The following is a 56,768-nucleotide window of genomic DNA, read 5'->3' on the forward strand; positions in this document are numbered from 1 at the left end:
AGATTAAATTTCAGCCAAAGAAGGTTCGCATGTTCAACTAGAAAGGGTGTGACTTTTCAAGTGATTATTCTCGCGAATGTCATATGGTACCTGACTTTCCCACTAGTTGATCGGATGGCCTGAGAAAGTTTTTCTCCTAGAGGATGTCTTATCCATTGGTTGCATAAAAACAGGTTACAGTTGATTTTCACACAAATATTTATTTTTTGCGACAGAACCTTTTACCGCTGTACTTCATAGAGAAAAAAACTCAGAGCATATTCATATCATAATTCCCAGGGTTGAATTATCAAGCGGTAAATCTTTTAATCCAGCACCACCAAACTGGCAAAAAAGTTTTGATCCACTAAGAGATTATCTTAATGAAAAACATGGCTGGGTGAGTCCTGATATTGATTTAAACCCTGATATAGCGGTAATCACGAGAATCGGTCAAGACGTTCTTTTTAAAAATCAAAGCAGAATTGAAATAAAAAAACAAATTGGGGCGTATTTGACCAATGAAATTGAAAACGGGATTGTTTCAAACCGCGATGAGATTATTATTTCTCTGAAAGAGCTTGGCTTAGAAATAACAAGGGCTGGGAAAGATACGATTACTGTTTTAGATAAAGAATCAAATAAGCGAGTGAAACTCGATGGAGTCATTTATGAAAAACGCTGGACAGCTGAGCAGTCGATTAGAGGAGAAATTAGCATCAAGGAAGAAGGAGATTTTAGAGATGGAGAAAGTCGAGAGGGAGAATCTTTTAGAGAGCTTGAGGAACGAATATCAAGCCGCGCTGAATACAATAACAGCAGATATCCAAGACCAAGCCCGACAATTATCTCTGAGCCTGTCAGAGAGCCTAAGAGAGAGCGAAAACAGCGCGAAGAGCATGAAGAAAGTGCTAAAAAGAGAATGGATAAAGCCACTGATTATGAGCCTGTCGATTTGTCTGAGTATCTTTTTCAGTACTTGGGGAGTGATGCAATTATTGAGCAACACGATAGAGAGTCAAATAATGGAGATCCAAAAAAACAGGAAAACCCTGGAAACCCTGAAGAGCAAGGGGGGAGCGAGTCACCTGGATTTTTGCGGAGAGAGCCGGAAATTATGCATCCAGATCGACCTGGAAGCTCAAGAATTTCAGAGTGGGTACAGAATTTTAAAAAAATAATAGGTGAAAAATATGACGGAATTAGAGATTCAGTTAAGCAAGGGCTTGGAGGCATTATCAGCTCAGTACGCGCAGGATATGAAAGTTACACAAAATCAAGTGACGATCTTAACCGATCAAGTGATGAGCTTAACAAGGGAGGTGGCGAGCTTAAACAATCAATACGAAAAAATAGCCGAATTATTAGAAGAGGAATTAGAAAAGTGAGGGAAAACAGAGGCAATGAACTGGAAAAATTTAAAACACAGATTAATTTGGTTGAGTACGCAGCAAGCGAGGGATATTCTCTTGTAAAGAGAGATTCATCAAAAAATAGTAAGGCGATGAAACATCCAGGAGGGGACAAAATTATTGTTGCGACTGATATGGACGGGCATGGGATTTATTTTAGCGTGAGTCACGGAGACTCTGGATCAATTATTGATTTTGTCCAGAATAGGAAAAATCTAAATTTAGGGCAAGTACGAAAGGAACTAAGAGGGTTTGCCGGTTTTACTGATGTTTCAGAATACCAGAATTATAAAAAACCTATTAAGTCTAATAAGGATACCGCGCAAGCAGCCTTTGTGCTTGCTCAGGCGGGGATAACGGACGAGCATCCTTACCTGCTAAATGAGAGATTAATTAATAGTGAAACATTAAAAGATCCGCGCTTTAGTAGATCTGTAAAAATAGACTTTAGGAATAACGCTATTTTTCCGCATTTCAATAGTGGTGGTGTTGCAGGCTTTGAGATTAAAAATAATGGTTTTACAGGTTATGCAAAAGGCGGTGAAAAAGGGCTTTGGTACTCTTCAAACATCACGAGGGCTGAGAAAATCGTTATTGTTGAGAGTGCGATTGATGCGCCTTAAGCCATGCAGAACTAAAGAAAACGGGCGAGGAAACAGCTTATGTAAGTATTGCTGGAAGCATGAGCTCCGCGCAGCTGGAGCTTATAAAAACAGTCGTTAAGGATAAAGAGATAGCCATTGCTACTGATAATGATAAGGACGGCAACAGATACGCCATCCAGATCAGAGAATTTTCTCCTGATGCTATTAGAGATATTCCAAAAAATAAGGATTGGAACGACGACCTAAAAGAAATTCACCTGATGCGCGAATTAATGAAGGAGGAAAATATAAACGGTCTTGAATATTAATTTTAATGAGGGTTTTCGCTATTTTTTATAATTTTTTAAAAAAAACAGGAATATGTATTAACCTGTATTGTATTATGTAGTATTTGTATGATACATAATACTACATAATACAATACAGGTTAATACAATGTCAGGAAAAAAATATAAGGTACAAAGTGTTAGATAACCAAGGTGCCGCAAAAGATATTCGTGAAAAAATAGAGGTTTTTTTAAATTCAGAATTAGATTTAATTGAAGAATATGAATACCACAATATTTCTGAATTTTCACTCAATATTACGGAAGATAATAGAGCGGCAAAAATTAATGAATTTACTCTTGATATGCGATTGTCGCTAAATCATGATGAATGCGACTATGACTGCGATGATCAGGGTAAGATTTTTTTAAGTGCGCTTATCCACACTCGCATAAGAATGAATCTTCATACACTAACGACGAGTGTAGATATAGAACAGTAACAGTTTCAAAAGATTTTTTTGGTTTCCTTGAGTCCTTTGATGAGTCTTTTGATTTTGAAACAGTGGAAAGCGAGGAATAATAAAATGTCAGTAGAAGAACTAATCCAAAAAAATATAGAAACGGTCGATTTTGATAAGAAGTCATCCGTAGCGGCTACTCTCGGTAATGTGGTTATCGTGTGTGAATTGCTCGAATCATCTGGTAAAAAAATAACGCAATCGAGTGTAAGGGAGGCTTTGCGTGGTGGAAGTTTTACAACGATTGGCTTACATTTAAAAAACATAAAATCAAAGAAATCAGAGGAACACGAGCTTGCGGAGGTTGAAGTCCCAGAATCGGTTGAGGATCGAGCTAAACAGCTGCTGGGAGATGTTTGGCAGTCAGCAATAGATGAGGCCGAGGGAAGGCTGAGTCTCCAGCGAGAAGAGCTTAGAGTCGCTCAGGATGAGGCTCAACAAGAAGTTGATGAGGCTAGGATTGCGATTGAAACGCTGGAGGCCGAAGCAAAGAGTTATATTGAATTAGTTAGTGAGAAAGACGGTGAAATTGACGGTAAAAGCAAGGAGATAAGCGCACTAACAAGTGACTTATCGGGATTAGTTTCAGAAAATAAAATCATTAAGGAAAAATTATCAAATGAAACTTTAAACTTGGAAAAATCAGAAGAGGGCGCAAAAAAATCAAGGGCTGATTTTGATTCAGAGCGTAATAAAAACGATACTTTGACGGCTGAAAAAATCAATAGTATTAAAGAAACTGAGTCGTTAAAAAAAGAACTCAATTCTAATGAAATTAATTATAAAAACGATATCGAATCGGTAAAAAAGGAACTTAAATTAAATAACGAGAAACTTGAGAAACTTTCTTTAAGTAATTCCAGCCTTAAATCTAATAATGCAAGTCTTGAAAAAAATAACCGTTCGTTGGATTTGCAGCAGCAAAAAGCACAGAGCGCACTTGATCTTTTGGTAAAAACCAATGCCGACTTGAAAGATGAGGCGAAAGAGATGAGAAAATCCTTAACTGACTGGTCATTTGAAAACGGGGAATTGAAAGGGAAAAATAACGCGCTCACGAATCAAAATGAAAAACTAGCCAAGGATATAGCTCTTTTGATTAAAGACACTCAAGGCACTAAAAAATGAAGGCATAACAAAGACAAAATTATTTTTCCTACCGCCCGTTTTGATTTGTTTAAAGAAGCAAAAAAATCATGAGAATCATTAATCTAAATAAAATTGAAACAAATCAAAATGAGGTTAATGTTTATGACGGGGTAGTTGACTCACCAGTAGAAACGGATGCTGATTTTTTGTGCCTTGACTGTGGATTGGATGGGGTTTTATTTATAGAAAAGCAAGATGGAATTTGTCACTCAGGTCGATTTAAAACATCATGTAAAGAGCATTATTGGTGTAGCGAATGTGAAGAGATGTTTATTGATATAGATTCTAGCGATTATAAAAACAATAAGGCTGTTGTTGAATATAAAAAAACTAGATAAGTAGATAAAAGAGGGGGAAGTTTATACAAAATATTCTTATAGGTGCTAAAATGACATTATGTCAAAATAATTCCCAGAAATAAATTATAAGAATGAAAGCAAAAACAGAATTCTCCACTCTTCTCGAAAAAACAGGACTTACGAAAGAGGAGGCTGCTGAAAAAATGGGATATACAATAAGAACAATTTATAGATGGGAGCAAGGAGATACAAAGCCTCGTAAAAATGTTATGGATTGGCTCGCTCACCAATCTGAAAATAAAAACCGCTCATTACCTGTTTTAAATGAAAAATTTCAATTTATTGATCTGTTCGCAGGGATTGGCGGACTGAGAAAAGGCTTTGAATCTATTGGTGGAAAATGTGTTTATACCAGCGAGTGGAATGAATACTCAAAACAAACTTATTTAGCAAATTTTGTTTGTGATCATGAAATAGATGGAGATATAACAAAAGTTCCTGTTGAAAACATTCCCTTTCATGATGTTCTTGTTGCTGGCTTCCCTTGTCAGCCTTTTTCAATAGCTGGTGTTTCTAAAAAAAACTCTTTAGGAGTTGCGCACGGTTTTAGGTGTGAAGCTCAAGGAACTTTATTTTTTGATGTTGCTAGAATAATAGAACATCATAGACCAAAAGCTTTTTTGCTGGAAAATGTAAAAAATCTAGTTTCACATAACAAAGGAAATACCTTTAAAGTAATAAGGGACACTTTAGAAAAGGAGCTAGGTTATAACATTAGCTGGAAAGTAATTAACGGAAAAGGCTTTGTACCTCAAAATAGAGAGCGTATTTTTATAGCTGGGTTTCGTGAAGATGTTGATTTTGATTTTGAGAATATTGTAATACCAAACCCATTGGAAGGACCTAAAATAGGTACTATTTTACACCCTGAAAATAGCTCAGAAACTGAAGAAAAAAGATTTACAGAAGGAGATAAAGCAAAGGTCTTAGATAAATATACTTTGTCAGATAAACTATGGTCTTTTTTACAAGGCTATTCAGCCAAGCACAAAGCAAAAGGGAACGGTTTCGGGTTTGGAATGGTTGAAAAAGATGATGTTGCCAGAACATTATCAGCTAGATATTACAAAGACGGTTCTGAGATCTTGGTAAAACAGGAAGGAAAAAATCCTAGAAGATTAACGCCTAGAGAATGCGCAAGGTTGATGGGATTTGATAATCCTAATGAGTCAAATTTTATAATTCCAGTTTCTGATACTCAAGCTTATAAGCAATTTGGAAACTCGGTTGTTGTTCCAGTTGTTAAAGCTGTTGCTCAACACATGCAACCATACATTATTGAATCTATAAATTTAGAAAAAGAAAATGATTCATTAAAATATGGCTGACGTGGTATCAAGAAAAAAACGTAGCCAGATGATGGCAGGAATAAAAGGAAAGGATACAAAGCCAGAATTACTAATTAGAAAGGCTTTACATAAAAAAGGATTCAGATACAAACTGCATGATAAAAGTCTTTCAGGCAAACCTGATATGGTTTTTCCTAGATATAAATCTTTAATTTTTATAAATGGATGTTTTTGGCATGGTCATGACTGCCACTTATTCAAGTGGCCTTCCAGTAAATCAGAATTCTGGAAGGAAAAGATCACAAAAAATAAAGAAATAACAGGCCATAAAGGAACATGAAAAAAGGTTTTTTATCTGAGTATTTTCAAGGTGTATCTGCCAAGAGGTTGAGCTCTGTTGAGGTTAATGCAGAAGTATCAAATCAACATGAATTTAATGGAGCCAGAGGACTTTTAAACATCCTTGGAAGAGATAAGCTTAGCGATTGCCCGGCCCGTTTTTTATGGCTTGGTGAAGAGAACGAGGGGATATCAGAAGATTCATTTGTGACTTGGTATGACTCAAGAGAAAATAATCCAACCAGAACCGAGTATAGGCTTTATTTTCGGTCTAATCCTGTAATGGAACTTGCTGAAGTTAATGATCTTCTCATAGTTGCAAAAAGACCAAATAACGAATTTATGATTATTGTTGTTTCAGAAGGAAGCACAATAGAAAATCAATTGCTTTGGTTGTTTAATCTTCATGGAAATATAGAAGCAAAATTTCAATATCATCAAATTGAAGAAGAAGAAAATATTCAGGTTGATTTTGCTGTTCGATTTATTCTTGAAGAACTCGGAATTGAAGTTGAAGAGCCTGAATCGGAAAGATTAGATAATCTGTTAGAGCAATTTAACGGCGCATTCCCAAAAACAGTTATTTTTTCAGACTTTGCCAGGAATACCATTTCTGGAATTGTTCCCCAAGATGATCCAGATCAAGCGCTTTTATCTTGGATAGAGTGGGAAGAAAAGCTATTCAGGAGAATGGAAAGACATATAGTTTCTGAACGCTTAAACAATGGTTTTATAGAACCTGAAGGGGCTGATGTTGAGGGGTTTATTAAATTTTCTTTAAGCGTACAAAATAGAAGAAAATCAAGAATTGGACATGCTTTAGAGCATCATGTTGAAGCTGTTTTTAAAGCGTGTAATGTCCAATATGATAGGCAAGCTGTTACAGAGAATAAAACAAAACCTGATTTTTTATTTCCTAGTATGGAAGATTATCATAATCCTTTTTTTCCAGTCCATGAGCTTTCAATGTTAGGCGTAAAATCTACGTGTAAAGATAGATGGAGACAGGTTTTATCAGAGGCAGCAAAAATAGAGAATAAACATCTTTTGACTTTACAACCAGGTATTAGTGAAAATCAAACTAATGAAATGAAATCAAATAACCTTCAGCTTGTTATACCCAAAGGGCTGCATCAAACCTATCAAGATAACCAACAAAATTGGTTAATGAGTTTTTCTGATTTCATAATGATGGTAAAAGGAAAAGCTAGTTAAGAATTATATAGATTTAGTTTTAAATATAATTTTTTTAGCTACTTTATTAGTTAAATATTTTTTGTTTAAAAAAAGTATTAACGTGTAAAGTTTCTTATGGCAAAATGATCTTTTAATCAAATGAGTAAATGATCAAATGAGTAAAATTATTGCTGTATTAAATCAAAAGGGTGGAGCAGGTAAAACAACACTTGCAACGAATCTTGCAAGATCATTGCAGGTTAATGGTAAAGAGGTTTTGATAGTTGATTCTGACCCTCAGGGCTCTGCTCGCGACTGGAATGCAGCGAGTGAAGGTGAGTTAGTTTCGGTTATTGGGCTAGATCGATCAACGTTAGCAAAAGATATTCAATCGATAAAAAGTAATAAAGATTTCATTGTGATTGATGGAGCTCCTCAAATTGCGGATTTAGCTGTAGCAGCAATTAAATGTTCTGATGTTATTTTAATTCCTGTTCAGCCATCTCCTTATGACATTTGGGCCTGTGAAGATCTAGTTGATGTAATTAAAGCGCGTCAAGAGGTTACTGATGGCTTCCCAAAAGCTGCCTTTGTTATATCAAGGTCAATTAAAAATACTCAGCTTAGTAAAGAAATTGCTGATGCTTTAAAAGATTATGATTTGCCTGTTTTTGAGAATTATACGTCTCAACGTGTAATTTATGCTAAGAGCGCAGCTGTTGGTTTAACTGTTTTATATATTGAGCCTGGTAATGAAGCTGCTAAAGAAATTGTAGCTATAAAAGATGAACTGTTGGAGTTTGTAAAATGTTAAAAGCTAAACGACCATCAAAAACTCAAAAAGAAAAATCAATTGAAGAAGTTCAAAAAATTGAAAAGGTAGAAGAAAAAACAAAGCGTTTTAATGTTGATATACCAACTTCCTTACATAGACGAATAAAAATACAGGCGGAGATTGAGGGATTAAAACTTAATCAGTTGGCTGTAAAGTTACTTGAGGATTATTTGAGTAAAAACTCAAATGATCAAATGAAATAATTATATTGAGCGCCTGAGTAGGTATTAAGACTATCTACCCAGACTTTCACAACCACATCGAGAGTGTAATCATGACTACAAATAGTGTAACAGAAAATTTAATGAATCTACCCCCGAATGTAGATATTAGAAAAGCTTTTAATACAGAACCAACTCCAAGAGATTATGTGTTGCCTAGTTTTCCAGTAGGTAAAGTAGGTTTGTTGGCATCAGCAGGTGGGACGGGTAAAAGCTTTTATGCTTTACAAATGCTTTTTCAAGTTTCAGCAGGTAGGTGTTGTGATTTTTCTTTAGGAAAAACAAGCATGAGCAATGATCCTTGCCAGGTTCTTTATGTTTCCTTGGAAGATGAGGCGCAAGACATAGAAAGCCGCTTAAATGCTCTCTGGCAATACTGGAAATCTGATAAAGAAAAAAGCGGCTGGTTAGATGATTTAGCTGATTTTGTTGAAATTATAGGATTGGCTGGTTTAGGTTCAACTTTAGTAGATTCATCAGGAGAAAACACAGCTTGTTTTAATGCGATAACAGAAAAAGCGCAATCTATGCCGTGTCTACGTTTTATCGTCGTTGATACGCTTAGGAGAGCACATGACGGAGATGAAAATAGCAATGGATTTATGTCTCAAGTACTAAGATATTTTGAAAAATTAGCACATACAACAGGAGCTGCAATTTTGTTGCTTCACCATGAAAATAAAGGAGGAATGGGTGATATGGATGCAGGGTCATCTTCTGTAAGAGGAGCATCTGCAATTGTTGATAATGCACGGTATGTAGCAAGGATGCAAACAATGACTCCCGATGAAGCGAAAAAACGAGGAATGTCTGATGATGATAGGCGGTTTTTTGTTCGGGTTACTTTAGAAAAAACAAATTATGGCCCTCCTCAAGAAGGGGCTTGGTTGCGAAGGGAGAATGGAGGTATTTTAATTGCAAAAGAACCCCCTTGTATTAACAATAAACAAAGTGGTGGTGATAATGGTGCTAAGACTTTTTCTAAAAAATATAAAACTGCAAAGGATATTTTCGGATGATAATGATAAATAACAAATTACAGCACCCAACAAGCACTGTTTTACAAAGCAGAACTGCGATGTTTCTACCAGTTAAGGCATTGAGCAAAAACTACCAAAATACAACTATTGAAATAACCAACAATAACGGCACAATAATTCTGGAAAATTGCAAACTGACACAGGTTCATAGAAATATTATTGATTGTATATTTAGCTATTATGAACCTAGTGTATTTGAAGATGGAACAATCGCTTTTGTTTTTAGTAAATATGATTTATTAGAAAAAATCGGGCATACATCAAAGGGTAATGGTCAATGGCTAGAAAAAAAATCGGGGAGTCGCTATTTTTGCGAAAGCTTGTTTTGGGCATCCCAGCCCAAGCAAGCAGCAAAAACTTAACGCGACCACTTATGCCTCCGGCGGCCCCGATTCGTCCTCGTCACCTCGTCCCGACCCAACAAGGGGTCGGAACATAGGCTCCAAATGACTTGACGCCGTGTCGGATGGCCTTTTATTTTGTCTCCACCTTCGCTAACGCTCAGACTCCGACAAAACAACGGCCCTACGGCTATCGCGGACTAAAAATCATCACTTCGCTTAGGCTCCGTTTCCCTGATTTTCAGCGTTTGAAGAAATGAGGAAGGCTTCGGTACAACTAAAAACAAACCATGTTGATCTTAGCAAATTAACTTATCAAGGAGTTATAAATGAACATAGCATTACCACTATAAAAGCAACAAACAATAATCATGATAAATTTAAGTATGGAGTTGTATTTTCTAGAAATTTCATGAAGTTATTTAATGTTGATATAAATATTTACTCTCAAGAACTGACTCATGAAATAGTAAAAATAAATAGTGCTGTGACGCAGGCATTGGTTAGAGAGGTGATTTCTCATGTGAAAGTTAATAGATCATTAGATGAAATTTTAAAGAGTATTGGTATAAAAATTCCTGGAAAGTTAAATAGTAGTGAATCAGAAAGAGAAGCCAATCAAATTTCACAAAGAGCATATGATAAAAGAAAAAAAGAAGTATTGAATAATAAAAAGGTTTTAAAAGAAAAATTCGGGATTAACATTCAAGTTATGAAAAAAGATAATGAAATTGGAGTTTTTTATAATAAACACTCAAGTGTTTTCTTTAAAAACCCTAAAAAACCTTAAAATTTAAAGCCAAAACTGACAATAAGAACCACTTTAGTTACATCCCCAAGTATCTTTTAAGAGTCTTTCAAGAGACTCTTAAGGAAACGACTAAGAATTGATGCACAAAAACCCGTGCATCATGTTTTTATCATTCACTGCGTTCATTTTCTAAATCCATTCACTATCGTTCATTTCTTAAAATCAAATTAAGAGTGTCTATGCTCCGCATACGACAAATATTTAAAAATATATTTGCTTTCAGCTTCATATTATCCTGACAGGCCTTCTATTAAGTTTAATTAAATTCCCTATTAAAATACATAGATAAGGTTCTAAAGCAAGCCGACCCCTTGCATATACATTTCAACCTTACAGGTTTCAATATGCAAGGGGCTTGTTAGGGCTAGCCCTAAGACCCACTCTATCGAGAATCCCGCAGGGGCTAAAAGGAAAGTTCTAGCTTTCAGCTACGAACAGCTAAAGATATTACTTTTAAAAAAGTAACAAAATGGGCAGTAGGAAAAAAGAATCGGGTTTTAAAAAGTAAAGCTTTTGTTTCTGGTTAACCAAAAACGATTATTACATAGTTTGCGTGTTAACAACCCTAAAAAGCTTAAGAAGGTGTTTATTTATGAATGATACAAAATTGAAGAAGAAGCGTAAAAAAATCACAAAAGATCAGGGGTTATATATCCGGGTTACTAAAAGTGAAAAAGATAAAATTGTGGAAAAAGCAAAACTTGCGAATATTTCTGTAGCTCGCTTGGTACTGGAGAGTTTGGGGCGTGTGAGAACCTGGACTATTCCGAATAAAAAAATAGAATCTGAAAAAATCCGAGAAATCAGGCGGATTGGGAATAATCTGAACCAAGTGGCTGCATGGTGCAATAAATATAAAAATAATGCTGATTCAGTACAGGTTTTAATTCATTTAAAAATGATTGAAAATTTAACAAAAGATTTAATGTCTGATTCTTTACCCAAATCCTCTTTCCCACCGCCCGATTCATGCGACAGCATGAATAAAGACAAAGAAGATTAATCAAAATGCATATTAAATTTATAGGGAGAGGCGAAGGTAAAGGCTCTCAGGCGACTGATTACATCATGTCTACGCATGACCATACAGGAAAAAAGAGACTCATTGAGCCTGAAGTTTTAAGGGGAAATCCTGAGCAGACCGGAAAATTAGCCGACTCATTAGATTTTAAACATAAATATCGGTCGGCTGTTATCGATGGCATCCTGATGATAACCCGACTGATGAAGATCTACAGGAAACTTTAAATGAGTTTGAACGCCTTGCTTTTGCTGGGTTAGATCGAGATCAGTATGATTTTACCGGGTTCTGTCGCAAAACCCAAAAACAGCCTATTACCTACGATCATAAGATTAAATTTCAGCCAAAGAAGGTTCGCATGTTCAACTAGAAAGGGTGTGACTTTTCAAGTGATTATTCTCGCGAATGTCATATGGTACCTGACTTTCCCACTAGTTGATCGGATGGCCTGAGAAAGTTTTTCTCCTAGAGGATGTCTTATCCATTGGTTGCATAAAAACAGGTTACAGTTGATTTTCACACAAATATTTATTTTTTGCGACAGAACCGACTAGCATCAACCCGAACCCCTAGCTTTAAACCATCGCCCGAGGGACTGATAAAGCAAAAAACAATATTAGGTTTTGTTATCAAGTCCGACTTAGCTAAGTGAACATCTTCCAGATGGTCTAGGTCTACAATCAATAAACCGCTCGATTTCTCGAAAGTCCCATTTTTTACGGGCTGACCTAACTTGAATGTACCGTTGAAGCTAACAGCCTCACAAACAATCGCCTTCGCTGAAAATCAGGGAAACGTAGCCTAAGCGAAGTGAAGATTTTTAGTCCGCGATAGCCGTAGGGCCGTTGTTTTGTCGGAGTCTGAGCGTTAGCGAAGGTGGAGACAAAATAAAAGGCCATCCGACACGGCGTCAAGTCATTTGGAGCCTATGTTCCGACCCCTTGTTGGGTCGGGACGAGGTGACGAGGACGAATCGGGGCCGCCGGAGGCATAAGTGGTCGCGTTAAGTTTTTGCTGCTTGCTTGGGCTGGGATGCCCAAAACAAGCTTTCGCAAAAATAGCGACTCCCCGGGGCAGTGAACAACCATTTAAACTTCTGTATGATGGCAACAACGCTGACGTGGATTTACGCGGATCGTTTAAAAACCGATCCGGAACGTCGGCACAAAGTGAAGGGGCGAGCTAGTTTCGGCCTTTTCAGGTATCCGCCGCATCATTGCCGAAGCGGCTTTGGATCCGGATTTTGAAAGGTTTTGCCCAAAATACGGTTCTGTCGCATAAATCCCCCCTTCCGACGTTATCTGCTATCATAATTATCAATTTCAATAAAAGGTGGATCACATGCTCAGCTTCAAAGGCACTCACTTTCAAAAAGATGTCATTCTTTATGCTGTTTTCTTTTATGTCAGGTATGGCGTTTCGTATCGCGACCTTGAAGAAATTATGGAAGAAAGAGGTGTTGAAGTGGATCATGCTACGCTCAATCGTTGGGTTATCCGTTATTCTCCTGCCATTGCTGTAAAAGCTAAATCTCAGAAACGAGAAACCAATAAGTCGTGGCGCATGGATGAAACGTATATCAAAGTGAAGGGCCAGTGGACCTATTTATACCGAGCTGTTGATAGTCACGGGGATACGCTTGATTTCATGCTTTCTGAGCACCGTGATGAAGAGGCTGCAACCGCATTTTTCAAACAAACGATTAACAATAATGGCTTTCCTGATAAGGTCGTTATGGATAAAAGTGGCGCTAACTATGCAGGATTAGCCAATATTAACCTCTTGTTAATCCTCGCTGGGTTTGCCACTATGATTGACATATTACAAGTTAAATATTTGAATAACATCATCGAACAGGATCACCGATTTATCAAAAAAATAACAAAACCGATGATGTGCTTTAAAGCGTTTCACTCCGCCCAAGCAACAATTGATGGAATTGAAACGGCACATATGATCCGAAAGGGGCAATTGTCTGAGGAAAATATTCCTGCTTATAAGCAGTTTATGGCTTTAGCAGGATAGTTATGCCTGAAGGACAGGAGGTCTGTGCTTTTGATAATACTTGCGACAGAACCCTAATTCCAACCTGATGAAATCAGGTAGTAGCGATCGTGGTGTGCAGCGATATCGTTGCCAGACCACAGCTTGCTCAACCAACACCTTCATGTTGGAATATTGTTATAAAGCATGTGAATTTGGAACCAAAGAACACGTTGTCGAAATGGCTATCAATAGTAGTGGCACTCGAGACACGGCTAGGGTTCTTAAAATCAATAAAAATACGGTGACTCGTACTTTAAAAAACAAAGAAAACAGTCTTGTTCAAGTGAACCCTCTTTTTCAGACCTTTGATCAAGGGAAACCATTGGAAGTCAGACTAGAACAGGTCTGCTGTGATGAAGCCGAAATGGATGAACAGTGGTCTTTTGTAGGAAATAAAAGCAATCAACGCTGGCTATGGCATGCTGTTGATCATAAAACCAACACGGTACTCGCTTATGTTTTTGGCAAGCGTAAGGACATTGTTTTCAAAGAATTAAAAGCGTTACTTTTGCCTTTAAATATCAGTCGTTATTACACCGATGACTGGGGCGCTTATGAACGTCATCTCGATGCTGAGAAACATGAAATAGGTAAGAAAAACACCCAAAAAATTGAACGTAAAAACTTGAATTTTAGAGCATGGATAAAACGATTAACTCGTCGAACAATCTGCTTCTCTAAGTTAGAGAAAATGCATGATATTGTGATTGGTCTGTTAATAAATAAGGTGGAATTTGGCAGGGATATTCATGCAAAAACACAGATTTAACGGTTCTGTCGCATAAATCCCCCCTTCCGACGTTATCTGCTATCATAATTATCAATTTCAATAAAAGGTGGATCACATGCTCAGCTTCAAAGGCACTCACTTTCAAAAAGATGTCATTCTTTATGCTGTTTTCTTTTATGTCAGGTATGGCGTTTCGTATCGCGACCTTGAAGAAATTATGGAAGAAAGAGGTGTTGAAGTGGATCATGCTACGCTCAATCGTTGGGTTATCCGTTATTCTCCTGCCATTGCTGTAAAAGCTAAATCTCAGAAACGAGAAACCAATAAGTCGTGGCGCATGGATGAAAACGTATATCAAAGTGAAGGGCCAGTGGACCTATTTATACCGAGCTGTTGATAGTCACGGGGATACGCTTGATTTCATGCTTTCTGAGCACCGTGATGAAGAGGCTGCAACCGCATTTTTCAAACAAACGATTAACAATAATGGCTTTCCTGATAAGGTCGTTATGGATAAAAGTGGCGCTAACTATGCAGGATTAGCCAATATTAACCTCTTGTTAATCCTCGCTGGGTTTGCCACTATGATTGACATATTACAAGTTAAATATTTGAATAACATCATCGAACAGGATCATCGATTTATCAAAAAAATAACAAAACCGATGATGGGCTTTAAAGCGTTTCACTCCGCCCAAGCAACAATTGATGGAATTGAAACGGCACATATGATCCGAAAGGGGCAATTGTCTGAGGAAAATATTCCTGCTTATAAGCAGTTTATGGCTTTAGCAGGATAGTTACGCCTGAAGACAAGGCTTTCTGCGTTTTTGATAACCTTTGCGACAGAACCATTAATACTCTTTACTTAAAAATCTGAAGTTTCCCAATAATTATTTATGGTAAAATTGAAACTATTCTACCGCTGAAAATCATGGAAACGGAGCTTAGCGAAGTGGTGATTTTTAGTCCCTGATAGGCGACAGGGCAATTTGCTGATTCGACGTGTGCTAGCAGCACGCGAGAGGAGCAAGAATTGCATTCCGAATAGCCGTCCAGCCAGTGAGGTAGTAATGACGAAGCGGCTTTTGTGCGTAGTCGTTGCGGACGCAGGGCGTTCAGGGCATCTCCCATCCGCTGCGTAGGTGAACGAATTATGGCGACAGGAGTCCCGGAATTTCGTGAGGTAGCATGGCGCGCCTGCTATCGCTGAAAATCAGGGAAACGGAGCCTAAGCGAAGTGATGATTTTTAGTCCGCGATAGCCGTAGGGCCGTTATTTTGTCGGAGTCTGAGCGTTAGCGAAGGTGGAGACAAAATAAAAGGCCATCCGACACGGCGTCAAGTCATTTGGAGCCTATGTTCCGACCCCTTGTTGGGTCGGGACGAGGTGACGAGGACGAATCGGGGCCGCCGGAGGCATAAGTGGTCGCGTTAAGTTTTTGCTGCTTGCTTGGGCTGGGATGCCCAAAACAAGCTTTCGCAAAAATAGCGACTCCCGATTTTTTGCGATAGAACTAAAACTTGGTCATCACAGCCCTTTATTTAGTAAATGAACAGCGATGACAGAACGTCCCCATGTTTCATGAACTTAGGGGGATGACGAGCCAAGAACAAATCTCTAAAGGACTTATTAGAAGTCTAAACTACAGCTAAACTTGCTATGTCTTGCTTGTATGAGCTAAAGTTATTGGTAATAAAATCTGATATTTCCTCTTTCAGGTTTAGAAACAAGCCCCCGAACTTTTAAAGTTTAGGGCTAAAAGTCAAAAAAAAACCCAAGCATTTTTAAGTGCTTGGGTTTTTACCTTTAATAAAGGTTGTGTATGAGTGATTCCAACACTCACCACAGCTCGAAAGTAAGAGACACACTCTTGCAATCAAACGAATACTAATTATATCTTAATTAGTCTCTCATTTGTTAAGCATTTCAAGTTTTCTCTCTCTTCTTTACAAGCTCAGCCCCTATTTTGGACTCAAGATGTTTTGGGATAGGTCAGGACAGCGTTGCCGATCAAGGACTTTGCTAAGGCAACCCATAAGGCATTTTTTGTATAAAGTAGAAGTCGCAAGCTTATAGCCGTTTTGATTGCGAGATTTGAATTTTATAGTGCAAAAGGTGGCGCGTTTGGAGCAGGGGCGGATATTTTATATATCTGGTAACGCGCAGAGCGTAACGGTTGTGAAAGGGACTTGAAAACTCGAGTAACACGATTCCAAGATACATGAAACTCAAGCTGATATTCTCTGTTTTTTTAAGCAGTTTTTCGGAGGGGGGAGCTGTGAAAGGGATTTTGTCCACCTGCCTTAGGGATTAAATTGCTGTACTATCTATCTCTTTATTCTTAAAAAAAACAATTGATCATTATTGATGCGCGGAGCGCGGTTTAAGAGAAACCATATTGCTGTGATTGATAGTGATTGTGGAGAATGTGTTGGCTAGTGTTGGTAAGGTGTGGGTAACATCTTTTCCGTTATCCATGCTTTATCAATACGTCCCGTAGGGAGCCAATATATTCTCCACATGAACGGTACACCTCAGAATTTGTGGAATGCGGGCTGCGAGCATTACAGGAGCTAATTTTACTTGTACGCGCACGTGAAAAACAAAAAATAGGAAGCTTAGCTATGAAGACTAACTATAAAGATAAAAAGATTATATCTGGGCGTGACGAAGAAGCCTTCAATGAATTCTTAGCAGGTAAAGAAAGATGGAATGCTTATGTTGAAAAACATGGCGATGATACGGAAGTGGACTTTTCAGGTGTCGATTTTCCAAAGCGCCGGAAATATGGTGACAAATGTAACTTTTCAGGGTATCGATTTCCGAAGAAAGGGCACGTTAATTTCGAAGAGGCCAATTTCGGTGGTGCTGTAGTTTATTTCGATAACGCCAAATTTGGTGAGGGTAGTGTTAATTTCAACAAGGTCAACTTTAAAAGTTTTGTGAGGTTTAAATACACAGAGTTTGGGAAAGGAGTTGCATCTTTTAATGAAGCCATATTTTGTAAAGATGTGAATTTCAACTTTGCTAAGTTCGGGGAAGGGGGTGTGTGTTTTCTAGGAACGGAGTTTAGAGAATCTTTGTTTTTTATGATGGTGGAGTTCGGGGAGGGAGATTTGAGTTTCACAGGGGCTAAGTTCAGAGGGGCAGACGTGTATTTCAATGGAACGAAGTTCGGACAGGGAAGAGTGTTTTTCAAAGAGGCTGAATTCGAGAATTCAGATATGATGTTTGAGTACTGTGAATTTAAAGGTGATGTTTCGTTTCGTTCATTGAAAGGCTCAGATAAATTGAACGGATTATCTTTTCGGAACAGTATTTTTAATAAATCTTTGGATATATCAGACAATAGCTTTAACTGCATACCAAACTTAAGCAATACCAAATTAACTAATCAAGTGTCATTAGATAGAATGAAGGTTAATCATCCTAATACCTATAAAAAGGGTGACGGTGAAAGTTTATGCCGCCTAAAAGAGATCGCAGAAGACAATAAAAGCTACCAACAGGCACTGGACTTCCATGTCATGGAAATGCGTGCTAAACGTTGTGAGCGTGAGAGCCCGTTTAGTCGGATATTAGATTGTTTTTTTGATAAGCTATGTGTCTATGGGCAGAGTATTTCGCGGCCAACTATTTGCCTTCTTGTGAGCATTGTAGTTAGTTGGGGATTCTATGGATATTACAGTAATTGGAATATGGAAAATAGTTTTTTGTACTCGCTCTCACAAGCGCTTCCATTCGTCTCTGCTGGTCGTACATCAGCAAATTACAATTTTAACAAGTTGTTCACATGCGGGGCAGTGCAAGAGTGGATGTACTTTTTCAGTCTGATTCAAGGCCTGTTTTCGTTTTTGTTTTTATTTTTAATAGGTTTAGGATTGCGTAATAGATTTCGACTCTGAAATTCACTCTCACATTTAAAAACCTGTTAACTTTATGGAAGTGGACAGTTGCTCTGATGAATACTATTTCATCAACAAGTGGCGGCAAGTATTTTGTGTTGCGTCCTAGCCGTGATCTTATTTCTAAACAGTTGAAATGTGTTATTTTTAACCACAGACAAAAATGACACATTAGAGAGTGTCAATTATACGTATATATGTGAATTATCGGACACATCCATATAGCTGAGATACGACATATTAGGTGTAAATATTAGAGTCACTGAATGTGTTAAAAAAACAAGTGTTTTTTTAACATCGCCATAAACACAGCTAATCACCATTAACAAGACCTTATTTATAGTTAATAATGTTAAAAAAGGCTGTTAAAAAATATATCTCATGCTATGGTTAATAAAACCCATGTTAAAAAAGTAAGCCTTGATTATTAGGTAGTTTTACAGGGCCTAAGGTCATGCGCGCCATGCTACCTCACGAAATTCCGGGACTCCTGTCGCCATAATTCGTTCACCTACGCAGCGGATGGGAGATCCCCTGAACGCCCTGCGTCCGCAACGACTACGCACAAAAGCCGCTACAGGTATCCTGATAAAAATATTTTTTCGCTTTATTTTAGTAAAGATTGTTTTACAGTTCTTGCAACAACTTCTGCTAATTTACAGGGAACAGCATTTCCGATTTGGCTAAATATTTTTGATTGTGATCCTGAAAATTTATAGGTGGTTGGAAATGTTTGTAGTATTGCGGCTTCGTCAATGGTTAATCGCCTAAGTCTAGATGGAGCTTCTTTGTATTCATTTGTGGCTTGACTAATCATTATCTTTCGATGATAGCCTTCAACCCAGCTTGTTTGATTATCATATAGTTGGTTTTCATCGATTATAGGTGTTCTATTTCCTCCCATACTTGCCGGCAAGGTGCTTGACCAGGCGTCTGGGTTTAATGGTCTTCCCTGTCCGTTAAATAGCATTCCTGCGTATGGAGACTTTCTTAGGATGGGTTTTTTCGCTAAAGTAATTTTTGCATTTGTAATGTTTGGGTTATTTTTTGATCCGGCTCTTCCTAAATGAGCTATTGCTTTGCGTAAGGTAATGGCTTCTTTTTTAAATTGTTCAAAGTTTTTTGAGGTTATGGGTTTAAAATCTTTTTTAACTCCAATAAAAAAAACCCTTTCTCTGGATTGAGGGACTCCAAAATCTTTCGCATTAAGAATATTCATTGTTACTTGGTATCCTGCAGCTTCCATTCTTTTAAAGATTTCTTGTCTAACCTTTTCAAATTTTGTGAGACTACCCAAGGCCTTAACATTCTCCATTATAAAAGCTTTAGGGTTTATTTTTTCTACAACCTCGCAATAAGAAAATACCAGTTTTGACCTAGGGTCTGAAGCATCCATTTTTCCAGCAACTGAGAATCCTTGGCAGGGTGGTCCGCCTATAACTATATCTATACCTTTAAGTTGGGTTATTTCATTAATATTGTTATTGATATCACCTTCTATCATGATTGTATTAGGGTGATTTCCTCTATATGTGTTACAAGCGTGAGGATCCATTTCAGATGCTAATATTACATTAAAACCAGCGTTTGTAACGCCAACATCCATTCCTCCAGCACCTGCAAATAAAGAGAGAGCCTTAAGTGTCATTTTATCTCCAAAATATATGATTTTCGAATATTTTAAAAAATATAGCATACTAGAAGTGTTATGAAAAGAGATAAAACAATACATAATAAAAGTTACAGTAACTTAATTGAAAAGTTACGTTTAGAAAGAAAGTGTTTAGGTTTGTCTCAAGTAGAGGTGGCTGAAAGGTTGAACCTGACTCAATCAGAAATGTCTAAACTTGAATCTGGTGATAGGAGAATGGATATAGTTGAATTTAAAGAGATTTTGAGAGTTTATAGAATTAATGAAAATAGTAAATTAAACGGTTTTGTAATGGAATTTTTTGGATTGGAGAGATAATGGAGGTTGCACAAAGGAATGAAAAGGCTAAACAGTTTATTTTAGATAAGTTGGAACTGGTATCAACTTTTACAGAATCAGACTTTAAGGTATTGGATGATTATTTTAATTTGAAAAGAAGCCTTAATAGTCTTATTAATGTGTCGGCTAAAGGTTTTAGGGGGGTAGTCGCAACAGCTATAACTGGAAAATTTCTTAATCCTGGTTATGATCCTCTTAATGATTTTTATTCATGTAATCCCAGATCTATTTTTGAACAAGGAATATTTTATGCTTTTGAAAATCGTATTCCCTGTGGAAAATCAGATCCATTAAATGTGGCTAAAAATATTAATGTATTAAATGATGAGTGGGCTAAAGGAAAAAGGCCGCAAAGTGCAGCTCAGGCAGCTGTAGATTATTTAAGGTGTATCGAGTCTGCGACAGGTGAAGGTCAGGAAGATATTATAAATTTTTTCTTCTTTAAGTTGTTAGAGTACGCTAATAGTATTGCCTCAATTGAAATATCATTACCAGGAGAGCAAGAGTGGCCGAATGGGTTATTTGGAGCGAAATTGTCTCGATTTGTTCTTGAATATCCTGAGAGTGGAACAATTCCTCAGTTAGTGGTTTCTAAGCTTTTAAATAAAGTATATGAGTACTCAAGTGTTGTAGTTGAAGGTGGTGATGAAAGTGTTTTTGGAACAAATACAACCTCTAAAAAACCAGCTGATATCTGGTTAGAGGCTAATAATACACCATTTAATTTATTTGAAATTACTGTTAAAAAAGTCGATGCTAAAAGGTTGGATGACTGCATTCAGTCTTTGCATGTTTTAAATATGTTAGACCACCCTGTTCATTTTATTTGTAGGATGCCTGAAGATGTTAGTACGCTTCAAGGAGTTCGAGGCGGAGTGTTAAATTACAAAGGTAAAGTATTTAATTTTTTAGATATTTCTAATTTTATTTGTTCTTTGTCACTGTTGCTTTCAGGAGACCAGGTTATTGAAGTATTGGATGAGCTTAAGTTATTTGTACAACTGGTTGATAGGCCCGTAAAAACAAAAGAAGGATGGAAAAAGGTGTTTAATTAACCTTTTTCCATCCTTTGCTATAATTCCTTATCCCGAACTCAGGTTAAATCAAGATAAAAAAACTGGAACATTGAGTATAAGTGGATATTTACTTTGGTGGTATAGCTTCCTTCTGACGTTTCTTTATATCGTGTAGCCATTTTTCAAGAGTACTAATTTGAGTAATCAGAGTATCACAGGTAATTTCTGTTTGATTGATAGCTTCGGATGCAGAATGCAACCATTCTGATAGGTGTGAGCGGGCTATTTTGATCGTATCAATATCATTTTTATTTAGAATTTCCAGCTTAAATAGGCTATTGCCCTTAATATGATTATCGAACCTCCCAAGAACAGGGAAAATAAAGTCAGCAATTCCTTGATCCCAGGCCTCACGCAATTGCTCAATAATACCTTTTGAAAATATAGTGCGCCGCATATTAGACCAATTATTAAAATTAGGCTGCGCAGTCTTTATCTCTGAACGAAGAGTATTGGCAACACCTATAGCTGATTTTGCTTTAACAGGAAGATCACCCCCAACATATCCGGGGCGATTTTCCTTGCGGATGATGGTTTGATAATGCACATTGGCAGAGCCATTTTCTTCTGCTGCGTATTTCAGCTCATAAAGAAACGTAAGATCATGCGTAAATACAATTACCTGACGGTGTTGAGATTCTTCGACTAACCTAGCAGCAACAGCTTTTCTATTAATATGGTCAAGCGAGGACATAGGATCATCAAATATAATACCTGAATGTAAACTTGAGGTTACAAGCTCTGCTAGAAAAGTAGCCAGGGCAATACAGCGATATTCTCCCTCACTAAAAACGTCACCAACAGGCTCATTGGGTTTTTCAGCAAAACAAACCTGAAAAAAAGAAACCGCATTTCGGTCTTTTACTTTGCGTAGCTCTACAGGCAGGCTACCGAAAAGATTAATTTTTTCTACCTCACGATAAAAACGCTCTTTTAAAGCATCTGTAACCAACTTATCTGATAACTCCTTATTTTTATTCGTTACGGCTCTCTTTGCCGTTGTCGTATTTGTTTTTTTGATCTTTGCAATTTCTTGTTGACGAGATATTTCTTTTTTTACATCCTCAAATATTGAGCTTAAATGTTTACGATCTTTAAGCTCATTTAATTCCCTTATTAACGCTATTCGCTCTGGGGTTTTATCATCTGCTAAGAGTTGAGAAGCGCGCTTAGACAGGGATTGGTTTATTTCATTTAGCCGACTTTCAGGAATTTCAATAGCCTTTGCTTGAGGTGATAACCCACGCATATATATCCGTAAATGCCATTTGGCTGTAATCAATGCAACACGGACATTTTTAGCCAGTTTGCTTTCGCCTAAATCTTTTTCAAAAAAAGCAATTGCATCCCTAATAGTAGAAAGAGAAATATCTGCCGTTTTAGACTGAATAATATTTTCTTTATATGCAGTTATGGCCGTTGTTTCATCAGATTTAGTCGTGCCTTGAATAAATTCCTCAAAAGTTAAACGCCTTAAAACAGCCTCTTCATCAAGCTCTTGTTGGCACAACACACAGAAATCTCCGTCTGCATTGGCTTCTGGGAACTTCTTATTTGGGTACGCTACTTGATCTGAATACTGCCTAGCAGCCTCCCAAAGCTGCTGCCAGACTTCCTTACCAACATCAGGCAATGGAGAAGCTGCAAAAATCTTTTCAGACGCTAATTTAGCGAGCTTCATTTTATTATCTCGTTCTTGTCTCAAACTATCACGGCGATTAAAGGATTCTTCTGTAATCGCATTATGTAGCTTTTGAAACTGCTGTTTATATAAAACGAGAGATTTATTTTGTCGCTCAATTTTTTCTGCCGATATTTTAGGGTTTTGTGCAAAATCAATTTCTAACTGATATAGGCGTATTTTTTCTTCTTCGCTTAATGTAGATAACTCTTTGAGCGTCTCTAGGCTTGATTTGTCAGACAGCCCATAAAGGAATATACCCGCTTTGGTTTTCTCATTTAAAGATGGAGTTTTGATCGCTTCTGGTGTTTGCTTGATAAGCAGGTCAATTTGATTATCTAAATTATTTTTTATCGTGTCGCATATACCTGAAAGTTTACCTAAAATCCGCATCGGTTCCGGGGTATAAGCAATAGGATTTGTTTCATCTACATGAATATTCGCACTCTTAGAGTCAAAGACACTCACAGATGATAAGTTCGGAAGGCTTGATTTTTTAGGATTCCAATTAAGCGTTGTCTCCTTATCACCTGTTGAAAAAATAATATTCGCAGATTGCGCCTTTGGTTCAATATCTTTAATATCACCACGAATATCAAGCTTACCATCACGCGTATGGCAAGCATGTTTAAGAATCCTAGCATAGCCTGATTTGCCCGATCCATTATCTCCATAGACTATACTTAATCCCGTTTTTGAAAACTCAAGACGTTGTTGCTCTGCAAGGGCATTAATGCCAATTGGATTTTCAACGCTCACTATTGATACTGGCTCACCTGTAACTATCCCTGCCTTAACATCATCACTTGTAAGAGGATCGAATGAAGAGGATGAATCAAGACAAATTTTTGTAAGTTCCTTAATATCTATTGAGGACAAATCACCCTCTTGCAGCACAATTCTTTTCAAAGCATCGCGTTGCCATGATGGTCTATCTAACGACCACTTAACTAAATCACTTAAAGCTTGTCTTTCCGTGTAAACATTTGTTTTCATTGCCCTCCCCCCTCTTTTTTCGGTTCTGTCGCAAAAGATAAGTATTTGTGTAAACTCGGCTATAAACCTGTTTTTATGCCTCTCATGACAAAGTATCATGCCGGAGACAATATTATCAACTTATCGGGATAATTGAATGGATAAGCCAGGTATGATCTGGTGTTCAGGAAAATAATTACTTAAAAAATGGGTAACTACTCAGCGTGTTTTTTAACTTTAAAATCAAATGGATATATTTTAATTTAACCTGACTTTAGTCATGTTCACCTTTAAAAAGGGGTGAAAATTGGACTAAAATTCAGAGAGATACATTAATTATTATTTTAAATCAATCTGTTATGAGTTTAAATTACGCTGAGTAGTTACATGAATGATAGTGAAAAAATTTTAGAAGGCCAGCTTAGAGAATGCTATGGCCGAGTAGTTTACTCGCATAAAACGCACGAAAAATGTGCGGACTTACTTCTTGCGCGTCATAAATACATTAAATTAGCTCAGATTGTTTTATCAGCAGTTGTGACAGGCGGCTTACTTACAGCTCTATTCGATTTTCAATATTTAGCTGAATATAAGCAAATTGGCGTTTTCGTAACCTTAATCATTTCAACAATTTTGCTTACACTAAATTCATACACCAAAGATTACGATCTTGGAGAGATTGCTCAAAAGCATCGCCATGCAGGTGCAGAATTATGGATTATCCGTGAATCATACCTATCACTTCTAACCGATCTGCATATTCAGGCATTACCAGTCGAAGAAATATTGAGTAAAAGAGACCGTTTAGCTTCGGGGAGTCGCTATTTTTGCGAAAGCTTGTTTTGGGCATCCCAGCCCAAGCAAGCAGCAAAAACTTAACGCGACCACTTATGCCTCCGGCGGCCCCGATTCGTCCTCGTCACCTCGTCCCGACCCAACAAGGGGTCGGAACATAGGCTCCAAATGACTTGACGCCGTGTCGGATGGCCTTTTATTTTGTCTCCACCTTCGCTAACGCTCAGACTCCGACAAAATAACGGCCCTACGGCTATCGCGGACTAAAAATCATCACTTCGCTTAGGCTCCGTTTCCCTGATTTTCAGCGGAAGAATTGCACTCTGTATACACAGGAGCCCCTAGCACTAACTTTAAAGCTTACAGCATGGCACAGACAGCACTTAAGGAACTAGAGGATATGACCTTCTCTGATAAAGAAATTGATGCTTTTCTCCCAAGTGAGCTGAAACGTGAGGGAAGGTAAATTGTTAGGTAAGCATCTTTAATTTATACGATTTTCAGAATTATTAGGCTTAAATCAATGTTCAAAATTAATCGACAAACAAACAGTATACATCCTCTGGAAAGTAAAAGCTTTGCTAGTCTTGGCTTTACAGAGCGACAGCACCTACAAGAGTGGATTGAGGCTTCACCACAAGCACTGGGTGAAGAGCTTTTGATTATTCAGAAAGAAATGGAATTGAAACAGCACATATGATCCGAAAGGGACAATTGTCTGAGGAGAATATTCCTGCTTATAAGCAGTTTATCGCTTTAGCAGGATAGTTATGACTGAAGACTAGGCTTCCTGCATTTACAACAATACTTGCGACAGAACCTCATTAGTACCTGAAGCAAAATCTTCATAAAGATGTTCAGATAAAACATCTGTCTCCAATAATGCATCCCGTTGTAAATCTAAAACTTGTGATCCATCGCCTTTTGATACCCGTAAAACAATCTTTTTAGCTGGTTTTTTTGGACAGCTATTTCTTTACGTGCTTAATAGCTGCTTCTAAAACATCCAGCTTAAAGTGATTAGATTTACCGGACAATACTGTCTCTACAATTTTTAAAACCAACATTTTTTTAGTAACCTTTATGGTCTTTTTATTTTCTAAAAAGTCTTCATACAATAGATATTTCACCTGCTTAACTGGTAAATTTCTACCCTGAACTTCATCATAAACAATAAGTGCTTTACCTCTGTTAATGGGAGCACTTATTTCATAAGCTGACGTTATGGTGATCCCTGCCATAGTACGCCCATCACTAAAAAAATCAGCAAGGTGCATCAGTCTATTTCTAGATTGCTGGCTACCCACACATAATGAGTGGGTAGAAGCCCACTGGCCAAATTCTTTGTCTGATGAGAAACGACCTCTCGCCTCTAGTAATATTTGCCCTTTTAATAAATGAGATTGACGATCTATTTCTATAAACTGATTTGCTAACTCTTCAAGAGATAGAGTTGTTAGATCAGGCGTAAAATCACCTTTATAATCTTCAGCTTTTGCTGAGAATGATTGCTCAGTAACCTGCTCTTTTTGTTTATTTGTTTTAAGCTGTTTTCTATTAAGAATCGCCATTAACAATCTCCTCCATTAACAACTGAAACTGCCCTGTTGCTTGACCATGTCCAGATTCAGTTATCCCTTTACCTAAGGCTACAATATCCATCCATATTTTTCGTGTTGTAATAAAATTACTAGCAAATAAGACATCTTCGTATTCACCCAGCATATCTTCTATCAGCTTCCTACTCTCCTTAGTATCTTTGACTAAATGATTAGCACTGCATCCAGTCAATACGACAATCACCTTAAGTTTATTATTAAGTATTTTTGCATCGACACATGCATTCAAACTAGTTTCTAATGTTAAAATAGATAGAGAGGATGGAAAAACAGGAATGATTACTGTATCACTTACCGATAGAGCACTTCGACCACTCGTGTCATTTTTCCCTCCACAATCAGCCACAACTATTTCATACCGACTATCAAACTCTTTCAAATCTTTAGCTACTGTCTTTCCATATTTTTGAATACAAGGTATTTGCTTTAATTTTTCATTATCAGATCTAAACTCTAGCCATGCAGTTGCACTCGCTTGTGTATCTAAGTCAGCAAGTAATACGTCTTTACCTTTATTTGCTAAATAAACTGCTGTAGAAACAGCTATAGAGGTCTTTGTTGATGACTTAGTTGCGTATACAGTGATTATCATATTTCAAACTCTTCTTCCGTTCTTTAGCGTCACCCCAACTTTCCCCTGGTTTAGCAAAATCAGACATCAATGTACCAGTCAAACGTGCAACAACAGCCGCCTTAGTTTCGCCAGGCTTAGCTAAACGATTAATTTCTTCATCGGTTAATTTTTTTCTTTGCTTTGGTTGATCTTTCACACCAAATAGGAACTGAAAGTGTGTCACCGTCCTGCCAGACTTCCTTTGACCATACTTCACCCATAGATTGGAATGCTCGTTAATTTCAGCTATAGCTGGTTCAATCACACGCCTCTTTAAGTCACCTAAGCGACTATATTTATTGCTAACCTGAAATTGATTTTTAAGCCATTCAACTTCAATTTCACGTTCCCCTGTAGAACTCCATTGCACTAATAACTCATATAAACGAATAGAATAAATACTTTCAAACCTAGCAACATGTTTTAGCTTATATTTAGTGAATTCTTTAGATAGTTTAGAAATGTAAGGAATAATGCCTGAAGCAAAACTTAGAACTAACTTTCCTTCTCCAGGAATATAGTCGATACTGCTTATCCATCTGGTTTTACGTTGTGCTATCTTTGGATTTTCTGGATCAGGGTCATCAATAGTTACACTACGATCATACAACTTTTCAGCAGCCTTCTTTAAATCTCGATACGCATTTGAAAAGTTATCCAAGCCGACCAAATCAACAATTTCAGAAGCTGAAACTTCAAACTGATATTGCTCTGTTAACTCGGACATAGAATCAATTTGAGCTATACAAGCCAACAACACACGTTGCTCAGAAAGGCTCAATAGATAACTGGCCTCAATAACTTTATTGGACTTAACGACCGTTAGGTGATTTTTATTTTCCAAGATAATATAACGACAAGAAAAAGATATTGCCTGACTATACTCTGATTTAAAAATAAAACAACGACAGATAAAATACAATGTCGTTATATGGAAGTCAATTTGTCGTTATATCAATGTTACACCCTTTGTAAATAAAGGCTTTATCTCTCAAAAAAATTTAAAAACATACCTTAACGATCAATTTGTCGTCATATAAGATCAATTAGTCATCTTACAACGATCAATTTGTCGTTATTAAACGATCAATTTGTCGTTATTAAACACTCAATTTGTCGTTATATCGCCTCTACATGCATTAATCTACCTACTCTATAGCTCTCTTAAAAAAGAAAAAAAAGAAAAAAAGAAAAAACAGGCGCGCCATGCTACCTCACGAAATTCCGGGACTCCTGTCGCCTATCAGGGGCTAAAAATCACCACTTCGCTAAGCTCCCGTTTCCATGATTTTCAGCGGGCGCTTAGGGCCAACAGCGTCATTAAAGTATTGTTCTGCTGGGTGAAGGTAAGAGTTTGATGGCAATGGGATGGAAAAACTTGAACATCGAGTAACAGTTGTAATTTTTAATTAGTATAGATAAATGACCATGTGAAACTAGGATTCACTAGTTTCATTAAAAATATAGAGGATGAGAAGATGGCATATTACAAAGAACACGCTTTTATTTTTATACCTGCATTGCTGTTGGTATTTGGTACAGCTTATGCATTATCAGGTTGGGGCAATAAACCTGAGATACCAGTAAGTGAGACTAAGCAACCCCGGACTGCTGAGGTTGTCAGTGAAACCTTTACTGATTATGTTCCAGAGGTGCCTAGCAAACCAAAGGTGTATGTGGAGATTGATCATGATCATGAAGAGTTAGACTTAAATGATCCATTAGCAAGTCCCTCTTTTGATACGATGGAGGAGGGGGTTTCAATAGTTTCATATAAAGACCAACCAATACCTCAACTATTTAAAGATCTGACAAAGAAGGCTGTTGAAGAGATGGCAGAACGAGGATACGCGTCAGCTGAGGAATCAAATGTACGTACGATTTCTAGAGTCCTTGAGTCTCGCTTTAAACATTTGTTGTTATCTTATGAAGATGCCGCTAACCAACTGGTTAAAGAACCCGCAAACTTAGAGGGTACGCCATTTGATGATGGGGAACTACTTGGCGCAAACCTTGGAGGCTCTAATCATGACGGAAAATGGACAGATGTATCCCGTTTTTATAAATTCGATGATTTGGGAGTGGTGGAACTGAGTGAGAATGATTATATTACGAGTAGAGGTCGCATACAAATGACTCAGGAGTTAATTAATGAGGATGTTAACGGTATACCTGCAATGTACAGAGTTAATGTGAGTAATTCAGGGGCAGCGGTATCTTTAGTCTCTTGGGCAACTGATTCAAAAGCGTACACACTGTATGCTGAGAAAAACGGGGCTAAGGATGAGGGGGTGAAACAGAGACTCCTAGAATTGGCACGATCTATCCCAGCGGATTAAAGCACACAGGCGGGTTCTGTCGCAAAAGATACGTATTTGTGTAAACCTGGTTATGAACCTGTTTTTTTTCTTCGCCCAGGGGGTAAGTAACTTTTTTATCGTATCTGTAATCTTCTATCTTGGGCGCGCCTGATGTTTTTACAATTGAATCCGAGTACTCTAAAAAGGATAACTCACAGTACACATGGCGCGCCAGCTCTTCGCTAAGGCGTTTTATATCGCTTTTAAGGCGCTTTAACAGCTAACCCCTATCATACATACCCGTTAAAGGTTTTTGTGGGTCTTTAAGGGGCTTACATGCCCCCAATAAGCGATTGACTAATTTGGGTGTGTGGTATGTGGTTTGTTATAGCTGTTACAGAAAACAAAGATTAAACGGTAAACCATTTCAAAATAAAGAGTTGGCTTATTGCAACAAGCAACAGTATTCTGGGGACTCTTTGCCCTAGGGAGGAAGTAACTTTTTAAACTTCATAATAAAACGCTATTTAGTGTGCAACCTAATATAGATTGTACTATACCTATAATCCTTTTATAATCAAAGACTAGGGTTACTATCACGTACAAACTATGGATATTTATACGAAATCATTACATTTACAATTTAGGGTTTTATAGTTACCCCTCTTTGGCCGCCTTTCTTGGAGCTTTTTTTATTGAACATCTACGGTCAGCGGATTTTCAGAAGTATCCAGTTCAGGGAAAGCCACAGCTCTCAAGCGTTTATTCATCTCAGCTTCAAAACACACCATGTTCTGGGGCAACACGCGTATGACTTCATTTCAACTAATTATTAAACGTGAATGAAATCAATTTCTTGCTCAATTAGGATAAATTATCATGGTTGGGAAAACCATAGTTTCCCTTTTGGTTTAATTACTGCAATCCCTTAAACTGTATAATATAACCAATCGCTTGTTCATCAGAGCAATTTGAGTAGACCTTTAATTTAGCAGACTCTCAGCCCTAGGGGAAAGTAACTTTTTTTAGCGTATACTCGATATATGAAGATTCCCTTATATAAGAAAATACAAGGGAATCTGACTCTAATGGATTGAGCTATCAGCTTTACTTAAAGGCGGCATAAAATAAGTCCTCCTATTGTGCTTCACATTAAGACCCTTTAACACTTTTTTTACAGCCATCTGGTTCGACCTGTTATTTATTATACTCTTAGGCAACTCATTTGATTATCTCGGAGTTAGTCATTTTAATTGTTCTATTACTAAGTACCTCACCAGTTTTGTCATCAGTAAACTCAAACACCTCCAAAACTATATCTTTCAATGACCTATTGTCAGGATAGCCTAAGATTTCCGCACGTAGAGCCTCTTCTTCGGGCGTAAGCCACCATTGCCCACCATGTGTATAGGCATGCCATATAAACGCCCACAAGTCTGTATAATCAAAATTAGAAATACGTGGATAATCTAACCGACCTTTAGCAATAACGGGTAGAAGCCTTCTATCCCACCTAGCACCTTTGGGTGGATATTCTCCCTCAACAGAAGTCATACACGATACATGCCTACGTATGACTGTAGGTTTTCTAGCGTACGTTAATCTTATTTCATCCACCTCTTTTGCCAAAAATCCTTTTAACTCGGGCAGCCCTTTCTTCTTCAACGCAGGGTCTAGGCCTGCAAGTTCAGGTATCCAGCACCTAAGAATATTAAGCATAGAATCCCGGTCTTTTGTATCTAGGCGAACAGAGTCTTTTATGTATTTATGAAGTTCCGCAGGGAGTAGGTATTTAATAAATGAAGTTTTATGGAGTCCTTGATCTCCACCTAGCACCAGCACACATTCATATTTGGGGATAGCATCTGGATGCTTACCTTCATGCTTTGCCATATCAGCGGCCGCACAGCATTGTATTAGCCATCTATACATGGCGACCTTAACCCATTCCTTATCTTCCACTGGCAAGTTATCTACAAGTTCATGGACTGGGTTATTTGTCTTGGTGCGTGTAATGCCTGTAAGCCAATCTCTAACGGGATTAATAACATTGCTTTCAATGATAGATCCTAACTGTTCATCAACAATCGTCCTGCTAAGCTTGTAGTTCCTGCAAATAACTTTGGTGTACGCTACCAAGTCTTTCAATTCATTTCCTTCTACGCCGGGAACGCCTTTAATTGCAGGTGCGTTCAACATTTCATCATAACGGGCATCCACGCCAAAGCGTTTCATCAGCCCTTCAAGTTCTCCACGTTCCCCGGGGTGCAACAGGGGTGTCTTTTTGTCCATTTCTCTATATCCTTTGCAGTGTTAATTTATTTATTAATCTAAGTTCTGTCGCTTTTCATACCTCCACATTTATTAGGATGGAATAGATAGGTGGTTTAACATCTACCTATTCCATTTTTAGAGTTTACTACGCAGGCTGCACAGCTCACCTCCTGCCCAAATCTTCTTAAAGGCATAACTCGAAAGCTGCTCTTCAGTCAAGCCAACCTCGGGTTGTGTTGTTGGCTTCTCTGGGTAGTGATACCCCCGTGTTTGCGGGGGAAGAGGACAGATAAATAGGTTGTGTTGTATAAACAGTTTATCTGTCCCCTTTTTCAATGAATACGTGGGGCTGTATGCCCTTGCCCTGTAATAAACTCATAACTGAATAAAATATTATCATTTTGCTAGTGGCATAAGTCCGGTCTTTAGGGACTATCTTTATTGTCCCTTCATATTAGTTCTGAAACTTTCGATGCCTTTTTTAGGCGGCCATCTTTATTCCATCTATGCTTTTAGACCATGCCTGCGACTGATTATAGACACTGATTTTTTTTGCTTCACGGCGTTCATTAATATCCCGCATTTGAGTTAATGAGTCCTCAGTTATCTGGTAATTCCCGGCGAGGTTTTTGCCTACGCGCTTATGTTTCAGCCCGAATCTCTTTAAAAATTGTCCTAATGTACGTGTGTCTAACTTTCGATTAACAGCCTTGAAATTGCCTAGCCCTGCTGCGTGTACCTCTTGATAATTGGCTTGCAAATAGTCAATAGCGGCTTTTATTCGTTCCGCATCATAACGCTGTAGTGATATCCCCGTGTTTTCTGGGGAAGGGGACAGATAAACATTGTTGTGTGTTATAGATAGTTTATCTGTCCCCTTTTTTAATGAATACGGGGGCTGTAGGCTCTTGCCCTGTAATAAACTCATAACTGAATAAAATATTAGCATTTTGCTAGTGGCATAAGTCCGGTCTTTAGGGGGTATCTTCATTGCGCTCTCATATTTATCTAGTGATTGCGCATTGCCTTGACCCCCGTTTACTATCTCAAAATTCTTGAGGACAGATTCAAACCTTCCACCATTCCACAATTGAATATCATTCTCTGAAACCTCTCCATCGAGTCCTAGCCCTGTTCTACATTCAAACTTCTCTATTGCGTTGTTACCGGATTCTGAAACTTTCGATGACTTTTTTAAATTATCGTGCTCAATAGCGGAAATATCATCCGCGTTAATCACAGCCTGGTCATGCGCTTTCTGTACCTTTTCAGCCGTTCCTTTGATAATAATCAGGCTCTCTGGTTCTTTCAGCTCTTCAACCTGATAACCCTTTTGCATCAATATTAAGAGCGTTGTATGTGCAAAGCGTTCGCAAGAACTCTCATACTCTTCCATGACCCCCGCAGCTACTTTGTCAAACTCATTTGGCACGTGTATTAGCTGGCCATCTGTAATTCATACGCCTTTCGGCCAATACGATGCCTGTTAATTGTTCGGTAACACTCAAGGGTTTCTGTTTTCGCTTTTGTGAGAGTCCAAGAATAATATCCTTAGCCTTTCTGTTACGCCCCAAAGTCTGGATTATTTCAGTAGGTGATAACTGGCCACTAAATACACCCACATGAAAATCATATTCAAGCTCGATAGAAAACCCGCTAGATACAACCGGTGTCAAAATTATTAAATCATATTGCTTGCCAACTTCATTAGGACTTCTTAAGTAAGCCGCTTGCTCAAACTCATCTTTATTCTTTCCGTGTACCAGTAATATTTTATACTCTGCGGGGGCTGTCGCTTTAGCATCCTCATAGGCAATATTAGCAGTACTGAGAGAATCGCATTGGAACAAGCCAGTCTTACCCGCTTTTACAAAGGTTAGAAATTCGCTTCTAGCAATGTTGGTGGTGGTGTGCTTTATTGTTGCAGCTGGTTCTCGCTCGCTCCCTTTTATCTTAAACATTGGCTTACCTGCGCTTTCTAATATTTTAATCATCTGGTCGTTCATATCTGCATCAGCAACATAAACCACCGGGACAGTTTTAATAATATCAATTAACAAATCATAGCCCTCTGATCTATTCTTAAAGGGACCTCGCACGATATGTTCAACTATCTGCTTAAATTCATCCAGTACAATACAGTCAACCTGCCGAAAGAAGCTTAATAAATGCTCCCTTCCTACTGCACTATTCACGCAGGCGGCCAATGACTGGAACAACTCTCCCGGACTAACTTCGTTATAATGTTCAATATCTAGCCTATTTGCTATGTCCGTAATAATTGATACACGGGGAGCAACGTAGCCAAAAGCTTTATTGTTCATTTGGAGATATGCCCATAATAACGCGGTGAATAAAGTTTTACCTGAACCCATCGGCCGCATGTCAACAAAAATAGCGCTATACCATCCAGACAGCATCAGACTTGCTGCGTCATAGCTGTTTATGTCGAATTCAGGCAGGCTATCGGTCGTCACCGTGTGATATTTGCGCGTAGCCTCGTCCTGTTCCCTAAGTAGCTTTTTAAGCCATGATTTGTGACTACCTGACAGCTTACATCCCATCCTATCTTCTAGCGCGGTTATAGTGTCCTTATATGAGGTTATAGGGTGAGCCTGTACGGCTTTCGCAATAATAGAATAAACTGCCTTCTCTGGTACTGGTAGCGGAATACTCTCGATAATCTCCAGTAGAGTCTGATCCTTGTCGCCTACCCACCCCTCTGACCCAGAATGGTGTGTTAGCCCATACTGATAGCCATCCTTGATTGCTTTATTTTCTTTTTCGCGGGTTCGGTCATCATTATTATCTGCAATCTGATCGCTAGCGTTAATGAGGGCGTTGATATAATCATTCTCATTTTTTACATCCAACTTCCCACTAGCAACATAATGCCCTAGTGCATTTCCTGCGTTGCGCCTTGCGACGTGGCGTTCTCCGGCTTTGCATTTAAGATGATGTTAATGCATTTTTGCAGGTAGTCGCCTTCGTTGCTGTTGGGCGTGTATTCTTTGCGTATTGGAGGGGCTTGGGGGCTATCTCTTGGAATGGTTTAAGCTTGTAAATATCTGCATCAGGATTATAAAAAACATCCGCATCATGGCACAAAAAGCACTTGCGGCTAATATCTTTACAAGCGGGATCTGTTTCATATCCCCATGTTTTAAATAGCGACTCTATCTGAAAATAAGCCTGCTTAAAGTCTGCATCGTTATTAATTAGACTAGCATCAACCCGAACCCCTAGCTTTAAACGTAAGCGTCAATTCTCTCCACCTAGACAAGCTACCCTAATTACTTTAGAGGCTTAATTTTTTCAATCAAGTTCCAGGGCAAAAACTGATCCAGTGCTTCTGGTTCATAATGCCTACCCAGCTTGGGTAGTTCAGTTAATAGGTATTTCAGGTAATCAAAAGGTTCCAGGTTATTAGCAACGGCTGTTTGCACAAGACTGTAAAGTAGTGCGCTGGCATTTGCACCGCGTGGTGTCTGGTTAAACAGCCAGTTTTTACGTCCAATCACAAACGGTTTGATATGCCGTTCAGCTGCATTATTATCAATTTGTATATTACCGTCATCAATATAGCGGATCAAGCTACCCCACTGGTTAATAGTGTAACGAATGGCTTTACCTATTGCGCTGTCCTTTGCTGTCTTGGTAAGGTTGTTATCGCACCACTGCTTTAACTCTTCCAGTAAAGGTTTGCTTTTTTCCTGACGCTGTAAATAACGTTGCTCTATCGTCAGGTCTTTGATCTGTTTTTCAAGTGCATACAGTCGGGCAAACTTACGTAATGCGGTTTGAGCCAGCCCCATTTTATTCTTGCGACTCTCTTTAGGGAGGGCTTTTAGCGCTTCATCGAATTTACGCCGCGCATGTGCCATACACCCCACGAGGATACAATCATCTGATGCCAGTGCATGATAGCCTGCATAGCCATCTACCTGCAAGTGACCTGAAAAGGCCCGCAAGAAGCTTTCAGCATGCGCTCCTGCCCGCGTTGGCTGATAATCATACAAAACGATCGGGTGCTCGGATTCATGCCCACCACTCTGATAGAGCCACATATAGGATTTCGATTTCGTCTCTCGACCATCCCGAATCACATTTAAGGTTGTTTCATCGGCCTGGAGGATCTTCTGTAGAATCAGCAGAGCATGCAGTCGATCATAAAAGGGCTGGAGCAATTCAGCGGACTTTAATACCCAGTTAGATAGCGTGGCACGAGAAAGGTCAACACTTAAGCGCTTGAAAATGGTTTCCTGCCGGTAAAGTGGCAGGCTATCCATGAACTTGGCGACAATAATGTAAGCTAATAAACTTGCCGAGGCAAAACTACGAGGAATGGGCTGTGCGGGTTTTGGTGCACTGATAATGCCATTTTCACAGGTGCGGCAGCCATACTTGATCTGTATATGTTCAATGACTTTGATCTGGGCAGGAATGATTTCTAACTGCTCTGACTTGTCTTCGCCAGCCTCATGCAATGCATGACCGCAGGCACAAACACGCTCTGCTTCAGGTAATTCATAACGGATAACTTTGCGCGGGATATCTCTGGATAATGGCTTGCGGCCTGGCTTTTTACGCTGATAGCTTAGGGTTTCTTCAGGGTCGGAATCATCCTGCTTTAAGCTATCAAGAATGGACTCCGCTTCATTAAACAACTCCATTTGACCCGGACATTTCTCACTGGAGGTGCCAAAACGCTTATGTTGCAACAGACGAAACTGCTTCTCATACCATGTCAGTTTTTCCTGTAATTGATCCACTGTCGACTGATAGTCCAGCACCATTTTGTGCAGTACATTCGTCTCGTCTGGCAGTGTTTCAGGAAGTGATTTCATGGTGTTTATTATACCACCAAACAGGGTTAAATAATCATTTAACTGGCTGTTTTATTAGATATTTTCCACGTAAAATAACGGCAACAAATCAATTATTTATTAAGCCAGAAATAGCGGTATGAGCTTGCGCTTGCCGATAGGATAAACCCTTCAGTAACCAGTGTAATTCACGTAAGGTTAATGATAACGGATGTTCGTTTAACTCGGTTGGCCACTGAAACTTCCCCTTATCCAGGCGCCGATAATAAAGCCAGAACCCATTACACTCCCAATAGAGTATTTTCAGTTTATCGCGAGAGCGGTTACAAAAGACAAAAATACTTCCGGCAAAGGGATCATGGCCAAACTGTTCCGAAACAATCAGTGACAGACCATTGATAGATTTACGCATATCAGTAACGCCGGTCGCCAAAAAAACTTGATTAACAACAAGCCCGTTTATCATGAGATAGACCTAACCAGTTTCAGTAGCGGCTTTAATGATGCAAGTTCTGTACTGGCACAAATTTCCAGACTGAAGCCATTAGAATGAGTCACTTTGATAACTGATGAATCAGCAGGTACGCCTGATCGGTTCAACATGTCCTCTGCAACCAGTGTTACCGGAACCAATTGCTTGGCTTGTAACACTGGTGGAGCGAGCGAACTGAATTGCTTTTTGTAATAACTGAAGATATGCGGCTTGATATCATGGGCTTTGCAATACCCGACCTGAGTTAAACGACTGGCTTGCCATTGCGGTATATGATTTTGCATAGCCGCTTTATTTTGAGATGGACTCATAAATTACTCCTGAGTTAATTGGAGGTATTAGTCTGCCATTTTTTATATTGGTTTAGAATGTGTACTTTAATTGACGCTTACGTTATAAGGGTGTATTTTTGTGATAAAACGCCTGTATACGCCACTAGGTTTGCTTTTTCTAACCACGCCCTTTTTATGATTCTGTCGCATAAATCCCCCCTCCCGACGTTATCTGCTATCATAATTATCAATTTCAATAAAAGGTGGATCACATGCTCAATCGTTGGGTTATCCGTTATTCTCCTGCCATTGCTGTAAAAGCTAAATCTCAGAAACGAGAAACCAATAAATCGTGGCGCATGGATGAAACGTATATCAAAGTTAAGGGTCAGTGGACCTATTTATACCGAGCTGTTGATAGTCACGGAGATACGCTTGATTTCATGCTTTCTGAGCACCGTGATGAAGAGGCTGCAACCGCATTTTTCAAACAAACAATTAACAATAATGGCTTTCCTGATAAGGTCGTTATGGATAAAAGTGGCGCTAACTATGCAGGATTAGCCAATATTAACCTCTTGTTAATCCTCGCTGGGTGTGCCACTATGATCGACATATTACAGGTTAAATATTTGAATAACATCATCGAACAGGATCACCGCTTTATCAAAAAAATAACAAAACCGATGATGGGCTTTAAAGCGTTTCACTCCGCTCAAGCAACCATTGATGGAATTGAAACGGCACATATGATCCGAAAGGGACAGTTGTCTGAGGAAAAATATTCCTGCTTATAAGCAGTTTATGGCTTTAGCAGGATAGTTATGCCTGAAGACCAGGAGGTCTGCGCTTTTGATAATTATTGCGACAGAACCATATATCCCCCTGTACAGCTACGCAGCATATTTGCACTATAAAATTCAATTCCCGCAGGTGAGACGGTATAAACCCGCGACTTCTACTTTATACAAATATGATCTTACTGACTACCTCTACATACCCTTGATCGGTAGCTCTGTCCTGACCTATTCCAATATCATCTAATCCAAAATAGGGGCTGGGCTTGAAAGAAGAGAAGAAAAACCAGAATTGCTTACAAATGAGAAGATAATTAAGATATAATTAACGTTCGTTTGATTGCAAGAGTCTGTTTCTTACTTTCAAGCCGTAATAAGTGTTTCGATCACTTATTACAACCTTTTAAAAACCTCTACATACAATGTGTGTGGAGGTTTTTTTATGCCTTAAATACTACCTTTATTGGCTAATAATGGAATAGGTAGCGTTGTTTTTTATAAACAGTGCCTTTCAGTATCCGTGTCATTAACCTAAAACAAAATCATAAATTAACTAATAAATACAATTAGTTAAACTTATTTATTGGGCGGTAATTGATTTTTTTCCTTTCGTTTTATTCCTAAAATAACGATAATTATCCTCGAATTCTTTGCACTCATTGCCGTTATTTTTTCTTTTTCGATAAAAAGGCTAGAGAGTATTAAAAGCTAGTCGATCAGATTCCGACAAATCCATGGCTGTCTGCGATGGATAGTAAACATACAATACATATTTTTCAAGCCTTAAAGCGCCTACAAGCCCTATAGATGGGTAAAGTTTGCACAGGACTCAACCACAGTAGCGATGCTATTTACTCGGCCTTCTAGCGCATCTACGCCCTTTATAATACTTATCTTTCTTAGCCATATTTTAATAGGAATATCACAATGACAAGTACGCAACAACGTAGCGAACTACAAAGCCAAATTTGGAAAATTGCGAATGAGGTTCGTGGATCAGTCGATGGCTGGGATTTTAAGCAGTACGTATTAGGTGCTTTGTTCTATCGGTTTATAAGTGAAAACTTTGCCAGCTACATTGAAGCTGGTGATGGTAGTGTTCATTACGATGCTTTTTCCGATGATGATACACTCATTGCAGCAATCAAAGACGATGCAATTAAAACCAAAGGGTATTTCATCTACCCCAGCCAACTGTTTACCAACATAGCCGATGATGCCAATACTAACGATAACCTAAACACCGATTTAGCCACGATATTTTCCGCTATTGAAAGTTCAGCCAATAGCTACCCTTCTGAACCTGACATCAAAGGCTTGTTCGCTGATTTTGACACGACCAGTAATCGTTTGGGTAATACTGTTGCCGATAAGAACAGTCGCTTAGCTGCCGTACTGAATGGTGTTAAGGGGCTAGGGTTTGGTAAGTTCCAAGACAACCAAATAGATTTATTTGGCGATGCCTACGAATTTTTAATTTCTAACTATGCCGCTAATGCAGGTAAATCAGGGGGTGAATTTTTCACGCCACAATGCGTGGCCAAGTTGATTGCTCAACTGGCGATGCACAAGCAAACAACGGTCAATAAAATTTATGACCCTGCCGCAGGTTCTGGATCCTTATTATTACAAGCAAAAAAACACTTTGATGCGCATATTATTGAAGACGGTTTTTTTGGTCAAGAAATAAACCACACCACCTATAACCTAGCGCGTATGAATATGTTCTTGCACAACATTAACTACGACAAGTTTAATATGATGTTAGGTAATACTCTAACTGAGCCGAAATTTAGTGATGACAAACCCTTTGATGCCATTGTCTCTAACCCTCCCTACTCAGTAAAATGGGTTGGCAGCGGAGACCCCACGCTGATTAACGATGAACGTTTTGCGCCTGCAGGCGTATTAGCCCCAAAATCCAAAGCTGATTTTGCTTTTGTATTGCATTCCTTAAATTATTTATCCAGCAAAGGCCGTGCGGCGATTGTTTGCTTTCCGGGGCTTTTTTATCGTGGTGGAGCCGAGCAAAAGATCCGTAAATATCTAGTCGATAACAACTATGTAGAAACCGTTATTTCTTTAGCACCCAACCTGTTTTTTGGCACCACAATTGCGGTTAACATCTTAGTGATTTCCAAACATAAAACTGAGAACACAACCCAGTTTATTGATGCCAGTGGATTGTTTAAAAAAGAAACCAATACTAATACCCTCACCGAAGAACATATCAAGCAAATTGTAGATTCGTTTGATGATAAAAATAATACCGACTATTTCGCTCAATCGGTAGAACACAATGTTATAGCCGACAATGACTATAATCTATCGGTTAGTGCTTATGTAGAAGCTGAAGACACACGCGAAAAAATTGATATTACCCAACTGAATGCAGAACTAAAAACAACAGTTTCCAAGATTGACCAGTTACGCACTGATATTGATGTCATTGTTGCTGAGATTGAGGGGAATAAATAATGAAGGATGTGAGTTTTATAGAAAAACTTCTGGATGGCGCTGATGTGGAGTGGAAACCTTTATGGAAAGTTACCACTTGGGACAAGAAATTTAATGCTGTTGATAATTTCAAACAACCAAAAGTTATCAAATATCATTATTTGCTTTCTAAAGAAATAAAGTCACTGATTTCAGAATCTGGAAGAGTAAAACTTTTAACAACAAACCCATCCAATCTGCACACAACTGAAGAGCGTGCGGGAAATATTGTTAGTCAAGGTGAGGTTATTGCAATACCCTGGGGGCGGAAATCCTGTTGTTCAGTACTATAAAGGCAAATTTCTAACCTCTGATAATCGAATTGCAACATCAAATGATACAAACCTTCTCAATAATAAATATCTCTACTATTCTTTATTAAACAACCTTAAATTAATAAGCTCTTTTTATCGTGGCTCTGGAATTAAACATCCAAGTATGGCAGCTGTATTAGATATGGAAATCCCCATCCCCTGCCCAAATAACCCGGAGAAGTCGCTTGCAATACAAACTGAAATCGTTCGCATCTTGGACACATTCACGACGCATACAGCTGAACTTACAGCTGAACTTACAGCTGAACTTACAGCACGGGAAAAACAATACAACTACTATCGCGACAAACTCTTAACCTTTGAAGATGGGGAAGTGGAATGGAAGGCGTTGGGTGAGGTAATACTTCCTACAAGTAATATTAATTGGCGATATACAGACAGAGCATACCGTTATATTGATTTAACTTCTGTTAATCGCGAAAACAACACAATAATGGAAACATCTGAAATTACATCTAAAAATGCTCCAAGCAGAGCGCAGAAGATTGTCCAAACAGATGACGTTATTTTCGCAACAACGCGACCATCCCAGCAACGGCTTTGTTTAATTAGTCATGAGTTTTCTGGGGAGGTTGCTAGTACAGGATATTCTGTTTTAAGAGCTAAAGAAACTGAAGTTTTAGCAACCTGGATTTATTACTGTATCTCTTCAACTGAATTTAAATATTACGTTACAGAAAACGAAAGTGGTTCGGCTTACCCTGCAATTTCGGACTCCAAAGTAAAATCTTTTATACTTCCGATACCATCTCTTACCGAGCAAACCAGAATTGTCACCATCTTAGATAAATTCGATGCTTTAACGAACTCACTCTGCGAAGGCTTGCCTCGTGAAATAAAGTTGCGCCAACAGCAATATGAATATTATCGCGATTTACTCTTGAGCTTTCCAAAACCTGAAACAACGGTATGACCGATTATAAAGCCATTGCTGAATCAAATAATTTTATCATCTTGGATAAATACACCAAGTGTTCGCAAGTTAATGAGTCCTATCAAAGCGAGTCCGATTTAGAACGGGAGTTTATCACTGACTTAGTAAACCAAGGTTATGAATATCTATATCCCCCCAAATCCGACAAGAAATCAAAGCAATCTTATTCCAAATTAGTTACTATTTGTAAAAAATTGGAGTATTAAAATGAGCAGAAAAAGAACGGTCTACAGTGCTGAATTTAAAAGCAAGTTGGTATTAGAAGTTTTAAAGAATGAAAAAACACTGCAAGAAATTGCCAGTGCAAATAACATCACACCTAAGAACCTACAAAACTGGAAAAAAATATTCTTAGACAATGCAGAAATAGCAATGGAGCCCTCCAAAGCCGTTAAAGATTACAAAGAGGATCTATTAGCAGCTCAAGAACAAAATGAGATGCTCACAAAAATCGTAGGAAAAATGACGGTTGAAAAGGAGTGGCTCGAAAAAAAGCTAAAAAGCTTGGACTCATCTGATAGAAAACAGTTGATTGAGCCCAAGCTTAACACTCTACCTCTAACACAGCAGTGTGCATTATTAGGATTAAATAGAAGCAATCTCTATTACAAAAAAAGAGAGAATAAAAAGAAAGAAGAGATCAAAACTCAGATTAATCACATTTTTAAAGACATCCCTATTTATGGTGCGGCTAAAGTACACCAGCAGTTGCTTGAAGGTGGTTTTAAAGTCAGTTTAAACACGGTGGCGAGTTATCGGCAGCAGATGGGCTTGAAAGCCGTATTAGCGGTAAAACAAGTCAATACAACGATCCCCATAAAAGAACATAAAAAATATACTTATAAGCTTAGAGATCTTGATATATCACACGCTAACCAAGTTTGGAGTACAGATATAACCTATATTAAAACCAAAGAAGGGATGGTTTATTTAGCGGCGATTATTGATTGGCACTCAAAAGCAGTGCTCGCCCATAAAATATCAAACACAATGGATTCTTTTTTAGTTATGGATGTATTAGATGAAGCGCTTTCTCTCTACGGAACACCTGAAATTTTTAATACGGATCAAGGCAGTCAATACACCAGTGAAATTCATACCCAACGACTAAAAAACAAAGGCATTACTATTTCTATGGATGGAAAAGGACGAGCAACGGATAATATTTGTATTGAACGGTTTTGGCGAAGTGCAAAATGTGAGCGTATTTATTTAAATGAATATGGTTCAATTAGAGCGTTAATAGAAGATGTTGATGACTATATTGAGTTTTATAATCATCAACGGTTTCATGAAACCCTGGACTATAAAAAACCAATGAATGTATATAGAGAAAGTATTTTAGCTAATGAACAGCAGAATGAAGCGGCTTAGGAATATGGAATAAGGATTGTTGAAAAATCTGTCTTGACTCTTTGGGGTGCTATAATAACTCGATATTGCTGAAAATGATAAAACCACATGGGCTTATTATCCCTTACCATATTGCGCATGCTTAGTAACCTCATCTGGAAAAGGAGCGATAAAAACTGCCCTTTTTCATTTTACCGTTCGCCGGTATTCTGTCACTACCCTTAGTCATCTCCTTACACACAAGTCTGATATAAGAGTGTAAAATCTCATTATTTTAGTAACGATGACTGAGACTTGGGCAGAAATGGAATTTTGTAATTTAGATTTAGGTGATTCACGGCTTAATAAAAGAGCAGTTAAATTGATAGAAACTTTTGTAAAAGCGCCTAAACTAAGCATTCCTCAGGCTTGCCAAGGCTGGGCTGAAACACAAGCGACTTATCGATTTTATGCAAATGAAAATGTGACATGGGAAAAGTTGTTAGTCGCCCATACAGATCAAGTTGAACAGCGCATTATAGTCAGTGAAGAGCCCGTTATTTTATGCTTACAAGATACGACAGAATTAGATTTTAATGGACAAGAAACTGAGGATTTAGGTCGCTTATCTTACGATGCCCAAAGAGGCATGTACTTGCATCCGACACTCTGCATTACACCAGACCGGCTCCCTTTAGGGGTTAGTGATGCGTGGATGTGGGCAAGAGGAAAAAGCAAAGCAGAAGATCAAAATAATCCCACGATAAAAGAAAGTGATCGCTGGATAGAAGGTTATGAACGTGTCGCTGAAATGGCCGAACGTTGCCCTAAAAGTCGGCTCGTTTATGTGGCCGATAGAGAAGGTGATATTTTAAGTCTTATGCAGAGAAGTAAGGCGTTAAATACGCCTGCTGACTGGCTAGTAAGAGCCAGGCATAACCGTAAATTATCAGCGGATGAAACACTGTGGGATAGCGTCGATAAGCAAGAGGTTATGAGTCGCGTTAGTTTTATTAAGCCACGAAAAAAAGGCGAAAAATCGCGACAAGTTCAGCAAGAAATTAAAGTGTTACGCTGCACTTTCCCCGTAAAAGGGAAAGAAGGTATTGAAGTAACTTTGGTTCAGGCAAAAGAAATCAACCCGCCTAAAGGGAAGTCACCGCTCATATGGCGCTTATTAAGCAATCGAAGGGTAGAAAGTGAAGATCAAGCCTGTGAGTTGATTGACTGGTATCGCTGTCGCTGGGAAATAGAAATGTTTTTTGATATTTTGAAAGTGGGCTGCAAGGTTGAAAAGCTTCAATTATCCAGTAAAGAGCGCATTGAAAAAGCCTTAGTCATGGCCATGGTTATTGCTTGGCGGGTGATGTATCTTATGCGCTTAGGTCGCATCTGTCCTGACTTGCCTGCTGAATTAATCTTTGATCCTTTAGAATGGAAATCATCTTATGGTTTATTGGACAAAAAGATACCCAAAAAAGTGCCTACACTGAATGCCGTGTTAAGAAATTTAGCGACATTGGGTGGTTTTTTAGGGCGTAAATCAGATGGTGACCCTGGTGCGAAAAGTATTTGGATCGGTTTTCAGAGGATTCAGGACTGCGTATATGGTATTCAAATGGCCAGAAAGCTAAAAGGCGTATTTTAGGACTTGTGTGTAAGGAGGTGGGCTAATCGCTACGATGTGACGGTTTTAGTTAACGGTTTACCTTTGGTTCAGATAGAGCTAAAAAAACGCGGTGTCGCTATCCGTGAAGCCTTTAATCAAGTGCACCGTTACAGCAAAGAAAGTTTGAATACAGATAACTCACTGTTTAAATATTTGCAGCTGTTTGTTATTTCAAACGGAACCGATAGCCGTTATTTTGCCAATACCACCCAGCGTAATAAAAATAGCTTTGATTTCACCATGAATTGGGCAAAATCAGATAACGGATTGATTAAAGATTTAAAAGATTTCACCGCTACTTTTTTTCAAAAACAGACCTTGTTAAATGTGTTGCTACATTATTCTGTGTTTGATGTGAACGATACCTTGTTAGCGATGCGCCCTTATCAAATTGCTGCGACCGAACGAATTCTTTGGAAAATAAACAGCGCATATCAAGCGAAAAACTGGAGTACGTCTGATAGTGGCGGCTATATCTGGCATACCACCGGCTCAGGTAAAACCTTAACCAGCTTTAAAGCGGCACGTTTAGCGACTGAGCTGGATTTTATTGATAAAGTATTTTTTGTGGTGGATCGTAAAGATCTTGATTTTCAAACCATGAAGGAATATCAGCGTTTTTCACCTGATAGTGTTAATGGTTCAGAGAGCACCTCTGAGCTAAAACGCAACCTTGATAAAGAAGACAATAAAATTGTTGTTACCACAATTCAAAAGTTAAACAATTTAATGAAAGGTGAAGGCGACTTGCCTATTTACAGTAAGCAAGTGGTGTTTATTTTTGATGAAGCTCACCGTTCGCAATTCGGTGAAGCACAAAAGAATCTAAAGAAAAAGTTTAAAAAATTCTATCAATTTGGCTTTACTGGTACGCCTATTTTTCCTAAAAATGCCTTGGGAGCAGAAACCACTGGCAATGTATTTGGTCGTGAATTACATTCTTATGTGATTACGGATGCTATTCGTGATGAAAAAGTGTTGAAATTTAAGGTGGATTATAACGATGTACGCCCACAGTTTAAGTCGATTGAAGCGGAACAAGACGAGAAGAAACTCACGGCGGCAGAAAATAAACACGCTTTACTACACCCAAACCGTATTGATGAGATTTCTCAGTACATTTTAAATAACTTCAAACAAAAAACACATCGCCAACAAGCAGGCGGTAAAGGTTTTAATGCGATGTTTGCAGTAAGCAGTGTCGATGCTGCCAAGGTGTACTATGAATCATTTAAAAATTTACAGAAAGAGAGCAATAACCCGCTTAACATTGCCACCATCTTCTCTTTTGCAGCAAATGAAGAACAAAATGCAGTAGGAGATATTGCTGATGAAGGTTTTGAAATCAGTGCAATGGATAGCAGCGCTAAAGAGTTTTTAAGTGAAGCAATCGCTAATTATAACGCGACCTTTAAAACTAATTATGGCGTTGATAGCAGTGGCTTTCAAAACTATTACCGCGACCTTGCGAAACGGGTAAAGAATCAAGAAATTGATTTGCTGATTGTCGTGGGTATGTTTTTAACCGGTTTTGATGCGCCTACGTTAAACACCTTGTTCGTGGATAAAAATCTTCGCTATCACGGTTTAATACAAGCCTTTTCGCGCACTAACCGTATTTATGATACCACTAAGACCTTTGGAAATATCGTCACCTTCCGCGATTTAGAACAAGCCACTGTGGATGCTATTACCCTCTTTGGTGATAAAAACACTAAAAATGTGGTGCTAGAAAAAAGCTATAAAGAATATATGGAAGGTTTTACCGATGTGGCAACAGGTGATGCACGACGCGGTTATTTAGAGCTGGTGGAGGAATTGGCGCAACGCTTCCCTGATCCTGATGCAATTGTTAAAGAAAAAGATATAATCCCCCAGCAAATCCAGACAAGAAATCAAAGCAATCTTATTCCAAATTAGTTACTATTTGTAAAAAATTGGAGTATTAAAATGAGCAGAAAAAGAACGGTCTACAGTGCTGAATTTAAAAGCAAGTTGGTATTAGAAGTTTTAAAGAATGAAAAAACACTGCAAGAAATTGCCAGTGCAAATAACATCACACCTAAGAACCTACAAAACTGGAAAAAAATATTCTTAGACAATGCAGAAATAGCAATGGAGCCCTCCAAAGCCGTTAAAGATTACAAAGAGGATCTATTAGCAGCTCAAGAACAAAATGAGATGCTCACAAAAATCGTAGGAAAAATGACGGTTGAAAAGGAGTGGCTCGAAAAAAAGCTAAAAAGCTTGGACTCATCTGATAGAAAACAGTTGATTGAGCCCAAGCTTAACACTCTACCTCTAACACAGCAGTGTGCATTATTAGGATTAAATAGAAGCAATCTCTATTACAAAAAAAGAGAGAATAAAAAGAAAGAAGAGATCAAAACTCAGATTAATCACATTTTTAAAGACATCCCTATTTATGGTGCGGCTAAAGTACACCAGCAGTTGCTTGAAGGTGGTTTTAAAGTCAGTTTAAACACGGTGGCGAGTTATCGGCAGCAGATGGGCTTGAAAGCCGTATTAGCGGTAAAACAAGTCAATACAACGATCCCCATAAAAGAACATAAAAAATATACTTATAAGCTTAGAGATCTTGATATATCACACGCTAACCAAGTTTGGAGTACAGATATAACCTATATTAAAACCAAAGAAGGGATGGTTTATTTAGCGGCGATTATTGATTGGCACTCAAAAGCAGTGCTCGCCCATAAAATATCAAACACAATGGATTCTTTTTTAGTTATGGATGTATTAGATGAAGCGCTTTCTCTCTACGGAACACCTGAAATTTTTAATACGGATCAAGGCAGTCAATACACCAGTGAAATTCATACCCAACGACTAAAAAACAAAGGCATTACTATTTCTATGGATGGAAAAGGACGAGCAACGGATAATATTTGTATTGAACGGTTTTGGCGAAGTGCAAAATGTGAGCGTATTTATTTAAATGAATATGGTTCAATTAGAGCGTTAATAGAAGATGTTGATGACTATATTGAGTTTTATAATCATCAACGGTTTCATGAAACCCTGGACTATAAAAAACCAATGAATGTATATAGAGAAAGTATTTTAGCTAATGAACAGCAGAATGAAGCGGCTTAGGAATATGGAATAAGGATTGTTGAAAAATCTGTCTTGACTCTTTGGGGTGCTATACAGAGATAAATAACCCTGTGACATTACTATGCATAAATTGTGAGCAACAATTCTTATATCGTAGTTACCCACAAGAACTGTTGATAAAAGTGTGTGCTACTTTTGAGTAACTGACTGAAAGCCACGATACATATAGGATAGGGTTATATTGTATAAAATTTGTACAGGACATTTATTAAGCTACATTTGATTCACAGTTTTACTATGTTCCTAAGTAATGCCAAACATATAACACTATCAAGGTACTGTCACATACATCAGTGTTCCCATTGAAAGAAGAAGTACCTAAACAAAGCAGCCTATAACCTACCTGAAGGTAGCACCACTCGAATATTTCCATTTTTTGATTTTAATCACTTATAACAGCAAATAGACACTCTGTAGGCACCGTAAAAAAACAACAAATAATTTCAAATAAAGCTTGCAATTGCCGAAGAAATTTTCTAAAAATTTCCGTTTTAATCACCTCATAAACGGATATCACCCATGCTTAAAGACCTACCACTCTCTGAACATATTCACCAACACTGCAATGAAAGTATGGAACGTGCCCTGTTAGCAGAGCGTCATCCTTTGTGGGCTCGTTCATGCCCAGAGTTGAAGGATATCGACTTTATTCGCCTTGGGTTATTAGGCTGTATCAGTGTAGTCGATAGTGGTCGCCATTTCCTCCAAACCAATGAACAGATTTATGGCCAGCTACTTCCCCACTCAACGTATTTTAAATCACTGAAGTCGCATAGACGAACAAGTATGCTTGAGGCATTTGAACGTAAGCGTCAATTAAAGTACACATTCTAAACCAATATAAAAAATGGCAGACTAATACCTCCAATTAACTCAGGAGTAATTTATGAGTCCATCTCAAAATAAAGCGGCTATGCAAAATCATATACCGCAATGGCAAGCCAGTCGTTTAACTCAGGTCGGGTATTGCAAAGCCCATGATATCAAGCTGCATATCTTCAGTTATTACAAAAAGCAATTCAGTTCGCTCGCTCCACCAGTGTTACAAGCCAAGCAATTGGTTCCGGTAACACTGGTTGCAGAGGACATGTTGAACGGATCAGGCGTACCTGCTGATTCATCAGTTATCAAAGTGACTCATTCTAATGGCTTCAGTCTGGAAATTTGTGCCAGTACAGAACTTGCATCATTAAAGCCGCTACTGAAACTGGTTAGGTCTATCTCATGATAAACGGGCTTGTTGTTAATCAAGTGTTTTTGGCGACCGGCGTTACTGATATGCGTAAATCTATCAATGGTCTGTCACTGATTGTTTCGGAACAGTTTGGCCATGATCCCTTTGCCGGAAGTATTTTTGTCTTTTGTAACCGCTCTCGCGATAAACTGAAAATACTCTATTGGGAGTGTAATGGGTTCTGGCTTTATTATCGGCGCCTGGATAAGGGGAAGTTTCAGTGGCCAACCGAGTTAAACGAACATCCGTTATCATTAACCTTACGTGAATTACACTGGTTACTGGAAGGTTTATCCTATCGGCAAGCGCAAGCTCATACCGCTATTTCTGGCTTAATAAATAATTGATTTGTTGCCGTTATTTTACGTGGAAAATATCTAATAAAACAGCCAGTTAAATGATTATTTAACCCTGTTTGGTGGTATAATAAACACCATGAAATCACTTCCTGAAACACTGCCAGACGAGACGAATGTACTGCACAAAATGGTGCTGGACTATCAGTCGACAGTGGATCAATTACAGGAAAAACTGACATGGTATGAGGAGCAGTTTCGTCTGTTGCAACATAAGCGTTTTGGCACCTCCAGTGAGAAATGCCCGGGTCAAATGGAGTTGTTTAATGAAGCGGAGTCCATTCTTGATAGCTTAAAGCAGGATGATTCCGACCCTGAAGAAACCCTAAGCTATCAGCGTAAAAAGCCAGGCCGCAAGCCATTATCCAGAGATATCCCGCGCGAAGTTATCCGTTATGAATTACCTGAAGCAGAGCGTTTTTGTGCCTGCGGTCATGCATTGCATGAGGCTGGCGAAGACAAGTCAGAGCAGTTAGAAATCATTCCTGCCCAGATCAAAGTCATTGAACATATACAGATCAAGTATGGCTGCCGCACCTGTGAAAATGGCATTATCAGTGCACCAAAACCCGCACAGCCCATTCCTCGTAGTTTTGCCTCGGCAAGTTTATTAGCTTACATTATTGTCGCCAAGTTCATGGATAGCCTGCCACTTTACCGGCAGGAAACCATTTTCAAGCGCTTAAGTGTTGACCTTTCTCGTGCCACGCTATCTAACTGGGTATTAAAGTCCGCTGAATTGCTCCAGCCCTTTTATGATCGACTGCATGCTCTGCTGATTCTACAGAAGATCCTCCAGGCCGATGAAACAACCTTAAATGTGATTCGGGATGGTCGAGAGACGAAATCGAAATCCTATATGTGGCTCTATCAGAGTGGTGAGCATGAATCCGAGCACCCGATCGTTTTGTATGATTATCAGCCAACGCGGGCAGGAGCGCATGCTGAAAGCTTCTTGCGGGCCTTTTCAGGTCACTTGCAGGTAGATGGCTATGCAGGCTATCATGCACTGGCATCAGATGATTGTATCCTCGTGGGGTGTATGGCACATGCGCGGCGTAAATTCGATGAAGCGCTAAAAGCCCTCCCTAAAGAGAGTCGCAAGAATAAAATGGGGCTGGCTCAAACCGCATTACGTAAGTTTGCCCGACTGTATGCACTTGAAAAACAGATCAAAGACCTGACGATAGAGCAACGTTATTTACAGCGTCAGGAAAAAAGCAAACCTTTACTGGAAGAGTTAAAGCAGTGGTGCGATAACAACCTTACCAAGACAGCAAAGGACAGCGCAATAGGTAAAGCCATTCGTTACACTATTAACCAGTGGGGTAGCTTGATCCGCTATATTGATGACGGTAATATACAAATTGATAATAATGCCGCTGAACGGCATATCAAACCGTTTGTGATTGGACGTAAAAACTGGCTGTTTAACCAGACACCACGCGGTGCAAATGCCAGCGCACTACTTTACAGTCTTGTGCAAACAGCCGTTGCTAATAACCTGGAACCTTTTGATTACCTGAAACACTTATTAACTGAACTACCCAAGCTGGGTAGGCATTATGAACCAGAAGCACTGGATCAGTTTTTGCCCTGGAACTTGATTGAAAAAATTAAGCCTCTAAAGTAATTAGGGTAGCTTGTCTAGGTGGAGAGAATTGACGCTTACATTTGAACAGCAGAGCTATCATCTTCACTCTGAAACACTGCTATCGCAAGGCATTGATTATCTTAAAGCATTCCCGGAACTTGACGAATACACCATAGACGCAGCGGATGGACATTTTATTGATCATGCCTGCCATACTGAAAAAAACAGCTCTCAGAAACATCTCTATGTCTACGATAAAGCCGTCACCGACTTTGTCTGGTGGGATCGGCAGAAACGACATGCTAATTACATGATTTCAATGCTAAAAGAAAATTCAATTGCGACTCTGGTTGAGTCTATCCCTTTTGACTCCCGCCATGAGATCAATACAGGGGTTGAAGCATACAGTGTGTACGAAAACAAGGGCATCAAATTTAACGTGGTGGATTACCGTGATCCAGAAACCGGAAAACTTCACCGGTTTGTGACAACCTTGCCAATGACTATTAACCCTGGAACCATTGCCATGCTGTATTTCAAGCGATGGACGATTGAAAAGACATTCAATAACACTAAAAGTAATTTCAAGGAAACTAAAGCTTGGTCTTCCAATACCCGCTCACTTGAAAATCAAATGCGCCTGACTGCAATGAGCTATAATTTAATGCGCCTGTTTGAAGAGATTTCAAAAACACAACAGCCAGAATTGATTCATCCATCGGATAAAAAATATAGCGAGGCTCTGGAGATAAGGCAGCAACAGGCTCAAAAACGAGATCGTTTTGTGAATCCATTATTTTTCCAGGCAAGAATATCTCGTATCAGCTCGTATACCATTCGGGCAGTTCAAAACGCAATAATAACAGGAATGTCTTTACAGTGCTTTATGAGCTCTCTTGTGGCGAGGTTAGTTTCACGGCCTCAATTGATAGGGGAACACTGATGGTCACATAAGTGGTCGTTTATGTGGTGGTGCTTTTCCCTCATAAATTATTTCGCAACCAGCTGCATTAAGCGCGTCTATTTGTAGTGATGTATCTTGAGATGTTGTTGAAACTCGGACGTAACCTATTTTCATTTGTTTACTTCTTTAACATGGGTTTTATTAACGATAACACATGATATGTTTTTTAACAGCCTTTATTAACGCTATTTGCGTAGAATCAGGGCAAAATGAAGGTGATTATGGGTGCTGATGACGGTGTAAATTAAACACTTGTTTATTTAACTTCGCTAAAAACGTAAGAGTTCCTGTTTGGTGGTGTAGGATTATCCCGGCGATGGCGCGATATCCATACTGAACTACCCTCCCCCATCTTTGTGTTTATAGTAACCTTTTGAATCTTACCATTCAGGCGACTAGAAACTTCATTATTACTTGCGCCCCATTAGGGTCAGAAACCTTTGTATTTTATTGTATAAGGGTTTCTGCATATAGGTAATATACGCTAAAAAAGTTACTTTTCCCTAGGGGTTAGATACTGTCTTAAAAATCAACTTTTATTTATTGAAAACACCCTCTCTTTTCTTTGACGGGCTCTTTAAAAAATTAGTCCGCCATTTGATAATTTATATCAAATGGTTTTTCTGACTTCAATACGCCATAAGATAAAATCAACAATTTTCTCATGACAGCGACTATCGCCACTTTTTTAGGTTTGCCATTATTCACTAAACGCTCATAAAGAGCCTTTAATACTGGGTTGTGTCGAATAGCGACAAGTGCTGGCATATAAAGCGACTTACGCAATCGTTTATGCCCAAGCTTAGATAATGATGATTTATCAATGCTCGTACCTGACTGTATGATCTTGGGTGTTAATCCAGCATAACTGGCAATTTGTTTTGAATTTGAAAAGAAATTTTGGGGAGTCGCTATTTTTGCGAAAGCTTGTTTTGGGCATCCCAGCCCAAGCAAGCAGCAAAAACTTAACGCGACCACTTATGCCTCCGGCGGCCCCGATTCGTCCTCGTCACCTCGTCCCGACCCAACAAGGGGTCGGAACATAGGCTCCAAATGACTTGACGCCGTGTCGGATGGCCTTTTATTTTGTCTCCACCTTCGCTAACGCTCAGACTCCGATAAAACAACGGCCCTACGGCTATCGCGGACTAAAAATCTTCACTTCGCTAAAGCTCCGTTTCCAGGATTTTCAGCGAATGTCACCAATATACGCTAAAATACTCCATGCAGTCCGTTCACCAATGCCGTTGATACTGACTAATAAATCGACTTGTTGACTGAGAGATTGATTATTTTTAACAATGTCAGCAATGGTTTTTTTGATCCGAACAATCTCCTTATCAATCGCTTTTTGTAATCGTTTTATAGAACGTGATGTCTGTTTATTCACACTGGCTTCTAAGCGGTTATTTTCTTGTGTTTTAGACTTCTCTAACTGATCGCAGCGTGTGACTAAGCGTTGTATTGCTTCATAGTCTGCTCCTTTAGGTTGATATGATCTCTTTTTGTAGTCACCTGTTAAAACAACATGTTCACAATACCTGGCAATAAGCTGAGCATCTGCCTTATCTGTTTTATTACGATTTAATTCCATCTTAAAAAAGGCATGTGTGATAATCGGGTTAACGACCATTACGTTTACTTTTTGCTGAGATAAATATTGCGCTAGATCAAAGCTATAAATACCGGTTGCTTCGAGACAGGTATAAACCTCTTTCTTACTCTTATTCACCCATAAAGAAAACTCTCCAAACCCTTTGAGGTTATTAGAAAATTGTTTATGAATAGTGCGAGAATTAAGAATATAAGCCGCATCAAAGGTAAGTTTAGAAATATCAATTCCAATATAAATCATCGTATTATCTCCAGTTAAGCGTAAACTAAAGATTGGATAAAATAACGTCATGGCATTCTTGTAACTATTCGTGCTCTTGCGTGCAGGCGCGCCATGCTACCTCACGAAATTCCGGGACTCCTGTCGCCGTAATTCGTTCACCTACGCAGCGAATAGGAGATGCTCCAGCCGCCCTGCGTCCGCCACAGACTGAGCACAAAGCAGCTCAGTCATGGCTACCACAAATGGCTCTACGGCTATTCGGGATAAAATTTTAGCCTCCCTCGCGCGCTATCGCGCACTTCGGATTGGCAAATTTCCCTGCGCCTTCTGGAGACTATCAGCCCATCCGGGGCTGACAGCGGTGGCCAGGCACAAGATACTGTTCGCATTTAAAGGCGTTATTAAAGAGGGGTAGGCACTAATCTGCCCCACGATTTTTTTATAATCAAGGCCTCCTTACAATGTCTCTACCCCTCATCCAACCGTCATTGGATAGTGCCATTTATTCAACTAAATTAACACTGGAATTAAGATACAAGACCTCTCTAAATTAACTCACATTTGTCCTTTTTTGATCATTTTCATTACCTCAACCTTCATAATAAATTATTGCGACAGAACCATGGTTCTGTCGCAAAATATACGTATTTGTGTAAACCCGGCTATGAACCTGTTTTTATTTTTCTCATTCGCTGAAAATCAGGGAAACGGAGCTTAGCGAAGTGGTGATTTTTAGTCCCTGATAGGCGACAGGGCAATTCGCCAATCCGAAGTGCGCTAGCAGCGCGCCGAGGCAAAGAATTGCATTCCGAATAGCCGTCAAGCCATGTGTGGGAGCCTTAACGGAGCAGGGTTTTGTTGCGTAGTTGAGGCGGACGCGTGGCGGACCAGGGCACAAATTATTTGCCGAGTGGCGAATCGATTTTTGTGACATGGTGTCCCAAAATCTATCATGAGGCGCGCGGTGGCGCGCCTATGAATGAAAAAGGCATGCATAACCTGTTTCAGTTGATTAATGCACTGTATGAATACAGATCAATCATTCTGACAACCAATAAAGAATTTACTAACTGGGGGGAGTTCTTCTTTGATAACAATGTGGCTGTGCTGATTGTGGACAGACTTATTCATCATTCACACATTTTTATGCTGGGAGGGGGAAAGTTATCGACTGAAATCTAAGCTTAACAACTAACTATTTTGCTGGAAAAGTGGCTCAATTATTTTGGCCATTGACAACCGCCAAGGAGGGCGCAGAATGTCATATACACGGGACTATGAATACTGAGAGACTATCTCAAACTCTTTAAAACTCCTTTTAATCAATAGGATAACACAAGTTTAAAGTTGTTCAAAGTAGTATGAATAAGCTGAATAGCGTAGTAAGTTACGTAGTATTTCCGTACTAAAGTCCTGTGCTCTATTCTGCATGCTCTACAAGTTTTTGCTTGATTTTATTAACACCATAGTAATCTATAATCAAAATAGGAAAAGCACTTAATACAGCTACTTTACGAACAGGAGTAATATATTTTTCTAATTGTGCTCTGAAGGTTTCTATCTGGGAAACATGCTGCCCAGGAAAGATAAAATCATCATTTACAATATAATTTAATTTCTTTCCATGCGCTTCAATTATCCAGTTCCAATTGCTTAAAGTCAGCTTTGTTAAGTCCTGAATATTATTTCCACATTCCTCACCAACTAACGTTTTGTAGCTTTTTCCAGAATTAATTTCAACAATAGTCTCTTTAAAATCCACATCTCTATGAACATGCTTTAAAGCCTCAACCATTGGGTAACTAATGTACAATTTCCCTGCTTCTGTCTCATTATCAAAATATTCAATCATCTCCATTAATATTTCATTAGTTGCTACTGGAACATGTCCATCATAATCAAAGAATAGATAGACCTCAGCAACCGAATCTCTTGAAATATTAGCAAGCGATTGTCTATTCTGCTCATTTCTATCCCTAATCAACTCAACAATATCTTTATCAGAATCTTTTTGTAGCACCCAGTATAGCTCGTAAATATGAGTATCAAATGTTGTATAGATATGTGTATTAGCATCAAACTTAGAGAAGTATAATTTTAAATTTTCATAAACCTTAACTTCTGTCTTCTCCCCCTCAAACACAAACAGGATAATGCTTTCATCCTTCATTAAAAGCGCCTGCCCTATACATTTTTTCTAAATTATGAGCAATTCTTAATTCCTTTTGAGTACACCGACTAATAGGCTTAATCTTTTCTTTATGCATTAAGAAATAACAATCAGGTCTAAATAAATCATTACTCATTATGCTAGTGTTATGTGTTGTTAATACAACTTGAGCACTAATATTTTTCAATCGCGTAACAATTAATTTGGATAAAGAGTGATGGTAATAAGCATCGAATTCATCAATAAACACCATCGTTACCTTAGAATTCTCTTTTAATCTCTGATACCAATAATAAAACAAGGCAAGCGACTGAGTTCCCGTAGATGCAATATCAAAAAAATAAACGGGGTTATTTTTGAAAACAAACGCTAGACTTTGTTCACCGTTTAACTCGATAGTTGTTAACTTGCATTCAACACCTGCCTGATTAAGAAAATCTTGAAAGTCTGAAACATTACCATGAGCAATAATATCCTTATCAATATTGCCAGAACCTTTCTCAAAACCTAAATAATTATTGCCTGCTAAGGACCTGAAGAACAACATTCCATCGACAAATTCAATGAACTGATTAAAGACACTATTTATTGCATTATCAGCCAATATAGTATTGTTTTTTATATAATTAACAATAGATATTTTTGAATCGCCTACATCAGTGTTTAAGTTTTCTGCTCCTTCAAGATCAATTTTAGCATTAGTGCTATTTCTTCTATCCAATGAAACAATGGAGTTGCCATTAATCTTTAAATGCTCATAAGATAATGTAGATTTATTTTTCTTGCCATATCGATACTCAAGTGAATTATCTTTAAATTTGAACTTGTATTTAAATTCTGCCAATTCATTATCAACGTTAGCATTTAGATAGTTTCTATAACATAAATGATCATGCTCATTATTAGTTAAATGCGAAATAATATCAAAGATAGCAAAGCCTAGATTAGAT

General features: G+C 38.5%; 65 protein-coding genes and 9 pseudogenes (1 of these 74 running past the window's edge). 49 read left to right on the forward strand and 25 right to left on the reverse strand.

Annotated features, from left to right (window positions below; all coding sequences use genetic code 11):
* Positions 1-211: 211 nt before the first annotated feature.
* The 17 genes and pseudogenes from K6984_RS36440 to K6984_RS20795 all read left to right on the forward strand — a co-directional run.
* Positions 212-367, forward strand: a pseudogene (locus tag K6984_RS36440) (relaxase/mobilization nuclease domain-containing protein); the annotation flags it as partial.
* A 12-nt stretch (positions 368-379) separates the two neighbouring features.
* Positions 380-2,014 carry a DUF3991 domain-containing protein gene (locus K6984_RS36445; protein ID WP_221897239.1) on the forward strand — a complete coding sequence of 545 codons (1,635 nt, stop codon included), beginning with the start codon at positions 380-382 and terminating at the stop codon, positions 2,012-2,014.
* Positions 2,015-2,061: 47 nt separating this feature from the next.
* The gene (locus K6984_RS20735) at positions 2,062-2,304 is read left to right on the forward strand and encodes a toprim domain-containing protein (RefSeq protein WP_230988224.1); all 243 of its coding nucleotides are present in this window, start codon (positions 2,062-2,064) and stop codon (positions 2,302-2,304) included.
* A 155-nt stretch (positions 2,305-2,459) separates the two neighbouring features.
* Positions 2,460-2,765, forward strand: a complete 306-nt coding sequence (locus K6984_RS20740) for a hypothetical protein (RefSeq protein ID WP_221897240.1) — start codon at positions 2,460-2,462, stop codon at positions 2,763-2,765.
* 84 nt (positions 2,766-2,849) lie between these two features.
* A complete protein-coding gene (locus K6984_RS20745; protein ID WP_221897241.1) occupies positions 2,850-3,911 on the forward strand; it encodes a DNA-binding protein in 1,062 nt (353 codons plus the stop codon).
* Between the two features lie 68 nt (positions 3,912-3,979).
* A complete protein-coding gene (locus tag K6984_RS20750; RefSeq protein WP_087871406.1) occupies positions 3,980-4,270 on the forward strand; it encodes a hypothetical protein in 291 nt (96 codons plus the stop codon).
* Between the two features lie 92 nt (positions 4,271-4,362).
* Positions 4,363-5,619, forward strand: a complete 1,257-nt coding sequence (dcm, locus tag K6984_RS20755) for a DNA (cytosine-5-)-methyltransferase (RefSeq protein WP_221897242.1) — start codon at positions 4,363-4,365, stop codon at positions 5,617-5,619.
* Positions 5,612-5,896: pseudogene (locus K6984_RS20760) on the forward strand (very short patch repair endonuclease); the annotation flags it as partial. The gene dcm and the pseudogene K6984_RS20760, both read left to right, overlap by 8 nt.
* A gap of 20 nt (positions 5,897-5,916) precedes the next feature.
* On the forward strand, positions 5,917-7,134 hold the full coding sequence (locus K6984_RS20765) for a type II restriction endonuclease (protein ID WP_087871403.1): 1,218 nt from the start codon (positions 5,917-5,919) through the stop codon (positions 7,132-7,134).
* Positions 7,135-7,270: 136 nt separating this feature from the next.
* Positions 7,271-7,909, forward strand: a complete 639-nt coding sequence (gene parA, locus K6984_RS20770; RefSeq protein WP_221897243.1) for a ParA family partition ATPase — start codon at positions 7,271-7,273, stop codon at positions 7,907-7,909.
* Entirely contained in the window at positions 7,903-8,133 is a 231-nt protein-coding gene (locus tag K6984_RS20775) for a toxin-antitoxin system HicB family antitoxin (RefSeq protein WP_221897244.1), read from the forward strand. The genes parA and K6984_RS20775 overlap by 7 nt, the downstream gene beginning before the upstream one ends.
* 71 nt (positions 8,134-8,204) lie before the next feature.
* The gene (locus K6984_RS20780; protein ID WP_221897245.1) at positions 8,205-9,170 is read left to right on the forward strand and encodes an AAA family ATPase; all 966 of its coding nucleotides are present in this window, start codon (positions 8,205-8,207) and stop codon (positions 9,168-9,170) included.
* A complete protein-coding gene (locus K6984_RS20785) occupies positions 9,167-9,553 on the forward strand; it encodes a hypothetical protein (protein WP_221897246.1) in 387 nt (128 codons plus the stop codon). Before K6984_RS20780 ends, K6984_RS20785 begins: the two co-directional genes overlap by 4 nt.
* Positions 9,502-9,630 (forward strand): hypothetical protein, encoded by a 129-nt coding sequence (locus tag K6984_RS34410; RefSeq protein ID WP_263458596.1) that lies wholly within the window; start codon positions 9,502-9,504, stop codon positions 9,628-9,630. Before K6984_RS20785 ends, K6984_RS34410 begins: the two co-directional genes overlap by 52 nt.
* Positions 9,631-9,657: 27 nt before the next feature.
* Complete coding sequence (locus K6984_RS34415) at positions 9,658-9,792, forward strand: hypothetical protein (RefSeq protein ID WP_263458824.1); 135 nt, start codon at positions 9,658-9,660, stop codon at positions 9,790-9,792.
* Entirely contained in the window at positions 9,789-10,322 is a 534-nt protein-coding gene (locus K6984_RS20790; protein ID WP_221897247.1) for a hypothetical protein, read from the forward strand. The genes K6984_RS34415 and K6984_RS20790 overlap by 4 nt, the downstream gene beginning before the upstream one ends.
* A gap of 613 nt (positions 10,323-10,935) precedes the next feature.
* Entirely contained in the window at positions 10,936-11,346 is a 411-nt protein-coding gene (locus K6984_RS20795) for a plasmid mobilization protein (RefSeq protein ID WP_221897248.1), read from the forward strand.
* Between the two features lie 546 nt (positions 11,347-11,892).
* Here the strand turns inward: K6984_RS20795 and K6984_RS36450 are convergent.
* From K6984_RS36450 to K6984_RS34420, 3 genes are read right to left on the reverse strand one after another with little or no spacing between them, the layout of a single operon-like run.
* A complete protein-coding gene (locus K6984_RS36450) occupies positions 11,893-12,135 on the reverse strand; it encodes a BT4734/BF3469 family protein (RefSeq protein ID WP_221897279.1) in 243 nt (80 codons plus the stop codon).
* Entirely contained in the window at positions 12,093-12,263 is a 171-nt protein-coding gene (locus K6984_RS20805; RefSeq protein WP_221897249.1) for a hypothetical protein, read from the reverse strand. Before K6984_RS20805 ends, K6984_RS36450 begins: the two co-directional genes overlap by 43 nt.
* A 27-nt stretch (positions 12,264-12,290) precedes the next feature.
* A complete protein-coding gene (locus K6984_RS34420) occupies positions 12,291-12,419 on the reverse strand; it encodes a hypothetical protein (protein WP_263458596.1) in 129 nt (42 codons plus the stop codon).
* A gap of 18 nt (positions 12,420-12,437) precedes the next feature.
* Here K6984_RS34420 and K6984_RS36955 point away from each other — a divergent pair.
* From K6984_RS36955 to K6984_RS20820, 4 genes and pseudogenes are all read left to right on the forward strand, one after another.
* Positions 12,438-12,645, forward strand: a pseudogene (locus K6984_RS36955) (IS701 family transposase); the annotation flags it as partial.
* A gap of 60 nt (positions 12,646-12,705) precedes the next feature.
* Complete coding sequence (locus K6984_RS20810) at positions 12,706-13,389, forward strand: IS6 family transposase (protein ID WP_221897250.1); 684 nt, start codon at positions 12,706-12,708, stop codon at positions 13,387-13,389.
* A gap of 67 nt (positions 13,390-13,456) precedes the next feature.
* Positions 13,457-14,179 carry an IS1 family transposase gene (locus tag K6984_RS20815; RefSeq protein WP_221897251.1) on the forward strand — a complete coding sequence of 241 codons (723 nt, stop codon included), beginning with the start codon at positions 13,457-13,459 and terminating at the stop codon, positions 14,177-14,179.
* A 76-nt stretch (positions 14,180-14,255) separates the two neighbouring features.
* Positions 14,256-14,940 (forward strand): IS6 family transposase gene (locus K6984_RS20820; protein WP_221902206.1). Its coding sequence is split into 2 segments (ribosomal slippage): positions 14,256-14,486 and positions 14,488-14,940, totalling 684 coding nucleotides; the frame shifts between segments, so codons are not numbered across the junction.
* Positions 14,941-15,037: 97 nt separating this feature from the next.
* Here K6984_RS20820 and K6984_RS20825 read toward each other — a convergent pair.
* Positions 15,038-15,274 (reverse strand): hypothetical protein, encoded by a 237-nt coding sequence (locus K6984_RS20825; RefSeq protein ID WP_221897252.1) that lies wholly within the window; start codon positions 15,272-15,274, stop codon positions 15,038-15,040.
* Here K6984_RS20825 and K6984_RS34425 point away from each other — a divergent pair.
* A complete protein-coding gene (locus K6984_RS34425; RefSeq protein ID WP_263458825.1) occupies positions 15,231-15,353 on the forward strand; it encodes a hypothetical protein in 123 nt (40 codons plus the stop codon). The genes K6984_RS20825 and K6984_RS34425 overlap by 44 nt on opposite strands.
* Positions 15,354-15,496: 143 nt before the next feature.
* Here K6984_RS34425 and K6984_RS34430 read toward each other — a convergent pair whose 3' ends face one another.
* Positions 15,497-15,625 (reverse strand): hypothetical protein, encoded by a 129-nt coding sequence (locus K6984_RS34430; RefSeq protein ID WP_263458596.1) that lies wholly within the window; start codon positions 15,623-15,625, stop codon positions 15,497-15,499.
* Between the two features lie 1,061 nt (positions 15,626-16,686).
* Between K6984_RS34430 and K6984_RS20830 the strand changes: the two genes are divergently transcribed.
* Positions 16,687-18,048 carry a pentapeptide repeat-containing protein gene (locus K6984_RS20830; protein WP_221897253.1) on the forward strand — a complete coding sequence of 454 codons (1,362 nt, stop codon included), beginning with the start codon at positions 16,687-16,689 and terminating at the stop codon, positions 18,046-18,048.
* Between the two features lie 607 nt (positions 18,049-18,655).
* On the opposite strand, the gene K6984_RS20835 is transcribed toward K6984_RS20830, so the two are convergent.
* Positions 18,656-19,696, reverse strand: a complete 1,041-nt coding sequence (locus K6984_RS20835; RefSeq protein ID WP_221897254.1) for a DNA cytosine methyltransferase — start codon at positions 19,694-19,696, stop codon at positions 18,656-18,658.
* Positions 19,697-19,756: 60 nt separating this feature from the next.
* Here K6984_RS20835 and K6984_RS20840 point away from each other — a divergent pair, with 60 nt between their 5' ends.
* Positions 19,757-20,017 (forward strand): helix-turn-helix domain-containing protein, encoded by a 261-nt coding sequence (locus K6984_RS20840; RefSeq protein ID WP_147660606.1) that lies wholly within the window; start codon positions 19,757-19,759, stop codon positions 20,015-20,017.
* Positions 20,017-21,093, forward strand: a complete 1,077-nt coding sequence (locus tag K6984_RS20845) for a hypothetical protein (protein WP_221897255.1) — start codon at positions 20,017-20,019, stop codon at positions 21,091-21,093. Before K6984_RS20840 ends, K6984_RS20845 begins: the two co-directional genes overlap by 1 nt.
* Positions 21,094-21,181: 88 nt before the next feature.
* On the opposite strand, the gene K6984_RS20850 is transcribed toward K6984_RS20845, so the two are convergent.
* Positions 21,182-23,791, reverse strand: coding sequence for an AAA family ATPase (locus K6984_RS20850; protein ID WP_221897256.1), 2,610 nt, complete (start codon positions 23,789-23,791; stop codon positions 21,182-21,184).
* Between the two features lie 366 nt (positions 23,792-24,157).
* Between K6984_RS20850 and K6984_RS20855 the strand changes: the two genes are divergently transcribed.
* From K6984_RS20855 to K6984_RS36455, 5 genes and pseudogenes are all read left to right on the forward strand, one after another.
* Positions 24,158-24,649: an SLATT domain-containing protein gene (locus tag K6984_RS20855; protein ID WP_221897257.1), complete on the forward strand. Its 492-nt coding sequence runs from the start codon at positions 24,158-24,160 to the stop codon at positions 24,647-24,649.
* Positions 24,598-24,726 (forward strand): hypothetical protein, encoded by a 129-nt coding sequence (locus tag K6984_RS34435; protein ID WP_263458596.1) that lies wholly within the window; start codon positions 24,598-24,600, stop codon positions 24,724-24,726. Before K6984_RS20855 ends, K6984_RS34435 begins: the two co-directional genes overlap by 52 nt.
* Before the next feature lie 155 nt (positions 24,727-24,881).
* A complete protein-coding gene (locus K6984_RS35830; RefSeq protein WP_420831698.1) occupies positions 24,882-25,031 on the forward strand; it encodes a hypothetical protein in 150 nt (49 codons plus the stop codon).
* 57 nt (positions 25,032-25,088) lie between these two features.
* Positions 25,089-25,247 (forward strand): annotated as a pseudogene (locus tag K6984_RS20860) (DUF4268 domain-containing protein); the annotation flags it as partial.
* Positions 25,244-25,333 (forward strand): annotated as a pseudogene (locus tag K6984_RS36455) (IS6 family transposase); the annotation flags it as partial. The pseudogenes K6984_RS20860 and K6984_RS36455, both read left to right, overlap by 4 nt.
* Before the next feature lie 200 nt (positions 25,334-25,533).
* Here K6984_RS36455 and K6984_RS20865 read toward each other — a convergent pair.
* Genes K6984_RS20865 through K6984_RS20875 form a run of 3 tightly spaced genes read right to left on the reverse strand, consistent with a single transcriptional unit; the run spans position 25,534 to position 27,719 of the window.
* Entirely contained in the window at positions 25,534-26,136 is a 603-nt protein-coding gene (locus tag K6984_RS20865) for a hypothetical protein (protein WP_221897259.1), read from the reverse strand.
* Complete coding sequence (locus K6984_RS20870) at positions 26,123-26,776, reverse strand: nucleotide-binding protein (protein WP_221897260.1); 654 nt, start codon at positions 26,774-26,776, stop codon at positions 26,123-26,125. Before K6984_RS20870 ends, K6984_RS20865 begins: the two co-directional genes overlap by 14 nt.
* Entirely contained in the window at positions 26,751-27,719 is a 969-nt protein-coding gene (locus K6984_RS20875; protein ID WP_221897261.1) for a RepB family plasmid replication initiator protein, read from the reverse strand. Before K6984_RS20875 ends, K6984_RS20870 begins: the two co-directional genes overlap by 26 nt.
* Positions 27,720-27,888: 169 nt before the next feature.
* Between K6984_RS20875 and K6984_RS20880 the strand changes: the two genes are divergently transcribed.
* The gene (locus tag K6984_RS20880) at positions 27,889-28,155 is read left to right on the forward strand and encodes a hypothetical protein (protein WP_221897262.1); all 267 of its coding nucleotides are present in this window, start codon (positions 27,889-27,891) and stop codon (positions 28,153-28,155) included.
* A gap of 120 nt (positions 28,156-28,275) precedes the next feature.
* Positions 28,276-29,136: a hypothetical protein gene (locus K6984_RS20885; protein WP_221897263.1), complete on the forward strand. Its 861-nt coding sequence runs from the start codon at positions 28,276-28,278 to the stop codon at positions 29,134-29,136.
* A 1,182-nt stretch (positions 29,137-30,318) separates the two neighbouring features.
* Here the strand turns inward: K6984_RS20885 and K6984_RS20890 are convergent.
* The 7 genes from K6984_RS20890 to tnpA (K6984_RS20920) all read right to left on the reverse strand — a co-directional run bounded on the left by K6984_RS20890 (position 30,319) and on the right by tnpA (K6984_RS20920) (position 37,001).
* Entirely contained in the window at positions 30,319-31,389 is a 1,071-nt protein-coding gene (locus K6984_RS20890; RefSeq protein ID WP_221897264.1) for a virulence-associated E family protein, read from the reverse strand.
* A gap of 463 nt (positions 31,390-31,852) precedes the next feature.
* Positions 31,853-32,767 (reverse strand): hypothetical protein, encoded by a 915-nt coding sequence (locus K6984_RS20895; RefSeq protein ID WP_221897265.1) that lies wholly within the window; start codon positions 32,765-32,767, stop codon positions 31,853-31,855.
* 25 nt (positions 32,768-32,792) lie between these two features.
* Entirely contained in the window at positions 32,793-34,244 is a 1,452-nt protein-coding gene (locus K6984_RS20900; RefSeq protein WP_221897266.1) for a DEAD/DEAH box helicase, read from the reverse strand.
* A gap of 76 nt (positions 34,245-34,320) precedes the next feature.
* On the reverse strand, positions 34,321-34,590 hold the full coding sequence (locus tag K6984_RS36460) for a BT4734/BF3469 family protein (protein ID WP_221897280.1): 270 nt from the start codon (positions 34,588-34,590) through the stop codon (positions 34,321-34,323).
* A 74-nt stretch (positions 34,591-34,664) separates the two neighbouring features.
* A complete protein-coding gene (gene tnpC / locus K6984_RS20910; protein WP_230988220.1) occupies positions 34,665-36,218 on the reverse strand; it encodes an IS66 family transposase in 1,554 nt (517 codons plus the stop codon).
* Positions 36,219-36,306: 88 nt separating this feature from the next.
* Entirely contained in the window at positions 36,307-36,630 is a 324-nt protein-coding gene (tnpB, locus tag K6984_RS20915; RefSeq protein WP_221897267.1) for an IS66 family insertion sequence element accessory protein TnpB, read from the reverse strand.
* Positions 36,631-36,659: 29 nt separating this feature from the next.
* Positions 36,660-37,001, reverse strand: coding sequence for an IS66 family insertion sequence element accessory protein TnpA (gene tnpA, locus K6984_RS20920; protein WP_221897268.1), 342 nt, complete (start codon positions 36,999-37,001; stop codon positions 36,660-36,662).
* A gap of 224 nt (positions 37,002-37,225) precedes the next feature.
* Between tnpA (K6984_RS20920) and K6984_RS20925 the strand changes: the two are divergent.
* From K6984_RS20925 to K6984_RS20985, 13 genes and pseudogenes are all read left to right on the forward strand, one after another.
* Positions 37,226-37,784, forward strand: a pseudogene (locus K6984_RS20925) (IS6 family transposase); the annotation flags it as partial.
* A 902-nt stretch (positions 37,785-38,686) separates the two neighbouring features.
* Positions 38,687-40,237, forward strand: a complete 1,551-nt coding sequence (locus tag K6984_RS20930) for a type I restriction-modification system subunit M (protein ID WP_221897270.1) — start codon at positions 38,687-38,689, stop codon at positions 40,235-40,237.
* Positions 40,237-40,548: a hypothetical protein gene (locus tag K6984_RS20935; protein ID WP_221897271.1), complete on the forward strand. Its 312-nt coding sequence runs from the start codon at positions 40,237-40,239 to the stop codon at positions 40,546-40,548. The genes K6984_RS20930 and K6984_RS20935 overlap by 1 nt, the downstream gene beginning before the upstream one ends.
* A complete protein-coding gene (locus K6984_RS20940; RefSeq protein ID WP_230988221.1) occupies positions 40,505-41,503 on the forward strand; it encodes a restriction endonuclease subunit S in 999 nt (332 codons plus the stop codon). The genes K6984_RS20935 and K6984_RS20940 overlap by 44 nt, the downstream gene beginning before the upstream one ends.
* A 228-nt stretch (positions 41,504-41,731) precedes the next feature.
* Positions 41,732-42,898: an IS3 family transposase gene (locus tag K6984_RS20945; protein ID WP_087870166.1), complete on the forward strand. Its 1,167-nt coding sequence runs from the start codon at positions 41,732-41,734 to the stop codon at positions 42,896-42,898.
* Positions 42,899-43,160: 262 nt separating this feature from the next.
* On the forward strand, positions 43,161-44,504 hold the full coding sequence (locus K6984_RS20950; RefSeq protein ID WP_420831625.1) for an IS4 family transposase: 1,344 nt from the start codon (positions 43,161-43,163) through the stop codon (positions 44,502-44,504).
* A 21-nt stretch (positions 44,505-44,525) separates the two neighbouring features.
* Positions 44,526-46,391 (forward strand): annotated as a pseudogene (locus K6984_RS20955) (HsdR family type I site-specific deoxyribonuclease); the annotation flags it as partial.
* Positions 46,392-46,475: 84 nt separating this feature from the next.
* Positions 46,476-47,642 (forward strand): IS3 family transposase, encoded by a 1,167-nt coding sequence (locus tag K6984_RS20960; protein ID WP_087870166.1) that lies wholly within the window; start codon positions 46,476-46,478, stop codon positions 47,640-47,642.
* Between the two features lie 540 nt (positions 47,643-48,182).
* Complete coding sequence (locus tag K6984_RS20965) at positions 48,183-48,497, forward strand: hypothetical protein (RefSeq protein ID WP_221897272.1); 315 nt, start codon at positions 48,183-48,185, stop codon at positions 48,495-48,497.
* Between the two features lie 52 nt (positions 48,498-48,549).
* Complete coding sequence (gene tnpA / locus K6984_RS20970; protein ID WP_221897197.1) at positions 48,550-48,891, forward strand: IS66 family insertion sequence element accessory protein TnpA; 342 nt, start codon at positions 48,550-48,552, stop codon at positions 48,889-48,891.
* A 29-nt stretch (positions 48,892-48,920) separates the two neighbouring features.
* A complete protein-coding gene (tnpB, locus tag K6984_RS20975; RefSeq protein WP_221897196.1) occupies positions 48,921-49,244 on the forward strand; it encodes an IS66 family insertion sequence element accessory protein TnpB in 324 nt (107 codons plus the stop codon).
* Positions 49,245-49,332: 88 nt separating this feature from the next.
* A complete protein-coding gene (tnpC, locus tag K6984_RS20980) occupies positions 49,333-50,886 on the forward strand; it encodes an IS66 family transposase (protein ID WP_230988222.1) in 1,554 nt (517 codons plus the stop codon).
* 28 nt (positions 50,887-50,914) lie between these two features.
* Positions 50,915-51,790 carry a transposase gene (locus tag K6984_RS20985; protein WP_221897273.1) on the forward strand — a complete coding sequence of 292 codons (876 nt, stop codon included), beginning with the start codon at positions 50,915-50,917 and terminating at the stop codon, positions 51,788-51,790.
* A 3-nt stretch (positions 51,791-51,793) separates the two neighbouring features.
* Here K6984_RS20985 and K6984_RS20990 read toward each other — a convergent pair whose 3' ends face one another.
* From K6984_RS20990 to K6984_RS31505, 3 genes and pseudogenes are all read right to left on the reverse strand, one after another.
* Entirely contained in the window at positions 51,794-51,925 is a 132-nt protein-coding gene (locus tag K6984_RS20990) for a recombinase family protein (RefSeq protein ID WP_221897274.1), read from the reverse strand.
* Between the two features lie 471 nt (positions 51,926-52,396).
* The gene (locus K6984_RS31500; protein ID WP_230988225.1) at positions 52,397-52,579 is read right to left on the reverse strand and encodes a hypothetical protein; all 183 of its coding nucleotides are present in this window, start codon (positions 52,577-52,579) and stop codon (positions 52,397-52,399) included.
* 6 nt (positions 52,580-52,585) lie between these two features.
* Positions 52,586-52,789 (reverse strand): annotated as a pseudogene (locus K6984_RS31505) (transposase); the annotation flags it as partial.
* On the opposite strand from K6984_RS31505, the gene K6984_RS34440 reads away from it, so the two are divergent.
* Both K6984_RS34440 and K6984_RS21000 read left to right on the forward strand, forming a co-directional pair.
* Positions 52,729-52,857 (forward strand): hypothetical protein, encoded by a 129-nt coding sequence (locus K6984_RS34440; RefSeq protein ID WP_263458596.1) that lies wholly within the window; start codon positions 52,729-52,731, stop codon positions 52,855-52,857. The pseudogene K6984_RS31505 and the gene K6984_RS34440 sit on opposite strands and share 61 nt — an antisense overlap.
* A 27-nt stretch (positions 52,858-52,884) precedes the next feature.
* On the forward strand, positions 52,885-53,088 hold the full coding sequence (locus K6984_RS21000) for a hypothetical protein (protein ID WP_221897276.1): 204 nt from the start codon (positions 52,885-52,887) through the stop codon (positions 53,086-53,088).
* Here the strand turns inward: K6984_RS21000 and K6984_RS21005 are convergent.
* Positions 53,001-53,666, reverse strand: a complete 666-nt coding sequence (locus tag K6984_RS21005; protein WP_221897277.1) for an IS110 family transposase — start codon at positions 53,664-53,666, stop codon at positions 53,001-53,003. The two genes, K6984_RS21000 and K6984_RS21005, sit on opposite strands and share 88 nt — an antisense overlap.
* A 64-nt stretch (positions 53,667-53,730) precedes the next feature.
* Positions 53,731-53,865: a hypothetical protein gene (locus tag K6984_RS34445; RefSeq protein ID WP_263458826.1), complete on the reverse strand. Its 135-nt coding sequence runs from the start codon at positions 53,863-53,865 to the stop codon at positions 53,731-53,733.
* A 12-nt stretch (positions 53,866-53,877) separates the two neighbouring features.
* On the opposite strand from K6984_RS34445, the gene K6984_RS21010 reads away from it, so the two are divergent.
* Positions 53,878-54,063: a hypothetical protein gene (locus K6984_RS21010; RefSeq protein WP_221897278.1), complete on the forward strand. Its 186-nt coding sequence runs from the start codon at positions 53,878-53,880 to the stop codon at positions 54,061-54,063.
* A 270-nt stretch (positions 54,064-54,333) separates the two neighbouring features.
* Here K6984_RS21010 and K6984_RS21015 read toward each other — a convergent pair whose 3' ends face one another.
* Positions 54,334-54,582: a hypothetical protein gene (locus tag K6984_RS21015; RefSeq protein WP_221897284.1), complete on the reverse strand. Its 249-nt coding sequence runs from the start codon at positions 54,580-54,582 to the stop codon at positions 54,334-54,336.
* A 29-nt stretch (positions 54,583-54,611) separates the two neighbouring features.
* On the opposite strand from K6984_RS21015, the pseudogene K6984_RS21020 reads away from it, so the two are divergent.
* Positions 54,612-54,843, forward strand: a pseudogene (locus K6984_RS21020) (ATP-binding protein); the annotation flags it as partial.
* A gap of 225 nt (positions 54,844-55,068) precedes the next feature.
* Here K6984_RS21020 and K6984_RS21025 read toward each other — a convergent pair.
* Together K6984_RS21025 and K6984_RS21030 are read right to left on the reverse strand one after the other, a co-directional pair.
* On the reverse strand, positions 55,069-55,818 hold the full coding sequence (locus tag K6984_RS21025) for a hypothetical protein (protein WP_087870156.1): 750 nt from the start codon (positions 55,816-55,818) through the stop codon (positions 55,069-55,071).
* A protein-coding gene (locus tag K6984_RS21030) for an AAA family ATPase (protein ID WP_087870157.1) crosses the window boundary here: on the reverse strand, positions 55,808-56,768 show its 3' portion. It continues 155 nt past the right edge of the window; only the last 961 of its 1,116 coding nucleotides appear in the window; its start codon lies beyond the right edge, outside the window; the stop codon is at positions 55,808-55,810. The genes K6984_RS21025 and K6984_RS21030 overlap by 11 nt, the downstream gene beginning before the upstream one ends.

It is taken from the genome of Bathymodiolus japonicus methanotrophic gill symbiont, assembly GCF_019721995.1.
Classification (GTDB): Bacteria; Pseudomonadota; Gammaproteobacteria; order Methylococcales; family Methylomonadaceae; genus Methyloprofundus.

Excerpts from the sequence above, each read along its gene's own strand:
- K6984_RS20745 (WP_221897241.1), top strand. The coding sequence starts at position 2,850 with ATGTCAGTAGAAGAACTAATCCAAAAAAATATAGAAACGGTCGATTTT.
- K6984_RS20750 (WP_087871406.1), top strand. The coding sequence starts at position 3,980 with ATGAGAATCATTAATCTAAATAAAATTGAAACAAATCAAAATGAGGTT.
- dcm (WP_221897242.1), top strand. The coding sequence starts at position 4,363 with ATGAAAGCAAAAACAGAATTCTCCACTCTTCTCGAAAAAACAGGACTT.
- K6984_RS20765 (WP_087871403.1), top strand. The coding sequence starts at position 5,917 with ATGAAAAAAGGTTTTTTATCTGAGTATTTTCAAGGTGTATCTGCCAAG.
- parA (WP_221897243.1), top strand. The coding sequence starts at position 7,271 with ATGAGTAAAATTATTGCTGTATTAAATCAAAAGGGTGGAGCAGGTAAA.
- K6984_RS20775 (WP_221897244.1), top strand. The coding sequence starts at position 7,903 with ATGTTAAAAGCTAAACGACCATCAAAAACTCAAAAAGAAAAATCAATT.
- K6984_RS20780 (WP_221897245.1), top strand. The coding sequence starts at position 8,205 with ATGACTACAAATAGTGTAACAGAAAATTTAATGAATCTACCCCCGAAT.
- K6984_RS20785 (WP_221897246.1), top strand. The coding sequence starts at position 9,167 with ATGATAATGATAAATAACAAATTACAGCACCCAACAAGCACTGTTTTA.
- K6984_RS34415 (WP_263458824.1), top strand. The coding sequence starts at position 9,658 with ATGGCCTTTTATTTTGTCTCCACCTTCGCTAACGCTCAGACTCCGACA.
- K6984_RS20790 (WP_221897247.1), top strand. The coding sequence starts at position 9,789 with ATGAGGAAGGCTTCGGTACAACTAAAAACAAACCATGTTGATCTTAGC.
- K6984_RS20795 (WP_221897248.1), top strand. The coding sequence starts at position 10,936 with ATGAATGATACAAAATTGAAGAAGAAGCGTAAAAAAATCACAAAAGAT.
- K6984_RS20805 (WP_221897249.1), bottom strand. The coding sequence starts at position 12,263 with ATGGCCTTTTATTTTGTCTCCACCTTCGCTAACGCTCAGACTCCGACA.
- K6984_RS20810 (WP_221897250.1), top strand. The coding sequence starts at position 12,706 with ATGCTCAGCTTCAAAGGCACTCACTTTCAAAAAGATGTCATTCTTTAT.
- K6984_RS20815 (WP_221897251.1), top strand. The coding sequence starts at position 13,457 with ATGAAATCAGGTAGTAGCGATCGTGGTGTGCAGCGATATCGTTGCCAG.
- K6984_RS20825 (WP_221897252.1), bottom strand. The coding sequence starts at position 15,274 with ATGGGAGATGCCCTGAACGCCCTGCGTCCGCAACGACTACGCACAAAA.
- K6984_RS20835 (WP_221897254.1), bottom strand. The coding sequence starts at position 19,696 with ATGACACTTAAGGCTCTCTCTTTATTTGCAGGTGCTGGAGGAATGGAT.
- K6984_RS20840 (WP_147660606.1), top strand. The coding sequence starts at position 19,757 with ATGAAAAGAGATAAAACAATACATAATAAAAGTTACAGTAACTTAATT.
- K6984_RS20845 (WP_221897255.1), top strand. The coding sequence starts at position 20,017 with ATGGAGGTTGCACAAAGGAATGAAAAGGCTAAACAGTTTATTTTAGAT.
- K6984_RS20850 (WP_221897256.1), bottom strand. The coding sequence starts at position 23,791 with ATGAAAACAAATGTTTACACGGAAAGACAAGCTTTAAGTGATTTAGTT.
- K6984_RS20855 (WP_221897257.1), top strand. The coding sequence starts at position 24,158 with ATGAATGATAGTGAAAAAATTTTAGAAGGCCAGCTTAGAGAATGCTAT.
- K6984_RS20865 (WP_221897259.1), bottom strand. The coding sequence starts at position 26,136 with ATGGCGATTCTTAATAGAAAACAGCTTAAAACAAATAAACAAAAAGAG.
- K6984_RS20870 (WP_221897260.1), bottom strand. The coding sequence starts at position 26,776 with ATGATAATCACTGTATACGCAACTAAGTCATCAACAAAGACCTCTATA.
- K6984_RS20885 (WP_221897263.1), top strand. The coding sequence starts at position 28,276 with ATGGCATATTACAAAGAACACGCTTTTATTTTTATACCTGCATTGCTG.
- K6984_RS20890 (WP_221897264.1), bottom strand. The coding sequence starts at position 31,389 with ATGGACAAAAAGACACCCCTGTTGCACCCCGGGGAACGTGGAGAACTT.
- K6984_RS20895 (WP_221897265.1), bottom strand. The coding sequence starts at position 32,767 with ATGGAAGAGTATGAGAGTTCTTGCGAACGCTTTGCACATACAACGCTC.
- tnpC (WP_230988220.1), bottom strand. The coding sequence starts at position 36,218 with ATGAAATCACTTCCTGAAACACTGCCAGACGAGACGAATGTACTGCAC.
- tnpA (WP_221897268.1), bottom strand. The coding sequence starts at position 37,001 with ATGAGTCCATCTCAAAATAAAGCGGCTATGCAAAATCATATACCGCAA.
- K6984_RS20930 (WP_221897270.1), top strand. The coding sequence starts at position 38,687 with ATGACAAGTACGCAACAACGTAGCGAACTACAAAGCCAAATTTGGAAA.
- K6984_RS20935 (WP_221897271.1), top strand. The coding sequence starts at position 40,237 with ATGAAGGATGTGAGTTTTATAGAAAAACTTCTGGATGGCGCTGATGTG.
- K6984_RS20945 (WP_087870166.1), top strand. The coding sequence starts at position 41,732 with ATGAGCAGAAAAAGAACGGTCTACAGTGCTGAATTTAAAAGCAAGTTG.
- K6984_RS20950 (WP_420831625.1), top strand. The coding sequence starts at position 43,161 with ATGACTGAGACTTGGGCAGAAATGGAATTTTGTAATTTAGATTTAGGT.
- K6984_RS20960 (WP_087870166.1), top strand. The coding sequence starts at position 46,476 with ATGAGCAGAAAAAGAACGGTCTACAGTGCTGAATTTAAAAGCAAGTTG.
- K6984_RS20965 (WP_221897272.1), top strand. The coding sequence starts at position 48,183 with ATGCTTAAAGACCTACCACTCTCTGAACATATTCACCAACACTGCAAT.
- tnpA (WP_221897197.1), top strand. The coding sequence starts at position 48,550 with ATGAGTCCATCTCAAAATAAAGCGGCTATGCAAAATCATATACCGCAA.
- tnpC (WP_230988222.1), top strand. The coding sequence starts at position 49,333 with ATGAAATCACTTCCTGAAACACTGCCAGACGAGACGAATGTACTGCAC.
- K6984_RS20990 (WP_221897274.1), bottom strand. The coding sequence starts at position 51,925 with ATGAAAATAGGTTACGTCCGAGTTTCAACAACATCTCAAGATACATCA.
- K6984_RS31500 (WP_230988225.1), bottom strand. The coding sequence starts at position 52,579 with ATGCCAGCACTTGTCGCTATTCGACACAACCCAGTATTAAAGGCTCTT.
- K6984_RS21000 (WP_221897276.1), top strand. The coding sequence starts at position 52,885 with ATGGCCTTTTATTTTGTCTCCACCTTCGCTAACGCTCAGACTCCGATA.
- K6984_RS21005 (WP_221897277.1), bottom strand. The coding sequence starts at position 53,666 with ATGATTTATATTGGAATTGATATTTCTAAACTTACCTTTGATGCGGCT.
- K6984_RS21010 (WP_221897278.1), top strand. The coding sequence starts at position 53,878 with ATGGCTACCACAAATGGCTCTACGGCTATTCGGGATAAAATTTTAGCC.
- K6984_RS21015 (WP_221897284.1), bottom strand. The coding sequence starts at position 54,582 with ATGTCACAAAAATCGATTCGCCACTCGGCAAATAATTTGTGCCCTGGT.
- K6984_RS21025 (WP_087870156.1), bottom strand. The coding sequence starts at position 55,818 with ATGAAGGATGAAAGCATTATCCTGTTTGTGTTTGAGGGGGAGAAGACA.